This is a genomic window from Kribbella sp. NPDC003505 (assembly GCF_040610875.1).
Classification (GTDB): Bacteria; Actinomycetota; Actinomycetes; order Propionibacteriales; family Kribbellaceae; genus Kribbella.
This window is the reverse complement of sequence record NZ_JBEXNA010000015.1, coordinates 1-55,539: the sequence shown is the minus strand read 5'-3', so window position 1 is coordinate 55,539 and position 55,539 is coordinate 1. Positions and strand designations below refer to the sequence as shown.

Below are 55,539 nucleotides of genomic sequence, written 5' to 3'. Positions count from 1 at the left end.
GTGCTCTCACTGTTCTTCGCCGGGACGATCCTGCCGCTGGTCGCGTTCCCCGGCTGGATCGGGACGGTCGCCCGTGCGACGCCGTGGGCCGCGACCATGCAGGTGCCGATCGACATCTGGCTCGGCCGGAACCCGGGAGGCACCGGTGCGGCGTTGATGTTCCAGGTGGGCTGGCTCCTGGTGCTGCTGCTGATCGGGCAGTTCGCCACCACGCTGGCGACCCGGAAGGTGGTGATCCAGGGTGGTTGAGCGTGTCCTCCGGGCGCCCGCGCAGTACTGGATGCTGATCGTGTTGTGGATCCGGTCCGCGCTGGCGTACCCGGCGTCGTTCGTGCTGATGCTGGTGAGCTCGATGCTGGTCACGGTGACGGACTTCATCGCGGTGCTGTTCATGTTCAGTCACATCACGTCGTTCGGCGGGTTCTCGCTGCCGGAGATGGCGTTGCTCTACGCAACGGCCTCGATGGCGCTCGGGGTGGCCGATCTGGTCACCGGATCAATCGAGCGGGTCGGCGAACGGATCCGGACCGGCTCGTTCGACGCGTACCTGATCCGGCCGGTGCCCGCGTTCCTGCAGACCGCGGCGGATGGGTTCGCGCTGCGCCGGCTCGGCCGCCCGCTGCAGGCCGCGACCGTGCTGGTGCTCGCGCTGATCCACCTCGAGGTCGACTGGACCGTTGCCCGCGGCCTCATGCTGGGCGTCTCGCTGGTCGCCGGGTCGGTGATCTTCGGGGCCCTGTTCGTGCTCGGCGGCGCGTTCCAGTTCGTCTCGGTCGACTCCGCCGAGTTGGCCAACTCGGTCACGTACGGCGGGCAGGCGCTGACGCAGTTCCCGTTGACGATCTTCGGCAAGGAGATCGTGCGGGCCGTGACCTTCGTCGTACCGCTTGCCTTCGTCAACTACTACCCGGCGCTGTTCGTGCTGGGTAAGCCGGCCCCGCTGGGCCTGCCGTCCTGGATCGGGATGCTGTCGCCGCTGGTCGCCGTCGTGATGGTCGCGCTGGCGTCGCTGGCGTGGCGCGCCGGTCTTCGCCGTTACCGCAGTACAGGGAGCTGAGGTCATGCCAGTCATCGAGTTGTCGGATGTGTCCCGTGCGTTCACGGTGACGTCGCGGAGCGGATTACGCCGTACCCGGCGGGAGGTGCGGGCGGTCGACGGGCTGTCGTTCACCGTCGAACCCGGGGAGGTGGTGGGCTACATCGGGCCGAACGGGGCGGGGAAGTCCACCACGATCAAGATGCTGACCGGGATCCTGGTGCCGTCCGGCGGGTCGATCCGGGTGGCCGGCGTCGACCCGTCGCGGCACCGGCTGAAACTCGCCCGGCGCATCGGCGTCGTGTTCGGCCAGCGCACCACCTTGTGGTGGGACCTGCCGTTGAAGGACTCGTTCGCCGTCCTGCAGAAGATGTACGACGTCCCGCTCGCCCGGCACCGGGAGAACCTGGCGACGTTCGTCGAACTGCTCGACCTCGGCGACCTGCTGGACGTCCCCGTCCGCCAGCTGTCGCTCGGGCAGCGGATGCGCGGCGACATCGCGGCGGCCCTGCTGCACGACCCCGAGATCGTCTACCTGGACGAGCCGACGATCGGGCTGGACGTGATCAGCAAGGCGCGGCTGCGCGAGTTCCTGGCCCAGGTCAGCGCGAAGCGCCGGACCACGATCATCCTCACCACCCACGACCTCGACGACATCGAGGCGCTGTGCACCCGGGTGATGGTCATCGACCACGGGCGCCAGATCTTCGACGGCACCCTCGACCGCCTCAAGTCCAGCCAGTCCGCGCCCCGCACCCTGGTCGTCGACCTCGCCACCTCCCTGCCACCCATCGAGGTCACCGGAGCCACGGTCGTCAAGGTCGACGGCCCCCGCCAGCACCTCACCTTCCCGACCACCACCAGCGCGGCCCCGCTCCTGGCCGAGATCGCCGCCAACTACCCCCTGATGGACCTCTCGGTCTCCGAACCCACCATCGAATCCGTCATCACCCAGCTCTACACCCCCGCAACCAGGACCTAGCGGATGAGACCGTTCGACCTGTGGGTGGTCCTGGGCTGGGGTACCCGCTGAACGTCTTGTGTTGCTTGGGATCGCGCGGACCCGCCGTACCCGTGGCCCGGGCTTCCTCCAGCTCGGCCAGCGCGTCGAGCGACGCCGCCGCAGAACCTCGCAGTCCGCCCGGTCCGCGGCCTCCGTGACCACCTGGTCCGGGTACCAAGAGTAAGGACCGCTGGTCGCCGGGAGCCCCAGGGCCAACCAACCGCTCAGGCGAGGTCCGCCACCATCGAGGCAAACACCACCTCAGGATCCATTCCTTCGGTGTCCTCACGCCAGCGACGAGCCGAGTCCGGCAACTCCTGCTCGTCGACAAGGCCGACCCCGGCCTGAATCAGACGCTTGGCCTCGGCGATTCCGATGTCGACGTACTGCATCCCGTTGAGGAGGTAGTAGTCATGCCGCGCACCCTCATTGCGATGAAACTTCCCGGTGTTCCCGATGTACGTCCAGACATCTTCATCCACCAGCGCCGCGACCCAGAGCCGCCGCTCACCCTGGCTGACCAGGAACAGACGTGTCACCTCGACCGCCTACTCGTTGGAGCCGGCGGCCACGGCCAGCACATCGGCCGGTGACAGGGGATTCGGGTCGGAACGCCACTTGGCGAGTGCGGTCAGGTCCTCGTCGTCGTCGAGGGTGCCGACGCCCTGCGCGATCAACCGCCTGGCTGCGGCGGGCCCGATCTGTTCGTATGTGAAGTTAAGAACCATGTAGAAGTCGTTGCGTAGGGCATTGTTGTTGTGAAACGTGCCGGTGTTCGCCACGTATGCGTACATCACCTCGTGTGCCGGCCCTGCGACCCACACCAGACGATCGCCTTCTTCGACCAGGTAGAGCCTCATCACTGCGTCGCCGAGCTACGCGAGGTCCGCGGCCATCGACGCAAACACGACCTCGGGCTCCATCGCGTCGCCGTCGTGCTGCCAGTCTCGCACCGGATCCGGGTTCTTCTCCGCGTCGACTTGCCCCACGCCGGCAGCGATCAGCCGCTTCGCCTCCGCGATCCCGATGTCGGCGTACTGCGCTTCGTTGTTCATGAAGTAGTCGTCCCGGACACCTTCGTTGCGATGGAACTTCCCGGTGTTCCCGACGTATGTCCAGACATCCTCGTCCACCAATGCCGCCACCCAGATCTGCCGCTCACCCTGGCTGACCAGAAACAGACGCGTCATCTCGCCCTTCCGTTCTTTCGGCTGTATTCGATCGACTGCTTCGTACCTGAACGTTCGACCCTCGAGGACCCGTTGCCCCGGCCTCGTCCCTCGGTCGGGCGGCCTCTCCTACCGTAGACTCTGACCTCGACCGGCACCCCGCCCAGGGAGGTCAGGTCGTCGATTCCGGCGGGCTGCCGCATCGCGGCGGACAAGGCGATGGCTTCGTTTCGCGCCTTGACACGTTCGGCTCGCGGCTGGTCCGGGTCCCGCTCCACGACGTAGAGCGGCGTGGTTCGAGTCTTCACCGTGATCGACTCGTTCGAGTGGACCTGCAGTTCGACTCGCTGGTCGAACTTCTGCAGGAACATGTGTAAGCCCTTGTACCTACTCCCGTCCGCGTAGGACTGCACCGCGCCGTTGATCTTCCAGCCGCGCCCGTTCAGTGCGCCGTGGGCATCGACGGAGGCTGCCACCAGATCGTCCGGGTCCGCTACGACGATCGTGTAGCGCACAACGTCCTCGATCGGCTGCTTGCCGAATTCGGTCCCAGCCTGCTTGCGGATCTTTCGGGCGAGCGACTGCGGAGACTTCAAGCGGCTCTCGAGTTGATGCGCGGTGGCGCCTTCGCCGAGGGAGGCCACCAGTTCATCGGTCAGCCGAGGCTCGACCTCGGCGGCCCGAGCCAGCAGGATGATGCTTTGCGCGGTCGCACTGTCTCCGTACGCGGCTGCGATCTCTGACTTCCTAGGGACGGGCTGCCCCCAGTCCAGCCGACGGGTCTTGGTCAGCCGTGCATGGAGATCTGCCGGTTCTGGAAGGTTGTCGAGACCGGGTTGCATCTGTCCCCCAGGCTTGGTTTGGCTTTCGATCGACCGTACGGACTCCGGAAGGGGCTGTGGGGTGGGTTTCGGGGATCTGTGGATAACTCGGGTGGGTTACGGAATGGGGTGGGGTGGTGACGTTGGGGTGGTGGGGTCGTTGAAATGCGGGTAGGAGCCAACCGGGTGGGCTGATCGGGGGTAGAGAAGGTATGCCGACGATGACGGGTGAGCCGGTGGCGGGCGTGCAAGAGCCGCCGGGGGACGGGCCTGGGTTTGTGGCGTGGGTTCGGCCCCATCTGGTGGCGATGGCTCGGTTGGCGGGGCGGCTGGCGGTGGGGGCTGATCGGGACGACATCGTGCAGGAGGCGCTGGCGCGGGCCTGGGTGAAGCGGGGGCAGTACGACGCTTCGCGCGGTACGCCGTCGGCCTGGCTGCTCGCGATCACGGCGGATCAGGCCCGGAAAGCGGTACGCCGGATGCGCACCGGAGCCTCGCTGACCGTGATCGAGGACGCGGGGCCGGCGGCTTCCCGCCCGGATCTCGATGCGCGGATGGACGTCGACCACGCGATCATGTCGCTGTCGGACCGGCAACGGCTCGCGGTCGACTGCTATTACTTCGCCGACCTGTCCGTCGCCGAGACCGCGGCCGTCATGGGCTGCTCCGAAGGCACCGTGAAGTCCACGCTGTCCGACGCGCGCCACCGGCTCCGCACCCTACTGGAGGTGACCGAATGAACCAGACCGATGAAGTCGACGACCTGCTGACCCGGGCCGGCGCTCGCTGGCGGGCTGACCAGGAGGCGCCGCCGGAGCCCGATCTCGAGTACATGCTGAGCGGCGGCCGCAAGAACCGTCGCTGGGTGCCCGCGCTCGCGGCGGCCAGTGTCGCGGTCGTGGCGGCCGGTGTCCTCTCCGTACTGCCGGACCCGAAGACGCCGGCACCTCCCGCCACGACGGCAACCAGCGCCCCGCAAGCGTTTGCTCAGGGCAACGACAAGTGGCTGGTGAAGCCGGGTGACAAGGTGCAGGTGAGCGGCGAGATCATCGCCGTACCGGGCAAGGCCCCGGTCTTCTGTGCGCCGCTGCCGAAGACCGCGATCGGCTACCTGCCGGGGAAGGAGCCGGCGCCGAGCTGCCCGGCCGACTTCGCGGTCGAGCTCAACGGACTGGAGGTCGACCGGATCCCGGGCGTGACCACGATCAAGGGCGTCCGGACCGGCCAGGCGTCCGTCACCGGTATCTGGCGTGACGGCACGATCGACGTCCAGCAGCAGGCCGAGCCGATCCGCTCAGCCGACGCCGGTCTGCCGAAGCTGCCGTGCGCGGCCCCGGCCGGCGGCTGGCCGTCGAAGCCGAGCAACATCTGGTCGACCGCGGTCAAGACGTTCCTCGCCGCGCATGCCGCCCAGGCCTACGGCCCGGTCACCTACTACCCGAACGGCACGTCCCGCAACGCGCCCGTGGTGATGATGGTCGGTGTCGCGCACGGTGATCTCGCGGCGTTCCGTACGGCGTTCGAGAAGGTGTACAGCGGCAACCTGTGCGTGGCCCCGGTCCTGATGAGCAACGCTGACAGCGACCGGGTCCGAGAGACGCTGAACGGCATCCTCAGCGAGCAGAACCTCGGCGTGTACCTGAGCGGAGGCGCCGACGGGATGACCGGCGGAGCCGCGCCGGTTCACCTGCTCGTCTACACCGAGCAGGTGAAAGCCGCTCTGACCCCAGTCGGCCTCGACCTGCTCGACTTCCAGCCGGCGGTCCGGCCGGTCAGGTAGTGGTAGCGGTCAGGTCCGGGTAGTCGTGGAAGAAGTCCACCAGGAGGCGGGCGGTCGCGGCCGGCTGGTCGATGGCCGGTGAGTGGCCGGCGCCGGGGATGACCTCAGCCTGCACACCGAGGCGCTCGGCCATCGCCTCCTGGACCGGGATCGGCCAGCCGTCGTCGGTCTCGCCGTGCAGCACCTGCGTGCGGACGCCGGACTTGGCGAGCTGATCGGTCTTGTCCTCGGCGTCCGTCAGCCGGCGGGTGATCTCGGCCAGGCTGGTCGGTACGTTTCCGGTGAACCGCTTCCGCAGGAACGCGACGATGTCGTCGGCCGGTACGACGTACCCAGGCGCCTTGCGGTCATGCTCGAGCTTGAAGTCGTACACCTGCTCGATCGGCAGGTTCGCGAGCCCGAACGCGAGCATCTGCAGGCTCTGCAGCGTCGCCTCGTCGGTGAACGCGGCCGGTCCCGAGCAGAGCAGGCTGAGCGTCGAGAACACCGACGGGTCGGTCAGCACGGCCTCACGCGCGACCAGCCCGCCGAACGAGTGCCCGACCAGCTGGCTGTACCCGCCGAGCGCCTTGCTCATCGCCACCACGTCCGCGCCCAGCTCGGCCAGCGAGTACGCCGACGCGTCGGCCGGACCCGGGGTCTCGTACTGACCACGCTGGTCGACGGCCACCGCCCGCCACCCGTACCGGCACAGGTGGTCGACGAGCGGTGTGAAGTCCTCTTTGCTGCCGGTCCAGCCCGGCACCAGCAGGACCGTTCCGAGCGGCGTACCGATGTCGGGTACGGCGGTCAGCGTGGCGAACGAGCCACGGTCGGTCTCGAGTGTCTCGGGGCGCACCCCGTCGGGCAGCGTCAGCGTACGCGGCGTACTCACAAGTAAAGAGACTAACCGCTCACCTGGTCCGAACCAGCTTGGCCGTGGTCGCGGCAAGGATCAGAACCATCACGACACTCATCACAGCCGCCAGCTGTACGCCGTTGGTGTACGCGTCCCGCGCCGTCGTGAGTAGCTGCTGGGCGAGCGGTGCGGGCAGCTGCTCAGCCTCGATCACCGCACTGCCCAGAGTGTCGCGTACGGAGTCCGGTGCACCGGCCGGCACCGACACCCCGGCGCGATAGACCGCTGTGACGATGCTGCCGGCGATGGCGATGCCTAGCGCGATCCCGAGCTCAGTGCCGGTCTCGCCCATCCCGGACGCCACACCGGCTCGCTCCGGCGGCGCGCTGCTGATCACGACGTCGTACGTGAGTGCCAGCACCAGCTGGATGCCCAGACCGGCGAGACTCAGCCCGATGACGACCGGCCAGCGCCCGGTCGCGGCAGCCATCAGTGCGAGCCCGGGCGCCGCGACGAGGAAGCCGACGGTCATGGCGGTGCCTGGCCGGAATAGACGGATCACATACGGACCTGCGAGCGTGCCTGCGATGCCCGCGACCGTCGTGGGCAGCATCCACAGACCGGCCTCGAAAGGGCTCATCCCGAGCACGAGCTGGAAGTACTGCACGGCGAGGAACTGCATCGCGGCCAGCACGTACAGCCCGAAGGTCTGCGCACCGAGCGAAGCGCTGAACGCGGACCGGCGGAACAAGTGCAGATCGAGGAGCGGCTCGGACAGTCCCAGCTGGCGGCGGACGAACCACCAGCCGAGTCCCACACCAACCACCGCGACGGCCACTGTGCCCGGGTGCAGGCCGCCCTTCGCGGTCTCCTTGACGGCGTAGACCACCGAGATGATCGCCGCGACCGACAGAACGACGCTGAGCAGGTCGATCCGGCCGGCGCGCTCGTTGCGGTACTCGGGGAGCAGCAGCGGCCCGACGACGAGCAGCAGCACCAGCGGCGGGATGCCGATCAAGAACACCGAACCCCACCAGAAACGGTCGAGGAGCACGCCGCCGATCAGCGGACCGGCCATGCCGCCGACCATGAAGTTCGTCATCCAGATCGCGATCGCCAGCCGGCGCTGGCCGGGATCGCGGAACATGTTGCTGAGCAGCGACAACGTCGACGGCATCAGGGTCGCCCCGGCCAGGCCGAGCAGGGCCCGCGCGGTGATCAGTAGCTCCGCGCTGGTCGCGAACGCCGCGAGCAGCGAGGCGACCAGGAAGCCCGCCGCACCGATCATCAGCAGCCGGCGGCGCCCGATCCGGTCGCCGACCGTCCCCATGGTCACGAGCAGCCCGGCCACCACGAATCCGTACACGTCGACGATCCACAGCAGCTGCGACGAGCTGGGTGCGAGGTCGGCGCTGAGCGCCGGAGCCGCGAGGTGCAGCGCGGTCCCGTCGAGGCCGATCAGGACGGTGGGCAGCGCCAGGACGGCCAGTCCCAGCCACTCCCGCCGCCCGGCCCGGGCCGGTACCTCCGGCCGGTCGTCGCAGTCGGGGGTCGGGGGATCGGGGCAGATGCTCGTTCCGGTCATGTCCAGCATGCTCGGAGTTAAAGTGTCCTTGAAGTCAACAGCTCGGTCGGTGTGGGCGGGCGGTCCGCCGTACGGCACAATGGCCGGGTGCCTCGCACTCTCGCGGTCGCCAATCAGAAGGGCGGCGTGGCCAAGACGACCACGGTCGCCACCCTCGGCGCAGCCCTGGCCGAGCTCGGCCAACGGGTGCTGCTGGTCGATCTCGACCCCCAGGCCTGCCTGACGTTCTCGGTCGGTATCGATCCCGAGGACCTGGACCAGTCGATCCACCACGTGCTCCTCGGCGGCGTGCGCGCACGCGACGTACTGATCGAGTCCGACGACGCCCCGGACCTGCTGCCCGCCACGATCGCGCTCGCCACCGCGGACGTCCAGCTGGCCCGGGAGAGCGGTCCGGAGCAGGTCCTGCGGACCGCGCTGCGCCCGCTGCGGACGTCGTACGACTGGATCATCGTCGACTGCCCGCCGACCCTGGGGCTGCTCACCGTGAACGGCCTGTCCGCCGCGTCCGACGTGCTGATCCCCTTGCAGTGCGAGACGTTGGCACATCGTGGCGTAGGGCAACTACTCGACACCGTGCACGACGTCCAGCGGCTGACGAACCCGGGCCTGCGGGTGCTCGGTGTGCTCCCGACGCTGTACGACGGCCGTACGACGCACGCCCGGACCGTCCTCGAGACGATCGCGGACACGTACTCGCTGGACGTGCTGCAGCCGGCGATCCCGAAGTCGATCCGGTTCGCGGAAGCGCCGGCGATCGGCGACACAGTGCTCAGCACGGCGCCGGCCTCGCCCGGCGCGAAGGCCTACCGGGCGTTGGCCGGCGCACTGCTTCACTGACCGCTGTTCGGCGCCGACGGGGGGAGCGGGGCCGGCTGGCGGCGCAGCTTGTTCCGGAAGAGCCAAAGCGGTACGAGGACGATCGCGAGCAGCACCAGGAACGGCAGCAGCGCGCCGACGGCGGTCGCGATCGCGGAAAAGACCGCGGTGAACGCGTGCCAGCCGCCCTTCAGGCCCGCCACGAAGCCCTTGTCCGGCTCCTTGACGGTCTGCACCGGCGGCTTGCCCTGCTCGGTCAGCGTCAGCGTGAGCGTCGCGAGATCGGTCTGCAGGGCCAGGTTCTTCTGCTTGGCCAGCAGCGACTCCAGGTCCGACTCACGGCGGGTCAGCTCACTCTCGACCGAGACGATCTCGCCGATCGTGTTCGCCTTCGTCATCAGCGCGCGGGTCCGGTCCAGGCTGGCGCGCTGCGACTCGATCCGGCTGGCGACGTCGACGACCTGCTCGGTGACGTCGGTCGACTCCTGGTGGATCTGCAGCCGCTTCCCGAGGTCGGACAGCCGCTGGATCGCGGTCTCGAAGGACTTGGTCGGCACCTTGAGGACCAGGTTCGACCGGTTGATGCGGCCGTCGGGGTCGCTCATGGTGTCCTCGGCGGCCACCTGACCACCGAGGCCGGTGATCGCGGCGACCGCCTTCTGCCGCAGGGCGGAGACGTCCTCACCCTCGACGGCCAGCGAGCCGCTCTTGATGATCGCCCGCGTGATCGTCGGTTCGTCCTTGCCGCCGCCTCCGGACGAGTCCGACTTGCCGGCGGCCGGCGCCTGCGGTTTCGCGTTGCCCGCCGCCTCGCCGGAGCTCTGCCTCGGCGCGGCCGCGGAGTCGCCGGCCGACTTGCTGTCGTTGCCACTGGCGCTACAACCGGCCAGCACCACGACCCCCACGACAGCCATCACGGCCGTCACCGCCCTGATCCGCCTCATCACCCAGCCCCTCTCTCGTGATTACCGTCCTAGGACGGCCCACGCGGGGCTGGGTGTTGCAGCGTCAGATCACCATTCGGAAACGGTCACTCCGGCGCGCTGAAGATCGGCGTCGTCGCCGCCTTCCGCGCCCGCTTCACCGGCTTGTCGTCCGCAGCCGGCTCCTCCGCCGCGCTCGCAGCCGCCTTCCGGGTCCGCGTGCGCTTGACCGGCTTCTCGCCCGCGGCCGCGGGCTGCTCGGCCTTCGAACCCGCGTCGGCCTGCTCGGCCTTCGCCTCGGCCGCCGGCGCGGTCTTGCGGGTGCGAGTGCGCTTGACCGGCTTGTCCTCCGCAGCCGCAGCCACCTCGGCAGCGGCTTCCGGCGCCTCGGCCGTCTTACGCGTCCGCGCTCGCTTCACCGGCTTCTCGTCCGCCGCCGCTTCCGCAGCAGCCGGCTCAGCCGCAGCCGCCTTCCGGGTTCGCGTGCGCTTGGTGGGCTTCTCGTCGGCGACCACTTCGGCCTGCGCCTCGGGAGCTGCCTCCGGCGCCTGCGCCGCCTTCCTGGTCCGCGTGCGCTTGGCCGGCTTCTCGTCCGCGACCACTTCGGCCTGCGCCTCGGCAGCCGCCTCCGGCGCCTGCGCCGTCTTGCGGGCGCGTGCTCGCTTGGCGGGCTTCTCGTCGACTGCCGGCTCGTCCGCCTTCGCCTCGGCGACCTCGACCTCGGCTACAACCGCCTCGGCCGTGGCGGCTTCTGCGGTCTTCCGGGTGCGGGTGCGCTTGCGCGGCTTCCGGGCGGGCGCCTCTTCGGCGACCGTCTCGGTCGACACCGGTACGTCGGTCTTCGTGGTGACGTCGGCGCGCTCCTCGAGCGGCTGGCCGGCCCTGGTGCGCTTCCGGGTCCGGTTCCGCTTGCGGCCCGGCCGCTCGCCGTCGGAACGGCCCTCGTTGCGACGACCGCGCGGCCTGTCCTCTCGTGTCTCGCGGACCTCCTGCGGCGCGCGCACCGGACGGATCCGGCCCTTCGCCTCCGACGGAATCCCGAGGTCGTGGTACAGCTCCGGCGACGTGGAGTAGATCTCCTGCGGCTCGTCGTACGGCAGGTCGAGCGCCTTGTTGATCACCTTCCACCGGGTCACGTCCGGCCAGTCCACGAAGGTGACGGCGATGCCGCTGGCCCCCGCGCGCCCGGTCCGCCCGATCCGGTGGATGTAGGTCTTCTCGTCCTCCGGGCAGGTGTTGTTGATCACGTGCGTGACGCCCTCGACGTCGATACCGCGCGCGGCGACATCGGTGCAGACCAGGACGTCGATCTTGTCGCCGCGGAACCGGGTCAGCGCCCGCTCGCGGGCCTGCTGGTTCAGGTCGCCGTGGATCGCGGCCGCCTTGAAACCGCGGTCCTGCAGGTCGTCGGTCAGCCGGGACGCCTCGCGCTTGGTCCGGCAGAAGATCATCACCCGGCCGCGGTCCTCGGCCTGCAGGATCCGGGCCACCACCTCGGGCTTGTCCAGATCGTGCGCCCGGTAGACGAACTGTGCCGTGGTCGGCACCATCTGGGTGTCCTCGTGCGACTCGGCCCGGATGTTCAGCGGGTGCCGCATATGGGTGCGGGCGAGGCCGATCACGGCCGACGGCATGGTTGCCGAGAACAACATGGTCTGGCGCAGCTCGGGCGTCTTGCGCAGGATCCGCTCGACGTCGGGCAGGAAGCCGAGGTCGAGCATCTCGTCGGCCTCGTCCAGGACCAGGACCTTGATGTGGCTGAGGTCGAGAACCCCGCGGTTGGCCAGGTCCAGCAGGCGTCCCGGCGTACCGACGACCACGTCGACGCCGCTCTTCAGGGCGTCCAGTTGCGGCTCGTACGCGACGCCGCCGTAGATGGTCAGGATCCGCACGGTGCGCACGGTGGAGGCAGTCACCAGGTCCTTGGCGACCTGGATGGTCAGTTCCCGGGTCGGGGTGACGACCAGCGCCTGCGGTTTGCCCGGGGCGGCGAGTTCCTCGTAGTCGGCCTCGCCGGGGGAGATGGTGCGCTGCAGCAACGGGATGCCGAAGCCGAGCGTCTTGCCGGTGCCGGTACGGGCCTGCCCGATCAGATCGGTGCCCATCAGCGCGACGGGGAGCGTCATTTCCTGGATCGGGAACGGCTCTTTGATGTTGACACGGTCGAGCGCGTCACAGATCTCGGGCAGCACCCCGAGCTCTCGGAAGGTGGTCAGGCTGATCGCCTCTCACATGCTTGGTGCGGACAGATGCTCAGTGGCCGGGCGCCTGGGGCTGTCTAGCCCCGATCGTGAGGCGCGGGGACACTGTGCAAGCACCTCGCACCAGCTTGCCCATCTGGGCGCGTCACCGGCGAATCGCCCACCAGTGTAACCGCAGCGGCTGTCAACGCCGCTTCGTGTGGCATGCGCCACTCCCGTGCGCGGCCCGATAGGGTGCCGGGCATGGAGCAGACGGCCTTTGACGACCCCGCCTACCGGGCCGCGGCGGTGGACCTGCTGGGAGTGCTCGCGTACGGCGAGCTGACCGCGTTCGAGCGGATGGCCGAGGACGCCAAACTGGCCCCGACCCTGGACGACAAGGCGGAGCTGGCGGCGCTGGCGACCACCGAGTTCGGGCATTTCCAGCGGCTCCGGGACCGGCTCGTGCAGCTCGGCGTGGACCCGATGGACGCGATGCGGCCGTTCGTCACGCCGCTGGACGCGTTCCACGACCACACCGCGCCGTCCGACTGGCTCGAGGGCTTGGTCAAGGCGTACGTCGGGGACGGGCTGGCCAACGACTTCTACCGGGAGATCGCGTCGTTCGTGGACGCGGAGACGCGGGCGCTGGTGCTGGAGGTGTTCGCCGACTCCGGTCAGGCCGAGTTCGTGGTGGATCGGGTGCGGGCCGCGATCGACGAGGACCCGAAGCTCGGCGGCCGGCTGGCGCTGTGGGGCCGCCGCTTGGTGGGCGAGGCGCTCAGTCAGGCGCAGCGGATCGCCGCCGACCGTGACTCGCTGGCCTCCCTGCTGGCCGGCAGTGTGGACCGTCCGGGCCTCGACCTGGCCGCGATCGGCCGGATGTTCACCCGGCTCACCGAGGCGCACACCGCCCGGATGACCGCTCTGGGCCTGCAGGCCTGACCGGATCGGCGTCAGCGACTGGAAACAGCTACGGCCGTCACCCCGAAGGGCGACGGCCGTAAGCAGCCGAACATTCAGCCGATGTCTCAGGTCTTGACCTTGCCCCGCCCGGTCACCATCGCTGCGATGACGACGAGGACCGCGGCGACGACGATGCTGACGATCCAGCGGATCCAGTCGATGCCGTTGGTGGCTTCGACACCCAGTGCCGCGGCGACGTAGTAGCCGATGAGCACACCGCCGATCCCGCACAGAACGGTGAGCCACAGCGGAATGTTGTCCCGGTCGCCAGGGGCGACCCACTTACCCAGCAGGCCGATGATGATGCCGGCCACGATCACACCGATGATTTCCATGACGCTGGTTCCTCCTTGTGACGACCGCGTCCACGCGGCGTGACGATTGTCTCGCCCACCAAGACGGTTACCGGCTACCAACACACGCAAACGTGGTTGCTGTCGGCTGTCGCTGGATTGCAACTCAGTGTCAGGGAGCTTTCGGTCAGATCGCGCCGAAGCCGACCTTGCGGGTCGACACCTCGCCGATCTCGACGTACGCGAGCCGGTCGGCCGGGATCAGCACCCGGCGGCCCTTCTCGTCGGCCAGCTCGAGCAGGCCGGACTTGCCGGTGAGCGCCTCCGCGACCAGTGCCTGGACCTCATCCGGAGTCTGCTCGCTCTCCAGAACCAACTCACGATTGGCGTGCTGCACGCCGATCTTGACCTCCACGAAACCCTCCGGGCACGTTCCGACCGGCGGCTCTCGCCGGTGACGCTTCGAGCCTATCCGGTGCCGCTGCCCAGCTCTCACCCGTCCGCCGAGAGCAGAACCCCCGGCGGCAGAACCTCAGGTGTCGGTGCGCGGGAAGCCCCGGATACCCCGCCACGCGAGGGAGGCGACCAGGTCGGCGGCCTGCTGCTGCGGGAACGACGGGTCGCCGGCGCCGAGCCAGTAGCGGGCGCTGACCTGGGCCATGCCGACCAGGCTGACGGCCAGCACCATCGACTGCTCACGGCTGAGGCCGGCGTCGGCGCTGATCACCTCGGAGACGGCCTCGGCGCAGGCGTGCGTGACCCGGTCGACGCGCTCGCGGACGGCCGGCTCGTTGGTCAGGTCCGACTCGAACACCAGCCGGAAGGCGCCCTGCGCGTTCGCCACGTAGTCGTAGAACGCGTGCATCGTGGCCGCGACCCGGAGCTTGTTGTCCTCGGTCGACTTCAGGGCGTCCTGCACGGAGGCGACGATCGCGTCGCAGGAGGTGTCCAGCAGCGCCAGGTACAGCTCCAGCTTCCCGGGGAAGTGCTGGTACAGGACCGGCTTGGACACGCCCGCGCGGTCCGCGATGTCGTCCATCGCGGCGGCGTGGTACCCGTTCGCGACGAAGACCTCCTGGGCCGCCTCGAGCAGTTGGGCGCGCCGGGCCAGCCGGGGCAGGCGGCTGCCACGCTTGGGTGCGGTCTCCGGTGTCGTCGACACGTCGGCTCCTTCGGTGGTGCTCTCCGGCGGCCGGCTTCGTCCGGCACCGGGTCGTTCCCCGAATCCTACCCAGCAGTCCTTCCCGTCAGTAGCTTCCCCGCCGACCAACCCGCCACGGACCGTTCCATCGTGGTACTACGGTCCGCGGCAGGTACGGCGGTCAGCGGTAGTCGTCCTCGTCGGGGTCGCCCACCTCGCGGCGCTGCTCCTCCACGTCGGCCGGGTCCGCCTCGGTCGGGAGTCCGGACTCCTCGGGCCGGTCGTCCACCACGGTCGAGGCGAGGCGCTGCTCGAGGACGTCCGCCTCGGAGGCCTCGTCGGGCAGGTTCTCGTCGTCCGGGCCCTCGTAGTCGGTTCCAGTGGTCATCTGGCTCGCGCTCCTCTCATCTAGGACGGCAGTGGCTTCGGGTCGTCGTACAGGCCCTCCAGGACGTCGCCGTACTCCTCGATCCGGGCGAGTACGTCGTGCGGCAGGAACCGGAGGTCCTCGGGGGAGGTCGCGGACGCCACCTCGTCCCAGTCGATCGGTGTGGACACCCGTGGCTCGTCCGAGCCGCGCAGCGAGTACGGCGCCAGCGTGGTCTTCGCGCTGGCGTTCTGACTCCAGTCGATGAACACCTTGTTGGGCCGTAGCGCCTTGGTCATGTTGGCGGTGACGTTCTCCGGCAGCGCCTCCGCCAGTTGCTCGGCGAGCTGCTTGGCGAACGCACTGGTCTGCTTGGACGGCGCGGGCTCGATCGGCACGTACAGGTGCATGCCCTTGTTCCCGGACGTCTTCGGCCAGCCTTCCAGACCGAAGTGGCCGAGCAGTTCCCGCAGCCCCAGCGCCACGTCGCAGCACTCGACGATCGTCGCTCCCGGACCCGGGTCGAGGTCGAACACGATCAGGTCGGCGCGCGGGTTCTTCCCGCCGTCCGACAGGCCGATGCGCCATTGCGGCACGTGCAGCTCGAGCGCGGCCAGGTTCGCCAGCCACACCACGGTCTGTACGTCGTCGCAGACCACGAAATCGGCCTCGTCCCGCCCGGTCGAGCTCCCCGGTGTGGGCAGGGTCTCGGTCCGCACCCAGGCCGGCGTACCGCGGGGAGCGTTCTTCTCGAAGAAGTACGCCGCCTCGGTGCCGTCCGGCCAGCGCTTGCGGGTCAGCGGCCGGTCGGACAGATGGGGGAGGAGCAGCGTCGCCACCTGGTGGTAGTAGTCGATCACCTCGGCCTTGGTGAACCCGGTCCGTGGATACAGGACCTTGCCGAGGTTGGTGAGCTTCATCGTCTGCCCGTCCACCTCGGTCGTCAGCTGCTGCTGCGCACCCGCCATACGTCCCAGTCTCCATCAGCGGAGCGGCCTAACATGGATGCCGTGGATAGTTACGGACCAGTAACCGGAGATGGGTCGCCGCTGGCGGTCCGGGACTGGCCGGTGCGGCGGGTCCCGGTGTCCGGCGTGGATGTGGCGGTCAGGGATCTGCCCGGTGCGGCGGCGGACCTGCCGCCGGCCCTGTTCGTGCACGGTCTCGGCGGGTCGTCGCTGAACTGGACAGCCCTCGGGCTGCTTCTCAACGACTCGGTCCGCGGCATCGCGCCCGATCTCCCCGGACATGGGCGTACGCCGCTGTCCGGCGTGACCGGGATCTCCGAGCAGGCCGACCTGCTCGTCCAGCTCCTGGAGCGGGAGTACACGGGCCCGGCGCATGTCTTCGGGAACTCGATGGGCGGGGCCGCCTCGGTGGCCCTGGCGGCGCAACGGCCGGACCTGGTCGCATCGCTGACGCTCGTGTCGCCGGCCCTGCCGCATCCGCGGGTGTCGGCCAGTGCCCTGTGGTTCACGGCGCTGGCGACTCCCCGGCTCGGTCCGGCCGTCCTGGAGCGGACGAGGCGGATGCCGTTCGACCGGCGCTTCCAGGCGTCGCTCGCGATGGTGTTCGGTGATCCTCGAGGGCTGGACCCGGAGGTGCGGGCCGCCTACGAGGAGGAGTTGCGCCGTCGCGACACCGACCCTTGGGCCCAGCAGGCCACAGTGGACGGCGCACGCAGCATCCTGCGGTCCTCGCTCGCGCCACCACGGCGGTCGCTCTGGGCGGACGCCGCGGCTGTGCAGTGCCCGGTGCTGCTGATCTACGGCGGTAAGGACCGCCTGGTCGACGCGCGGATCCGGACCAAGGCCCAGCGCACCTTCCCGGACGCCCGCACGCTGTACCTGCCGCGCTCCGGGCATGTCGCGCAGATGGAACATCCGGACCAGGTGGCGCGCGCGTTCCGTCAGTTGATCGGCTGATCGAGTCGAATCCGACGCCCGGCTGAGACGCGACTGAGCGGCGGGTCCGGTCAACTTGGGCGCGTGAATGGCAGAACCGCCCGAAATCTGTCGTTGGGAATCGCCGTACTGCTCGGTGTGGGGCCGTTGACCGCGACCGCCGCGCCGCCAGTAGTTGCTCAAAGCAACCACTGGGACATGCGGCCGCTCGCCGACGGATTCCAGCTGACCCTTCGCCTCGACGAACCCGCGCCGATGCGTGCGTCCCTCCCGCTGCTGGAGGTCGACGGCAAGCCGCTCGGTGTCGCCAAGCAGTCGCCGGATCGCAGAACGCTGACTCTGGTCAGCACTGACCCGGCCGTACTGAAGGCGCGCGACGTACGCCTGGTCTGGTCCGGGGACCTGGGGAAGGAGTCCGGCAAGAGCCGGGCCGTCAACCCGGCCGGAAGGACCGATGCCGACTGGCTGAAGGCGCGCCGCGGCCCGCTGCTGCCGTCGGACCCCGGTGCACTCGGCAAGTACAAGGTGGACTCCGCGGAGTACGACCTGGGTGCCGAGGCCGTCTTCCTGCCAGGGCTCAAGCACCGGGCGGAGCTGCGTGGGAAGGTGTATTCACCACGTGGTGCGGTAGGGCCGCGGCCGTTGGTGGTCTTCCTGCACGGCCGGCACGAGGTCTGTTATGGCGAGCCCACCCATCCGTCCAACGACGAGAAGCCGTGGCCGTGCCCGCCGGGGATGAAGCCCATCCCCAGCTTCCGCGGGTACGACGGCCCGGCGACCGCACTGGCCACCAACGGGTACGAAGTGGTGTCGATCAGCGCCAACGCGATCAACGGCTGGGACAGCGACGCCTACGACGCGGGCGCGCAGGCTCGGGCCGAGCTGATCCTGGACCACCTCGCACTGTGGCGGAAGTGGTCCACGGTCGGTGGCGGCCCGTTCGGCACCCGCTTCGTCGGCAAGATCGACCTCCAGAACGTCGGCCTCATGGGGCATTCGCGCGGCGGCGAGGGCGTGGCGCGGGCAGCCGTGCTGAACGCTGACCGCGGCGGGCAGTACGGGATCCGCGCGGTACTGCCGCTGGCTCCCACGGACTTCGCGCGCGCCACGGTGCCCGGTGTCGCGATGAGCGTCGTACTTCCCTACTGCGACGGCGACGTGTCCGACCTGCAGGGCCAGAAGTTCTACGACGACACCCGGTACTCAGTCGGCGGTGACACCGCACCGCGCTCCACCGTGACGGTGCTGGGCGCCAACCACAACTTCTTCAACACCGAGTGGACGCCTGGTCAATCGGTCGCTCCGTCGAACGACGACTGGTTCGGTGACGAGAAGGCGTCACCGTGCGGAGCTAAGTACGCCGGCCGGTTGACGGCGAAGCAGCAGCAGGCCGTAGGCACCGCTTATATCGCGGGCTTCTTCCGTTTGCAGTTGGGGCGCGAGACGCAGTTCCTGCCACAGTTCGACGGCTCTGACTCGCGGGCGGCGTCTGCCGGGAAGGCCGTCGTACGAGTGGTGTCGCAGGCGCCGCTGCGGTTGCGGCGGGACCTGAACCACTTCGACAAGCCACTGCCGGCGGGAGCGGTCAGCGGGAAGCTGTCGGCGACCGTGTGCGCCGGTGTGACCGCTACGAACCTGCGGGCGAGTACGCGGACGTGCATGGACACCGAGGACTGGGGCAACGCGCCGCACTGGGACACAGCGTGGTTCGCCGCGAAGACACCGACCACCGCGGTCACCAAGCTCAAGTGGACAGGTACGAACGGTGTGCTGCGTGTCGACGTGCCGGCCGGGCACCGCGACGTACGGCGGTTTGCGGCTCTGACGTTCCGTGCCGCGCCCGACCCGTCTGGTGCGCCCAAGACCGACCTGAGCGTGCGTGTGGTCGACGGGCACGGACGGGCCGCGGTCGTACCGGTGTCGGCGGTCAGTGACGCGCTGGTGCGGATGCCGGGCAACAACGAGGTCGGCCTGCCGAAGAATCTGCTGCGGACGGTCCGCATCCCCGTGCCGTTGCTGAAGGGCGTGGACCTGCGCGACGTACGTGCTGTGGAGCTGCGGACGGACAGGGTCGCCAGCGGGTCGGCGTACGTGAGCGACCTGGGCTTCTCGTCACCCGGACTCGGCTTCTCGGCGCCGGCAGTGCTGCTGCCGAAGCTGTCCGCCTCCAGCGTCACGGTGAAGGAGGGGGACAGGGGGACGCACACGGTGGACTTCTGGGTTCGTCTGTCGCGGCCGAGCATCCGGCCGGTCAGCGTGTACGTCGAGACCAACGGCGAACTCGGCGAATCAGTCGGGGACGTGGCGCAGCACTTGGTGTTCAAGCCCGGCCAGGTGCGCCAAAAGGTGACTGTGCCGATCAAGGCGAACACCCGCGACAGCTACGACCTGCCGTTCAACCTGGTGCTGTCAGCGCCGCATGACGCGCTACTGGACGAGTCTTTCGGTCACGGTCTGGTCATCGACGACGACCCGACGCCGACACTGACCCTGGCCAACCTGAAGACGACCGAGAAGGCCGGCGTGGTGAGCTTCGGGGTGAAGTTGTCAGCGCCGAGCGACAAGTACGTCAGCTTCTCCGGCGTCCTGAGGGACGGCACGGCGGCGATCCGCAAGGACTACAGCGGCGTCAACGACGACGGCACCGGTCCCGCGGACCGGACGATCGACGGGTACGTCGAGCCCGGCAAGACCACCGGCGACCTCCAGGTCAAGATCCTCGACGACAAGCTCGAGGAACCGTCCGAAACCTTCGCCGCGGTGATCCAGCAGGTCGACGGCGCCGTCCTCAAGATCCCGGCGACCCTGACCGCCACGATCACCGACGACGACTGAGACGCGGGTACCGGGATGTGGACTCCGGCGGGGCGGGCTGGAACGGTGCGGGAACATGGGAGTGGGACAGATGGTTGAAAACCTTCAGATCCCGTTCGACATCTTTCCTGAGGAGCCGACAACGTGTCACTGCCACCGCTGGTCGAACCGGCCGACGAGCTGACGATTGACGAGGTGCGGCGGTATTCGCGGCACCTGATCATCCCCGAGGTCGGGATGGCCGGGCAGAAGCGGCTGAAGAACGCCAAGGTGCTGGTGATCGGCGCCGGCGGTCTCGGCAGCCCCGCGCTGCTCTACCTGGCCGCCGCCGGTGTCGGCACGCTCGGCATCGTCGAGTTCGACACCGTCGACGAGTCCAACCTGCAGCGTCAGGTCATCCACGGCCAGTCCGACGTGGGCAAGTCCAAGGCGCAGTCCGCCAAGGAGTCCATCCTCGAGGTCAACCCGTACACGAACGTCGTCCTGCACGAGACCCGGCTGGACAACGACAACGTGTTCGAGATCTTCGAGCCGTACGACCTGATCGTCGACGGCACCGACAACTTCGCCACCCGGTATCTGGTCAACGACGCCGCCGTGCTGCTCGGCAAGCCGTACGTCTGGGGCTCGATCTTCCGCTTCGACGGCCAGGTCAGCGTGTTCTGGGCCGAGCACGGCCCGTGCTACCGCTGCCTGTACCCCGAGCCCCCGCCGCCCGGCATGGTCCCGTCCTGCGCCGAGGGCGGCGTGCTCGGCGTGCTCTGCGCGTCGGTCGGCGCCGCGCAGGTCACCGAGGCGATCAAGCTGCTCACCGGGATCGGCGACCCGTCGCTCGGCCGGCTGAACATCTACGAGGCGCTCGACCTCAACTGGCGCACCCTGAAGGTCCGCAAGGACCCGAACTGCGCGATCTGCGGCGAGAACCCGACCGTCACCGAGCTGATCGACTACGAGAGCTTCTGCGGCGCCCTGACCGAAGAGGCGGCCGACGCGGCCGTCGGCTCGACCATCTCGGTGAAGCAGCTGTCGGAGTGGATCAAGCTCAAGGACAACGGCGAGAAGGACTTCGTGCTGATCGACGTCCGGGAGCCGAACGAGTACGAGATCAACAAGATCCCGGGCTCGGTGCTGATCCCGAAGGCGGACTTCCAGACCGGCGTGGCGTTGGAGAAGCTGCCGCAGGACAAGCAGCTGGTCTTCCACTGCAAGTCCGGCGTCCGCTCCGCGGAGGTGCTCGCGATCGCCAAGGGCGCGGGCTTCTCCGACGCCGTCCACGTCGGCGGCGGGGTCGTCGCCTGGGTCGACCAGATCGACCCGAGCCAGCCGTCGTACTAGAGGACCTAGAAGGGCATCCGGCAGGACGCGACCGCCTCGGCGGCCACGGGATCACCCGTGACCGCCGGGGCGTCGTCGCGTCCGGACACGGTCCGCATGTACCCGACCGCGTCCACCGTGGCACGCCCCACCGGCTCACCCCTCCCGAGCTTGTAGGTCCCGCCGCCCTGCCCGGTCAGCTCGACCTCGACGGCCGGCCGGTCCTCCCACCACGGTCCGTCCATCAGGTCGTACATCACCTGCGCGACCAGCTCCCCGGCGTACGGCCCCGCGTCGAACGGGCGGCCGAGCGCCTGGCAGACGTCGTCGCGGTGCATCCACAGGTCGCGCGCCAGCAGGATGTCCTGGATGTACCCGAGGCTGAACTTGACGACGTGGAACCCGTCGATCGTCATCGACACCCGGCGGATCAGCTCGGGGTTCTTGGAGATCTTCCGGGTCGCCTTCGCCCACACCTGGTCGAACTTGGTGCGCAGCGCGGCAGGCGGCGTACCGCGGTGCTCGTCGGCCTGCACCATCATGTGCGCGTCGATCCGCAGCACGTCGGGATAGACCCGCTTCGCCTTCCGGTACCGGCGCGGGAACGAGAACGCCTTGTTCACGTCCTCGGCCTGGCCGATCAGGTGCCCGGCGATGTCGGCAACGTCCCACTCGTCGCAGACCGTACGGCGCTGCCACTCGTCGCCCAGGATCGACGCGAGCAGCTCGTGCCACGCCTGAAGCTCGGCGTCCCGGTGGACCCGGCACCGCGCGCGGTCGGCCCGCCCGATCTGTTCCGCGAGTACTGCGGTCATTTGCTCCCCCTGATTGGTGCGTAGCGTTGATGGAACATCTCGAGCACGGTCGGCAGCATCCGGATGAACCGCCCGTCCTCGAACGAGGCGTCCGGCTCGTTCGCCATCTGCTGGGACAGCAGCCCGGCCGTGAGCGACGTGAACAGCGCGACGCCTTCCTCGCCGGCGGCGTCCGGGTGCAGGTAGCCGGCGTCGGCCGTCGCCTGCAGGTGGTCGCGGAGATCCCGCAGCGTCTCCTGCGCCGGCGCGTACGCCTCCGCGCTCGGCTCGAAGCCGGGCACCGTCCGCCAGAACATGAGCTGGGTGTAGACGGGATTCTCCAGGCACCACCGGCTGAACGCGGTCGCCGCGATCAGGTTGAGCTCCAGCGGATCCCCGGTCGCGGCCGTCGTGAGCGCCGTCCGGTACGCGTTCCGCTGCAGCTCGCTGCCGCGCTGGAAGAGCGCGTCGTAGATCGCCATCTTCGACGGGAAGTACTGGTACAGCGACGGCGGCTGCATGCCGAGCCGCCGGGCCACCGCGGACAGGCTGAGCGCCGCGACGCCCTCGGAGGCCATCAGCTCGATCGCGACGTCGAGGATCTCCTCGATCGTCTGCTGACGACGGCGGGTCCGGCGGTCCGGCGCGGTAGTGCTCATGCCATGAGGAAAACCTAATGGCATTAGGGTTGTCAATACCTCGTAGTTGTCCCCGGCGGCACGTACTGTCGGGAGCATGTGCAGAAACATCACCGTGCTCCGGGGACTGGAGCCGTCGGCGACCTCCGAAGAGATCTACGCGGCCGCGCTGCAATATGTGCGCAAGGTGACGGGCGTCGGCTCGCTGAGCGCGACCACCCGCGGCCCGATCGAGCGCGCGGCCACCGAGGTCGCCCGGATCACCGAGCAACTCCTCGAGGAGATGCCGGCCCGCCGCACCCCGCCGCAGACCGTCCCCCCGCTGCGTCGCCCCGAGGTCCGCGCCAGACTCGGTCTCGACTGAGGCGAAAGCAGAGTAGTCTCGCCCGGGAAACGGCTACCCCTCAGGGAGGCGCGGGATGCGGTTCGCGATCAAGACCAGGCCGGAGCACACCACCTGGCAGCAGATGCGGGACGTGTGGGTCGCGGCGGACCAGTTCGAGATCTTCGAGTCCGCCTGGCACTGGGACCACTTCTACCCGCTGAGCGGTGACATGCAGGGGCCGAACCTGGAGGCCTGGACGACGCTGGCCGCACTCGCGCAGGCGACGTCGCGGATCCGGCTGGGCTGCCAGGTGACCGGGATGATCTACCGGCACCCGGCCGTGCTCGCGAACATGGCCGCGACCACCGACATCATCAGCAACGGGCGGCTCGAGCTCGGCATCGGCGCCGGGTGGAACGAGATGGAGACCGCGGCGTACGGCATCGACCTGTACCCGCTGAAGGAGCGCTTCGACCGGTTCGACGAGGGCACCCAGGCGATCATCGCGCTGCTCACCGAAGAGGTCGCGAACTTCGACGGCAAGTACGTCAAGCTCACCGACGCCTACTGCAACCCGAAGGCCGTGCAGACGCCGCACCCGCCGATCACCATCGGCGGCAAGGGGCCGAAACGGACGCTCCGCGCGGTCGCCAAGTGGGCCCAGCAGTGGAACGTCATCGTCGCGAACCCGCAGGAGTGGAAGGCGCTCAAGGACGTCCTGGTCCAACGCTGCGAGGAAGCCGGCCGCGACGTCGGTGAGATCACCTGCTCGGTGAACGTCCGGATCGACCCCGACAGCCCGCTCGACAAGGCGGTCGCCGAGGCCGCGGCGTACGGCGAGGCAGGTGTCGACCTGGTCGTCATGAATCTTCCGCTGGACGCGCCGCCGTCGGTTCTGGAGCCGCTCGCGAAGGCGCTCGCCCCGCTCGCCTAGATTGGAGCGCGTGGACAGGGAGGAGTACGTCGAGGCCGTGCTGCAGGCCGTGGAGTCGATCCCGGAGGGCAGCGTCGCGACGTACGGCGACATCGCGGAGTACGTGGGGCAGGGCGGGCCGCGGCAGGTCGGCGCGATCATGCGCGAGTACGGCGCGAGCGTGCCGTGGTGGCGGGTGATCCGCGCGTCCGGCGTACCGGCCGATGAGGTCGGCGACGAGCAGCTCCACCGGCTGCGCTCCGACGGCGTGCGGATCACCAACGGCCGGGTGAACCTGCGCCAGGCCCGTTGGGATCCGCACGACTAGAGCCTCTACTCGCCGTACAGCGACGAACCCGCCTGCGACGTGCGGAGGAAGTAGACCGGGTCGCCGAACGTGCCGGGCACCTTGCCCAGGGCCTGGATGACCGTGGCGGTTCCGTTGGCGTGCCCGACCGCATACAGGTACGCCGACCCGGTGTCCCGGTCGACTGCGGCGAGCAGCGTGCTCTGCGTGCCGCACTTCTCCGCGACGATCGCCTCGAAGCCCTGCCAGGTCGACGTCCGCACGGCCTTCACCACCGGCGTCATCGGCGACGTGACCGGGATCCGGATCGTGTACAGCGCGCCGCCCCGCGTCGTCGCGAGGAGCGTGTCGTACGTCGCGGTCTGGCTGATCAGCGTCATCGTCTTGACCGCCGAGAACCCGGCGGACGAACCGAGCCCGTGGAAGCCGGTGCTGTCCTTCTTCCAGCGGAACAGCACGCCGTCGTTGCGCAGCCCGTACAGGTACTCGCGGGTCGGGTCGGCGCCCTTCGGGTAGCCGGACCGGGCGAGCTGGGTGAAATCGCCCATCCCGTCCTGGATGTTCGCCTGACCCCACCACGGTCCGTCCGGCGGCCGGGCGATCAGCGTGCTGTAGAGCCAGGTGCCGTAGATCGCGTAGCCGCGGTCGACGATGCCGTCGTGGCTGTCGTAGGAGAACTCCCAGGTCGCACTGGCCTTCGTCGCGCCCGGGTCGGCGACCTGCGGGCCGACCCGGCGTTCGCTCGCGGCCGGCGGGCTCGCGGCGGACAGGACCTGGTCGACGTAGGTGCCTCCTGCGGTGATCGAGCCGAGGTCCAGTGAGCAGATCGACGCGATCTTCGGGTTCGCCGCCGAGGCGGTGGTGGTCGTCGGCCCTGCGAGGAGAACAGCCGTCCCCAGGAGGGCGGCTGTGTGCCGCAGCGTCCTCATTCGGTGCTCCTTGTCGTCGTGTTGCCGTCGAGGAACTCGATGCGCCGAGGCTGCGGAAAGTTATCGGCCGGCTACGCGGTTCCGTCCGGTTTCCGGCTATCCGGCCAGTGGCCGGGGAGCCTCGTCGCGGACTGTCGGTGCCGTCTGTTGAGATGTGTCGGTGGTCAGCAGACAGGGATCCCGGTACCGGTTGGTCCGGGAGGAGCGCCGGAGCGCGGAAGCGCCTGTTCTCGACCCCGACCAGCAAGCCGTCGTGGAGCATCCGGGCGGACCGCTACTGGTGCTCGCCGGGCCCGGCACCGGCAAGACGACGACGTTGGTGGAGGCCGTTGTCGACCGGGTCCGCAACCGCGGGCTGAGCCCGGACGAGGTGCTCGTGCTGACGTTCGGCCGCAAGGCCGCGACCGAGCTCCGCGATCGCATCACCGGGCGGCTCGGCCGGACCACGCGGGTGATGCCGTCGATGACGTTCCATTCCTTCTGCTACGCATTGCTCCGCCGGTTCACACCGGCCGACGCGTTCGACGTACCACTGCGGTTGCCGTCCGGTCCGGAGCAGGCGCTGCGGTTGAGCGAGGCGTTGTCGGGCAGCCGTGAGGTCGGCGCCGTGCATTGGCCGGGCAGTCTGCATCCGGCGTTGAAGACCCGCGGGTTCACCGACGAGGTCCAGGCCGTGATCGGCAAGGCGCGCCAGTTGGGGCTCGACCCGGAGGACCTGTCCGCGATCGGGCGGTCGGCGGAGCGGGCCGAGTGGGTCGCGGTCGGCGACTTCTTCGAGGAGTACCTGCAGATCCTCGACGCCGAGCAGGTGCTGGACTACTCCGAGCTGATCCATCGCGCGGTGATCCTCGCCCAGCAGCCGCAGGTGCAGGCGAAGCTGCGGGCGGAGTTCAAAGCGGTGTTCGTGGACGAGTACCAGGACACCGATCCTGGTCAGACGAAGCTGTTGCAGGCGATCGCGGGTGACGGTCGCGACCTGGTCGTCGTGGGCGACCCGGACCAGTCGATCTACACGTTCCGCGGCGCGGACGTGCGCGGGCTGCTGCGGTTCACCGACGAGTTCCGCACCCGCGACGGCGCGGCGGCCGCGCAGATCGCGTTGGGTACGACGCGGCGCTTCGGCACCACGCTGCAACGCGTGTCGCGCAATGTCGTCAACCGGCTCGGTGTGCCGGGATCGCTCGACCGCGACACGTTCGAGCGCTTCCGCAACCCCGACGCGTCCGCGTGTGTGTACGGCCCGGGCAAGGTCGAGGCGAACTTGTACTCGACCAGCGGCGCCGAGCTGGAGCACATCGCCGATCTGCTCCGCCGGGCGCACGTCCAGGACGGCATCGGGTGGAACGAGATGGCCGTGCTCGTGCGCTCCGGCAGCCGGTCGATCCCGCCGTTGCGGCGGGCGTTGTCCGCGGCCGGCATCCCGGTGGACGTCGCCGGCGACGAGCTGCCGTTGTCGCGCGAGCCCGCCGTCCGGCCGATGCTGCTGGCGCTGCGGGCGGTGGCCGACCCGGAGACCCTGACCGTCGATGTCGTCCGGGCGTTGGCGCTGTCGCCGTTGGGCGCGATGGACGCGGGGCAGCTGCGCCGGCTGGCGCGGGTGCTGCGCCGGCGGGACCGCGACGCGGCGGGCGGGCAGCGGTTGCCGCGGTCGTCGGACGAGCTGTTGCGTGAGGCGATGCTGAACCCGCTGCTGCTCGACCAGGAGGCGTCGCCGGCCGAGGCGCGGTTCGCGGCGCTCGGCGAGCGGTTGCTCAAGGCAAGGAACATCGTGACCGCGGGCGCGGCGCCGGACGAGGTGATGTGGTCGCTGTGGTCGGAGTCGCCGTGGCTGCGACGGCTGCGCGGCCAGGCCTCCTCGGGCGGTGAGGTCGCCCGCACGGCGAACCGGGACCTCGACTCGTTGTGTGCGCTGTTCGACGCGGCCGGCCGGGCCGAGGAGCAGGTCGGGTTCAAGGGCGTGTCGGCATTCCTGTCCGAGCTGGAGTCGCTGGACATCGCGGCGGACAATCGGTTCGACGGGACGTATCGCGAGTCCGGCGTCCAGCTGATGACGGCGCACCGGTCGAAGGGTCTGCAATGGCGCCTCGTCGTGGTCGCGTCCGTGCAGGAAGGGCAGTGGCCGGACCTGCGGCGCCGCGGCTCGTTGCTGGAGCCGGACCGATTGGGGCCCGACGGGTTGATCGACCCGTTGTCGGCGGGCGCCTTGCTCGCCGAGGAGAGACGGTTGTTCTACGTCGCGATCACCCGGGCCCGGGAGCGGTTGATCGTGACCGCCGTACAGGCGCCGGAGGCCGACGGCGACCAGCCCTCCCGATTCATTGCCGAGCTCGACATTCCTTGGAAGCTGGTCGCGGGGCGCCCACGGCGGCCGTTGTCGTTGCCGGGGCTGGTGGCGGATCTGCGCTGCGTGCTGGCGGATCCGGCGTCGTCGCCGGCGTTGAAGCGGGCGGCGGCGGACCGGCTGGCGCTGCTGGCCTCGGCTGTCGACGACCGGGATCAGCCCTTGGTGCCGACGGCCGATCCGTCGCGCTGGTGGGGCGTGCGGGAGCGCACCGAGTCGGCGCGGCCGATCGCGGATCCCGCCGAGCCCGTTCCGCTGTCGGGAAGTGCGCTGACGACGATCGTGGACTGTCCGCTGCGCTGGTTCCTGACCAGGCGGGCCGGTGGCGAGACGCCGAGTACGTCGGCGCTCGGTTTCGGCTCGGTGCTGCACGCGCTGGCCGATGCGGTCGCGACGGGAACGCTGCCGCCGTCGGTCGACGAGCTGAACGGCTGGCTCGACAAGGTCTGGACCCAGCTCGAGTTCGAGTCCGCCTGGATCTCGGACCGGGAGCGCGGTGAGGCGGAGCAGGCGTTGCGGCGGTTCGTCGCGTGGCACCAGGGCCGGCCGGACCGGACGCTGGTCGGGACCGAAGTGGAATTCGACGTGCTGCTGCCCGACGCAGAGCACCCGGCGGTGCGGGTGAAGGGCCGGATGGACCGGGTCGAGAAGGACCCCGAAGGCATGGTCCGGGTGGTCGACCTGAAGACCGGGCGGAACATCCCGACCAAGCCGGCCCTCGAGCGGCATGTGCAGCTGGCCATCTACCAGCGGGCGATCAACGCGCGGCAGCTGAAGAAGCTCGGCGAGGACGCGGTCGCCGGCGGCGCCGAGCTGGTGCAGCTGCGGCACGACGACAACGGCGGCTTCCCGAAGGTCCAGCACCAGGGGCCGCTGGAGACCGACGAGGACGGCCGGACCTGGCTCGACGAGGCCGTCGACGACGCCGAGACGATGATCCGCACCGAAGATTTTGTTGCCAAGCGCAACGACGGCTGCAGCCGCTGCGAGGCTCGCGCCCTGTGCCCCATCCAACCCGAAGGCCGGGAGATCGTCTGATGCAGACACTGTCCGAGGTCTCGGGTTGCGCTGGGGAGGTTTGGTGATGGGTGCCCAACTTCGCACTACGGCCGAGCTGTGCGATCTGCTGGGGATTCCGTTCTCGGATCAACAGTTGGCGGCGATCACTGCACCCTTGGCGCCGGGCGTGATTGTCGCGGGTGCCGGGTCGGGGAAGACGACGGCGATGGCGGCCCGCGTGGTGTGGTTGATCTGCACGGGGCAGGTGAAGCCGGAGGAGGTGCTGGGGCTGACGTTCACCAAGAAGGCCGCCAACGAGCTCGACGTCCGGATCCGCGAGGACCTGACGAAGGCCGGTGTCCTCGGATCGACGCTGCCGAGGGACCAGCACCCGATCCTCGCGGCGCACCTGCGCAGCAACATCCCCAACTGGGAGCCGGAGGAGCCGGGCGAGCCCGTCGTCTCGACGTACCACGCGTTCGCCGGCACGCTGATCGCGGAGCACGGGCTCCGGCTCGGCCTCGAGCCGGACTCGCGGGTGCTCGCCGACGCCACCAGGTTCCAGCTCGCCGGCCGGGTCGTACGGCGGTCCGCCGGGCCGATCCGGTTCGCCTCGCACCACGTGCCGACGCTCGTCAACAGCCTGCTCGCGCTGGACGGCGAGCTCGCCGACCATCTGCTCCGCCCGGACGACATCCGCGACCACGACGACGCCGTACGACGGGAGGTCGCCGCGGCGCGCAAGCAGACCGTGGAGGTCCGCAAGCTCGCCGAGACCGCCCTCAAGCGCGGGGAGATCCTGCAGCTCGTCGAGGAGTACCAGGCGTACAAGGGGGAGCGCGGCGTCGTCGACTTCGCCGACCAGATGGCGCTCGGCGCCCGGCTCGCGGAGGAGTGTCCCGAGGTCGCCGCGATCGAGCGCGCGCGGTACAAGGTCGTCCTGCTCGACGAGTACCAGGACACGTCGGTGTCGCAGCGCCGGATGCTCACCGCGCTGTTCGCCGGGCCGGATGCCGGGCACGGCCGGGGCCACCCGGTCACCGCTGTCGGCGACCCGTGCCAGGCGATCTACGGCTGGCGCGGCGCCTCCGTGGCGAACCTGGACGAGTTCCCCGAGCATTTCCCGCAGGCGGACGGCTCACCGGCGCAGCGCTACGTGCTCAGCGTGAACCGACGCTGCGGCAGCCGGATCCTCGCCGCCGCGAACCAGCACGCCGCCGAGCTGTACGAACAGCACCCCGGCGTCATCCCGCTGGAGGCGCCGCCGGACGCTCCCGAAGGCGCGATCACCGTCGGGCTGTTCGAGACGCGCTCGCAGGAGATCGAGTGGGTCGCGGACGCGATCGTCGCCGCGCACCGCACCCGGAACCGCCGCTGGAAGGACATCGGCATCCTGATGCGGACCAACGTCGACCTGAGCGCCGTCCACGAGGCCCTGATCGCGCGCAAGGTCCCGGTCGAGGTCGTCGGCCTCGGCGGTCTGCTCGCGCTTCCCGAGGTCGTCGACGTCGTCGCGACGCTGCAGGCCGTCAACGACCTCACGGCGAACGCGGCGATGCTTCGCATCCTCACCGGCCCGCGGTACCGGATCGGTCACCGCGACCTCGCCCTGCTCGCCAACCGCGCCCGCGGTCTCGCGGACGCGGGGGAGCGGCCGGCCGCCGACGACCTGGTCGCCGCGCTCGACGCGGCCGTCGCCGGGATGGACTCGACCGAGGTCATCGCGCTCGCCGAGGCGGTCGACGATCCGGGACCGCTGCCGTACGCGCCGGAGGCCCTGACCCGCTTCAAGGAGCTGTCCGTCGAGCTCCGCGAGCTGCGCGCGCACGCCGGTGAACCGCTGCTCGACCTGGTCCGGCGCGTGATCAGCACGATCGGCCTGGACGTCGAGCTGACCGCGACACCCGACCACGTCGACGCCGGACGCCGTGATCACCTCGCCGCGTTCTTGGATGCCGTGGGCAACTTCGTGTCGACCGAGTCGGACGGCTCGCTCGACGGTCTGCTGGCGTACCTGGCGGCCGAGGAGGAGTACGCGGCCGGCCTCGACCTCGCCGTACCGAGCGAGGCGGACTCGGTGAAGCTGCTCACCACGCACCGCTCGAAGGGCCTGGAGTGGCCGGTCGTGTTCGTGCCGACCCTGGTGTCGAAGGTGTTCCCCTCGGACCGCGGCCGGGACAAGTGGACGACGAACGCGAAGGTGCTGCCGTGGCCGCTGCGCGGCGACGCCGACACGCTTCCGGACATCCACGACCTGACGAACGCTGGGCTGAAGGCGTTCGCCGACGAGTGCAAGGACGTGAACGCGCTCGAAGAGCGTCGGCTCGGGTATGTCGCGTTCACCCGCGCGAAGGAGTTGCTGGTGGCGACCGGTCACTGGTGGGGCCCGACGCAGAAACGCCCGCGCGGCCCGTCGGCGTACCTCGAGACCCTGAAGAAGCACGCCGGGGAGCGGGTGATCGCCTGGGCGGACCAGCCCGAGCTCACCGAGGAGAACCCGGAGCTCGCCGAGCAGACGCAGGCCCCCTGGCCGACGCCGTACGACCTGGAGTCGTACCAGCGGCGGCTCGACGCGGCGGCGCTCGTGCAGCAGGCGCGCGCTGAAGGACCGTCCGCCGAGGCGGAGGAGTCGCTGCTGCTCGACGAGCAGGCGACGGTCGCGCGCTGGGACTCCGAGATCGAGCGCTTGTTGTCCGAGGCAAGGGAAAGCCGGAGCCGGAAGGCGTACGACGTGACACTGCCGGCCGCGCTGTCCGCGACCCAGGTGATGCGGCTGGCCAAGGACCCGGACGGCCTGGCCGCCGACCTGGCCCGGCCGATGCCGCGCAAACCCAACCGGGCCGCGCGTTTCGGCACCCGTTTCCACGCCTGGGTGGAGAGCTACTTCGGGCAGCAGCTACTGCTCGACCCCGACGACCTCCCCGGGGCCGCGGACGAGGACATCGTCGACGACACCGACCTCACCGACCTGATGGACGCCTTCCGCGACGGCCCGTTCGGCGACACCACGCCGTACGAGATCGAGGCCCCGTTCGCCCTCGCCCTCGACGGTCGGGTGATCCGCGGCCGCATCGACGCCGTCTACCAGCTCGTCCGTCCCGACGGCTCCCGCGGCTACGACGTCATCGACTGGAAAACCACCCGCGGCGAAACCGCCGACCCACTGCAGCTGGCCATCTACCGAGTCGCCTGGTCCGAACTCATGAACATCCCCCTCGACCACGTCACCGCAGCCTTCTACTACGTCCGCACCGGCGACATCATCCGCCCCGAAAGCCTCCCCACCAAACCCCAACTCACCCAACTCCTGGACGGCTGACCTCGAGCCGTACCGGAAGGGAACCGCCGCCTCGAACACCTCGCCGCCCCTGACAACAGCCGGTTCGACGTACCGCACCAGGAGATCGGGTACCACAGCCAGCCGACTGTTCGGGCGAAACTCCAGCGGGCCTGGCAAGACCTCAAGGTCCGCAGGACATGCAGCCGCCATCCGGAGCATCAGGTCCCCGAGAGCCTGTTGATGGATCAGCGATGACAGGTGAGTCACCAGCAGGATTCCGTCGACAAGCTCGTACCGCGCGCCTTCGTCGGGTGCCGCATCCAGATCGGCGGTCGTGAATTCACCTGGTTCGATTGGCCACATGCTCCGACCATGCTCCCGACAGGCATTACCGCGGGAGGGCAGATGAGTATCTGCCCCAGGTTGCCCCGAGTCAGGCCGAGCCGTTGACCCGCCGTGCCAATTCGTCCGGAACGATCCGGACCGGGAACGGCTGTTCGGCCGCGAACATTTCGTCGCCCTTGAACGTCCGCTCGGTGTACTGTCCGTCCGCGAGCTCGAGCACGGTCAGTACGGACAAGTAAGGGTCGAATATCCAGTACGACGCAACGCAGGCCTTCTCGTACGCGTGGCGCTTCTTGATCAAGTCGGTCGATCGGTTGGACGGCGACAGGATCTCGACAGCCAGAACCAACGTCCGCCGCTGCTGGTCGCGTTCGACGTCCTCGTACCGGAAGACCATCAAGTCGGGCTGTAGGCTCGTCCTGTCGTTCGGCCGGAAGTCGAACGGGGCGAAGAAGACCTCCATGTCGTCTGGACTGGCCATCACCAGACGCAAGTTGCAGACGCCGGCGGCTCGCTGATGTTCCTCCTTCGGGCCCGGTGTCACCAGCAGCCGCCCGTCGAGCAGCTCGTGTCGCATTCCGTCGTCGGGCAGCGCGTCGAACTGCGCGAGTGTGAGCGTCCTCGGCGTGGTGTTTACGAATCCCATAGTGCCTCCTTCTCGGTCACTCGACCAGCATGGCGGCAGTTGACAGGTGGTTGGTGCAGTTTGCTGATCTGCCCCTAGATGCCCTTGGATGCCCCAGTTTTAGCGCGGATTGTGGGTCATCTGGTGAGGGCGGACGGGCAGAGGGTGATCGGGAACGGCGTTGTGATCAGGAAGGTTTCCTCGGATTGGACGACGGCCTGGCAGGTGTAGCCGGTGGGGGTCAGGTCGAGGATGGTCAGTTCTTGGGTGGTTGGGTCCAGGAGCCAGTAGGACTGGATGCCGTGTTGTTCGTAGACGGTTCGTTTGAGGACTACGTCGGTGGTTCGGGTGGTGGGGGAGAGGACCTCGACTGCCAGGACGGGTGGGGCTGTGAGGAGGTGAGGGCCGGCGTCGGTGCGGTGGCAGATCAGGAGGTCGGGGCGGAGAGTCGTGTTGAGGTCGGGGCGGTAGTCGAGGGAGTTGACCGCGACGAGCAGGTCGGCCGGGCAGGCGTGTTTCAGGCGGATCATGAGTGCGACGACGGCGGCGTGGTGGGCCGGTGGCTGGGCGCCGGTGATCAGCAGGCGGCCCTCCAGCACTTCGTACCGGCGGCCGTCGTGCGGAGCGGAGACTGTGGTCACTCCATCAGCTTGCCCGATCTCGCCGTACTGCCGCGGGAGTTATCCACAAGCACCCTGGTCAGTCAGTTGCTTGCGTGACCAGCGGGTTGTCCAGGGTTCCGGCGAACTGCAAGGACCCGGCGACGTCGGTCAGGTCGACCATCTGCTGGTTGTTGCGCAGCTGCAGCCGGTTCAGGCAGGACAGCGCGAACGACGGCGCGAAGATGTCGTACTTCGCGAACGCGTCGGCGAGCTCCGGTGTCGCCGCCTGGTAGTCGCGGATAGACGACGCCACCACCGACCAGAACTCGGCCGGCGTCAGCAGGCCTTCGCGGTCGAGCAACGGTGACAGGAACCGAAAGATGCAGTCGAACACGTCGGTGAAGATCGACAGCAGCTTCTCGTCGTCCGGTACGTCGGCCCGCACCCGCTCGGCCTCGGCCGGTACCGGTGTCGACGGACTCAGGACGGCGATCTCCTCGGCGATGTCCTTCATGATCACCCGGATCGGAATCGCGTCCCGCAGCACCAGGATCAGGTTCTCGCCGTGCGGCATGAACACGAGCTCGTACGCGTAGAAGCTGTGCAGCAACGGGATCAGATAGGCGTCGACGTACGCGCGCAACCAGTCCGCCGGCGCCAGCCCGGACGCCCGCACCAGGGCCGCGGCCAGCGACGCGCCATGCCGGTCGACGTGCAGCAGCGACGCCATCGTCGCGAGCCGTTCGCCGGGCTCCAGCGACGACACCGGGCTCTCCCGCCACAGCGCCGACAGCATCTTCCGGTACGGCGAGGTCTTGTCCGTCGCGTTCTCGTAGTACCGGTTGTGGTACCCGACCGCGGCGATTTCCCGCAGTACGGTGAAGCCGTACCGCTTGAGAACAAGGTCGTTCGAGACGACTGAATGCACCCAGTCGTTGATCGCGGGCGTCGCGGCCATGTACGACGGCGACAGCCCGCGCATGAACCCCATGTTGAGCACCGACAAGGCCGTCTTCACATAGCACCGCGATGGCACGGAGCGGTTGAAGAACGTCCGGATCGACTGCTGCGGTTGATAGACGTCGTCAGTCGAGCCGAGGTGGACGATGTGTCCCAGAGCAATGTCGGCGGCGAAGGTGACCGAGGTCTTGTTGTCCCATTGCCACGGATGCATCGGCAGGTACACGTATTCCGCCGGATCGGCGATCTCCGCGAACCGCGCCAGCGTCTCCTCGCCCAGCTCCGACCGCAGGAGTGCGTCGAAAGCGACCGAGGAACTACAGGAAACGGTTGTCCGGTCCCGCCGGGCCGCGATCCAGGTCAGCTGCACGCCCGCGCCGGTCTCGGGCGCGTAGGCCAGATAGTCCGTGCGGCCGAACCCGAGCCGCCCGTTGTTCGCCACGAAGCACGGATGCCCCTCGGTCATCGCGGCCTCGATCGTCTGGAAGTCCGCGGTGACCAGGTCGGTCGCGGTCAGGTCGGGCTTCGACAGCTTGTACGCCGCCGACGCCAGCGTGCTGCTGATCTCCTCCAGATACACCGGCAGCATGTCGCGCCCGATCCCGAGCTGCTCGTGGAACTGCGTGATGAACTCCAGCGCGTCGACCGGCGAACCGTCGTCACGCGCCACGGCCGAGATGTCCCAGTGATTCAAGGGATAGCGCCGTGCCGTGAACCGGTACCGGCCGACCGCATACCCATTGCCGTCAGCAACAGGATCGAGAATGCGCTCGTGGGTGAATTCCGACAACGCCTTCCGGACCAGCGCCTGGTTGACGATCTCCCAGTGGTTCATCAGCCGGCCTCGTTCAGCCGGTGCGCGTCGGCGTACTGGTCGCGGGTGCAGAAGCTCAGCCACGCCTGCTTGCCGGGCAGTGTCACCACGCGGTGCTTGCGGAACCCCATCCGCGCGTTCAGCGCCTGGATCTTCACGTTCCGTACGTCGGGCTCGACCACCACCCGGTCGACGAGCGGATCGCTGAACAGGCTGTCCATGATCGTCTCGAACACCGCCCGGGTGAACCCGGGGATCGGCGCCGCCGGCGGCCCGACCAGGACGTGCATGCCGACGTCGCCGGGCGCCGCGTCGTACACCTGGCCGACAGCGTCGTACGCCGGGGCGTAGCGCTCCATCAGGAACGCCGGCCGTCCGTCGTGCTCGCCGATGAACGCGTCGTGGTGCAGGCTCTCGGCGATCCTGAGGTACTCCGCGTGCACATCGGCGACCGACGCGGTCAGGAGTCCCCAGTACCGCGCGTACGGCCGGGTGACCCAGTTGTGCAGCGTGGTCACGTCCTCGGTGAGGTCGAACGGCCGGAGGCTGAGGGCGCCGAGGCCGGCGACGAAGCGCCGGTACGTCGGCTCGGGCAGTGCTCTGGTCATGGCGGAGCTGCTTTCAGGCTGGGCGGGCATGTTAGCTAAGGCTTACCTTAGTAGACCCTACCTGAGCCTCTGGACGGACCCCGGGGGTAGTCCGCGCGGCGGATGCGCCGGGCGGCCGGTGGTGCCTACGGTGAAAGCATGTTGATCGCCGAGGATCTGTTGCTGCTCCTGTACGACGACGAGACCGGCAAGCCGCTCACCGGGTCGCCCGGCCTGGACTACGCGCTGGCCGGTGCGGTGCTGATCGAGCTCACGCTGAGCCAGAAGCTCGACATCACCATCGACGGCAAGGCCGGTCGCCTGCACGTGCTGGACGCTGCTCCGACCGGTGATCCGATCTTGGACGAGCGCCTGGCGTACGTCGTCAAGAAGCCCGGGAAGAAGCCGAAGGACCAGATCGGTGCGCTCTCGAAGCGCCTGCGCGACCAACTGCTGGCCCGGCTCGCCGAGCGGGGTGTGCTGGAGCAGGACCAGGGCAGGGTGCTCGGTCTGTTCCCGGTGACGCGCTGGCCTGCCAAGGACGCGCGGCACGAGCAGGACGTGCGCGCGAAGCTCGAGAGCGTGCTGAAGGTCGGTACGACTCCGGACGAGCGCACGGCCGCGTTGATCGCTCTCCTCAGCGCGCTGAACGTCGTACCGAAGGTCGTCACGGACGCGGTGGACAAGAAGGCGCTGAAGAAGCGCGCGAAAGAGATCGCCGACTCGGACTGGGCGGCCGCCGCGGTCAAGAAGGCCGTGACCGAGATGCAGGCGGCCGTCACGGCGGCCATCGTCGTCGCGTCGTCGGCCGGTGCCTCAGCGGGCAGCAGCTAAGCGGGCCTTGATGTCCGGCTTGACCACCTTGCCGACCTTGGAGCGTGGCAGGTCGGGCCAGACGAGCACTTCCTTCGGCGCCTTCACGCTGCCGATGCGCGCCTTCGCGAACGCGATCAGCTCGGCAGCGTCCACCGAAGCGCCCGGTTGGAGCTGGACGACGGCCACGACCCGCTCGCCCCACTTCTCGTCGGGCTGACCGATCACCGCGCAGTCCTGGACGGCGGCATGCGCCATCAGCGCCTGCTCCACCTCGGTGGAGTACACGTTGAAGCCGCCGGTGATGATCATGTCCTTGGCCCGGTCGACGATGTAGAGGTAGTTCTCCGCGTCCAGGTAGCCGATGTCGCCGGTGTGATGCCAGCCGTACGCCGAAGCGGCTGCGGTCGCCTCGGCGTTGCGGTAGTACCCCTTCATCACCAGCGACCCGCGCACCACGATCTCGCCGCGCTCGCCGTGCGGGAGCAGTTCGCCGTCGGCTCCCATGATCGCCACGGTAACCAGCGGGGACGGCCGTCCCGCGGATGACAGCCGTCCCCGGGCGACGTTGCCGGCGGCATCGAAGTGCGCTGCCGGCGGCAACATCGAGATCATCATCGGCGCCTCGGTCTGCCCGAACAGCTGCGCCATCACCGGACCGATCCGCCGCAGTGCCTCCTCGAGCCGGGCGACCGACATCGGCGCCGCGCCGTACCAGAAGCACCGCAACGACGACAGGTCCGTGGAGTCGAGCTCCGACGCCGCCAGCACCATGTAGATCAGCGTCGGCGGCAAGAACGTGTGCGTCACCCCGTGTCGCGGTATCAGCTCCAGGAACGCGTGCACGTCGGGAGCTCGCATGATCACGATCTCGCCGCCGCACGCGAGCACCGGGAAACACAGCACGCCGGCCGCGTGCGTCAGCGGTGCCAGTGCCAGGTAGACCGGTCGCTCGCCGAACGGGTAGCCCATCAGCGTCAGCGCGGTCATCGTCTCCAGGTTGGCGTTGCCGAGCATCACCCCTTTCGGCCGGCCCGTCGTGCCGCCGGTCCCGACGATCATCGCCAGGTCGTCCGGATCGGTCAGATCTGGTGCCGGCTGGGACGCGCCCCCGCAGAACGCGTCCCAGCCGACGGTCCTCCGGCCCGCGGGGTGGGGGGTGAGGCCGGAGGAGGGCTCCCCGTCGAGACACACGAACGTGTGCACCTTCGGCAAAGAGTCCCGAATGCGGTCCACCAGCGGCGCGAACGCCGACTGGTAGATCAGTACTTCACAGTCGAACTGGTCGAGCAGTTCCCGGTTCTCGGCCGCCTCGTTGCGTGGATTGATCGGGCACCAGACGGCACCCGCCCGGCTGATCCCGAACACGCAGCTGAACGCCACCGGGTCGTTCGCGGACAGGATCGCGACCTTGCCGCCGGGCCGTACGCCGGTCGCCGTCAGGGCACCCGCGATCCGGTACGAGAGCTGCTGCACCTCGGCGTACGTCAGCGACTCGCCGTCCGTCGTCAGGCAGGCGGCGTCGGGTGCGAGCGATGCGCCCTTGTCCAGGTAGTCGACCAGCCGCACGGCAACTCCTCTAGTGCTGCACCGTCAGCTGCGGCTCGGACACCAGCCCGAAGCTCCGCAGTACGCCGAGCAGCTCGCGGTGACCGAAGGCCTGACAGCCACTGGCGAAACCGACCCGCTTCGGCGGCGTCTGCAGCAGCGAGTACGCCGCGTACGCCTGGAGCAGACCGGTCTGCTGGTAGTTGCTGTTGCCGTGGATGACACAGTGCGCCCGGCCGAGCGGCCCGGACGCGTGCACCGAGTCCAGCGTCTTGTTGACGCGCGGGTTCTCGCGTGGGGGCATCTCGTTCATCACCTGGCGGGCAGTCTCCGTCAGTGCGGCGTTCCGCTCGTCCGGAGCCATGTCCTTGGTGGCCTCCAGTGCCGCGGCGACGATCTGCGGGACCCCGTTCATGAGCGCAGCGTTGAACACACCGCCCTGCGCCTTGCAGTTCGCCACCCGTGGATCGCGCTTGAACCACACCGGATGTGACATGCCGCCCCACGGCAGCGACAGGGCGAGCTCGTGCTGGCCGGGAACGACCAGGGGCACCAGACCCTGCTCCGGGAACTCGACGTACTGGTTGCCCTCCAAGTAGTGCGCCTTCGACGTCGCAGCGTTCACCAGGATCGTGCGGGTCGAAGCGATGGTCGGGCTGCCGCCCCAGAACACCGCGATGTCCAGCGAATCCAACCCGGGCTGCTCGAGACAGAGCTGCGCAGCGATCTCGCTGGTCGTGTACATCTGTGCGATGCCCGGAGCCAGCACCAGACCGGCCTCGGCGAACTGCGGACCGTACTTCTCGTCGCAGGTGATCAGCCAGTCCTGCTCGCCGGTCGTGTCGGTGTAGTGCGCACCCGCGGCGAGTGCGGCTTCCACCGCCACCGGACCGAGCTCACTGAAGGGTCCTACCGTGTTGAGGACGACGGACGCACCCGTGAACAGCTCCGTGAGCGCAGCAACGTCATGGTCGACCGCGGCGATCTCGTAGTCGGCTGTCTCGATACCGGGAACATGTGAGTCCATTGAAGCCTTGAGCTTCGTCTCGTCACGGCCGGCGGCCACGAAGGGCACGTGATACTGCCGCAGGTACTCGCAGACGAGCCGCCCGGTGTAGCCGGACGCGCCGTACACGACAACGGGTTTCGTGGTCATCACATCCCCATTCCGCCGTCGACCGGCAGGCCGATACCGGTGATGAAGCGGGACTCCTCGGACGCGAGGAAGACGACCGCGTCGGCGATGTCCGAGACCTCGCCGAGCCGGCCGGCCGGGGTCAGCCCGACCACCGCGGCGACCGCGGCCTCGGGCGATTCGAACAGTCCGAGCTGGGCGACGTCGTTGGCCAGGCCGGCGCCCATCGCGGTCGGGACCAGGCCGGGGTAGATGCAGTTGACGCGGACGCCGTACCCGAGCTTGCCGGACTCCATCGCGGCCACCCGCGTCAGCCGGTCGACGGCGGACTTGGTCGCGGAGTAGACCGCGATGCCCGGGAAGGCGATGGTGGCCGCGACCGACGCGACGTTGATGATCGCGCCGCCCTGGCCGGCCAGGCCGTCCGGGCGCATCGTCCGCAGGCCCCACTTGATGCCGAGCGTGGTGCCGAGCACGTTGACCTCGAGCATCTTGCGGATCTGGTCGGCGGTCACCTCGGTGAGCAGGCTGGTGATCTCGATGCCTGCGTTGTTCACCAGGATGTCGAGGCCGCCGAGGATGTCGTTGGCGGCGACCACCGCGTTCTCCCAGTCGCCGTCGTCGGTGACGTCGTGGGCGACGAACCCGAAGCCGCCGCCGTACTGCTGGTCGAGCGCGTCGGCGACCGCTTCGCCGGCGTCCTTCTGGATATCGCTGATCACGACCTTGGCGCCGGCTGCGGCGAGGGCTTTCGCCATCCCCTCGCCGAGTCCCTGCGCGCCGCCGGTGACCAGGGCCTTGCGGCCGGAGAGATCGAGTGAACCCATCTGAAGCTCCTTCTGCTCGCACGGGCTGTTTCACACTCTGGCCAGTCCTTTGACACTCGTCAAGACTTTGTTTGACACTTGTCAAGAAATCTCCCCGCCGCGGGACGCGCCTGGCCCGGGGCGGGGTACTCTGACGCATCGGCCCCGATTCGAGAGTGGGTGAGTGCTGTGGCGTCCGCGGCTGAGGAGCGGCCTGCCCGCGTCTCCGGGATCGACAAGATCGAGCGCCGCCGGATCGCGCTGGCCGAGTCCGCGCTGAAGACCCTCGGCGAGCTCGGGTATGCGCGCACCAGCCTGCGCGAGATCGCGAACAACTCCGAGTTCACGCACGGCGTCGTGCACTACTACTTCCGCGACAAGATCGATCTGATCAGCTACTGCGTGCGCTACTACAAGACCAAGTGCTCCCGGCGGTACGACGAGGTGGTCGAGACCGCGACGTCGGGGGAGGACCTCGTCACGGGGTTCCTGGGCAAGATGACCCAGACGCTGGTCGAGGAGACCCCGATGCACAAGCTCTGGTACGACTTGCGGGCGCAGAGCATGTTCGAGGAGCAGCTGCGGCCGGACGTCGAGGCGATCGACCAGCTGCTGGAAGAGATGATCTGGCGGATCCTGAGTCGGTACGCCGATCTCACCGGCACGGCAGCGGCCGTGGACGCGCCGACGGCGTACGCCTTGATCGACGGCCTGTTCGAGCAGGCCGTCGTCGGCTACGCCGCCAACCCGGAGAAGGTCCCGGACCTGCTGACCGGCCGGCTGCTGCAGGTCCTGCCCAAGCTGGTCGCGGCGTAGCCCGACGGGTTACTCGGCTCCGCAGTTCGCCGTGCAGAGCTTGTCGGTGAGGGTGAGGATCGCACCAGGTGCCTCGGACTCGGCCTCGGTGGAGAACTCGACGTTCCAGTTGCCGGCCGTGGTCGCGGCGGTCGTCTTGCCCTGCTGCTGTTTCAGCCAGTCGACGATCTGACTGCGCGGGTTGACGTGCGCCAGCTCGAGAGCCTGCGGTGCGAACTCGGCCAGCTTCGTCGTCGCCTCCGCGGGCACCCCGGACGCTTGCAGCGACACCACGGGCGGACGGGGGTGGTTCCCGATGAGCACCTGCACCGAGGTGGTGCCCTGGCTGCACGTCTCGTACGCCTCGTCGGTGCTGCACTGGTAGTTCTTCGCGCTGAGTGCAGCTACGACCTGTGCGGCGGTCAGGTCGGGCAACGTCTCCTCAGGTCCTGAGGGCGTGTTGCTGGTCGCTGTTGTGCCTGAGGCGCTCGGGCTGCCGGCCTGCTCCGGCTTGTCGCCAGAGCATGCGGTCGTCGCGGCGAGGAGCGCTGCGCAGAGCAGTGCGGCAGCGCCGTACCGCGGGTTCAGACCGGCACCTCGATCGCCGCGTCGAGCGCGATCGTGATCATCTCGGAGAACGTCGTCTGGCGCTCCTCCGCGGACGTCACCTCGTGCGTGATCAGGTGGTCCGACACCGTCATGATGCCGAGCGCGCGGCGGCCGAACTTCGCGGCCAGCGTGTACAGCGCCGCGGCCTCCATCTCGATGCCGAGCACGCCGTACTCCGCGGTCCGCGAGACCAGGTCCGGACGGTCGTTGTAGAACAGGTCGCCGGAGAACACCTGGCCGACGTGCACGTTCAGCCCGGCCGCCTCGGCCGCGTCCACCGCCGCGCGGAGCAGTTGGTAGTCGGCCGTCGGGGCGTAGTCGATGCCGTGGAAGCGCAGCCGGTTCATCTGCGAGTCGGTGCTCGCGGACATCGCCACGATCACGTCGCGGACCCGGACCGCCTCGGTGAGCGCGCCGCAGGTGCCGACCCGGATCAGCGTCTGGACGTCGTACTCCGCGAACAGCTCGTTCGCGTAGATCGACGCGGACGCCTGGCCCATGCCGGAGCCCTGCACGGAGATGCGCTCACCCTTGTAGGTGCCGGTGAACCCGAACATGTTGCGGATCTCGGTGTAGCAGATCACGTCGGACAGGTAGGTCTCCGCGATCCACTTGGCCCGCAGCGGGTCCCCCGGGAACAGCACCCGCGGTGCGATCTGCCCCTTCTCGGCGGCGATGTGAATACTCATGCCGGGATGCTCTCATGCGGGCGGGATATGTTGAGGTACGTGGCCTACTCCATCGCACCTGGTTCGCTAGCCCTGTCCCGGTCCGTGCTCGACCGCGCCGCCGACCGTCGCCGCGACGACGACTGGCTGGAGAAGGCGTGGGCCTCGCCGGACACGCAGGTGGTCGCGGTGGCCGGCGACCAGATCCAGGTGGTCGACGACCGCTCCGCGCTCCGCTTCGTGCCGCCGTCCGAGGCGCCCGAGGGCACCCGCATCTTCCTCGGGATCGACCGCGAGTCCGGCGCCGGCATGACCGCCGAGGGCCGCGCGGTCTTCGGCGTCCTGACCGAGGGCGAGGCCGACGAGTCGTACGGCGGGCTGCGCGAGCTGGGCGCCGTCCTGGACGACCGCGAGGCGGGGATCGCCGTCCACTTGATCGGCCTGTCCAACTGGCACGGCGTCCACACGCACTGTGCGAACTGCGGTGAACACACCGAGGTGGTGGAGGCCGGCCACGTCCGGCACTGCCCGGTCTGCGGCCGCAGCCACTTCCCGCGCAGCGACCCGGCGATCATCGTGCTCGTCACCGACGACCAGGACCGCGCGCTGCTCGGCCGCAACGAGGCCTGGCCCGTCGGCCGGTACTCCACGCTGGCCGGTTTCGTGGAGCCCGGCGAGTCCCTGGAGGCCGCCGTCCGCCGGGAGGTGCTCGAGGAGACCGGTGTGATCGTCGGGCCGGAGATCGAGTACGCCGGCAGCCAGCCGTGGCCGCTGCCCGCCAGCCTGATGCTCGGGTTCTACGCCAAGGCGACCGGGTTCGACATCGAGGTGGACGCCGACGAGATCGCCGAGGCGAAGTGGTTCACCCGGGAGGACCTCCGCGCGCTGGTCGAAGCCGGCACGATGGCCCTCCCGGGAGCGATCTCGATCTCCCGCCGCCTGATCGAAGGCTGGTACGGCGACAGCCTCACCGGGAGCTGGTGATCACCGGCCCACGTCGGAGCGGGCCGCGGCGATCCGGATCATGACGCCCTCCCAGCCCTCCACCGAGCCGGCTCGCTCCAGCTCACGGACCTTCCGGTTGACGGCGTCCACGTAGGTGCTGTGGCTGGGCCAGTCCGCCTCGGCATCCGGCAGTACATCGGTCAGCGTGCAGCCGTAGGTCAGGAAGCGGTTCTGCACGTGACTGTCGATGTTGCCGGTCCAGACCGTGGTGCGGACATCGGACTGCGGGCAACTGTCGACCGGTGGCGTGTACGACGCCAGGTTGGTCGGGTTGATGTAGCCGTCCGGCCGCAGCAGCGTGTAGTAGGTGCCGTCCGGTGTCTGGGTGAGCCGATTCAGGCCGTGGTCGCGCAGGACGGTCGCCTGGCCGCTCAGGATGTCCAGTACGAACAGCCGGCCACCTGTGACGCCGTAGAGGTAACCGTCACGCCAGGACAGCGCACCGTCCTGTGAGCCGGTGAAGCCGCTGAACACGGGCAGCAGGCGCTTGACCTCTCCGGTCGACGGATCGATGGCGAACACGATCCCGTCGGCCAGACCCCAGATGTTGCCGTCCGGTCCGGTGACCAGTTCGTTGATGCTGGCCGCTCCCGACACCGGGACGATGTCGGTGAGCACCTGTCCCGTCGACGGGTTCACCTTCACCAAGTGCGCCTCGGTCGCCCGCGGCTCGGTGCCCTGACCGCCCTCGATGCTGGAGCCGACCCAGACGTCAGCGCCTGCCGGGACGACGGAGGAGATCGTCTGGTCGGTCACCAGGTTGCGGTAGACCGTGTGGCTGCCGGTCGGTACGTCGTACACGGTCAGCGCGCCGCCGTACTCGCCGTACGCCGGGGTGGTGCCGACGTACACGCGGTTGCCCGCCGGGACCACCGCGACCGGCCTGTTCTGGTGGTCGCTGTCGACGAGGCTGAACAGTTCCTTCGGGTTGGTCGGGCTGTCCGGTTGCGTCGGGTCCCAGAGCGACAGCCGGCCGTACGGGTAGATGCCGACGTACATCTTCCCGTTGCCGTCCCAGGCCCAGCCCTCCACCTGGCCCTGCCGGGTCGTGACCGTCGACTTGCCGGTCGCCGGGTCGTACACAGCGGTGGAGCCGTTCAGATAGACGTTGACGAACACCTTGCCCGTGCTGGGGTCGGCCAGCTCGTGCATCAGCGGCGACGGTACGTACTGGAACGGCGAGCTCCACTGCGCAAGCGTCCCGTCCGCCGGGTTGTAGCGGAACGTGCCGCCGGAGTAGTTACCGGCCAGGCCGTACAGCACCGGTACGCCGTTCTCGGTCACCCAGCCGTAGCCGATGGACGCGCCACGGGTCAGTGTGCGCGGCGGCGACACCGGACCGACCGTGTTGCTGTCGAGGTCGTAGTGCGTGAGGGACAGGGTGTTGTTGGTGAAGTAGACGCCGCCCGGCCCGGCGGCGGAGACACCGCGGGCCGCGATCGGGTAGTCCATCACGAGCTGACCAGTGGTGGCGTCGGTGTACTTGACCTGCTCACCGGTCACCGCGTCCACCACAACCAGCCGGCTGCTGGCGTTCGCGAACACCTTGCCGCCGGCGTAGTCCAGGTCGATGAAGTCCTTCGCGGTCGTGCCCGGCGGAGTGATGTCCTCGACCACCTTGGTGTCCGGGTCGATGCGGAGCAGCCGGGCGTTCGGGGTGGAGACGCCGACGAACAACTTGTTGTGGTCGGGGTCGTAGACCGTGGACCGGGCGTACTGCTGCACCGGGTCGAGCGAGCCGTAGTCCGTGACCTGTCCCGTCGTCGCGTCGTACTTGAACGCGTGGGCGTTCGGGTACGTCCCCGCGTACACGTTGCCGGCCGGGTCGGACGTCAGGCCGTAGATCTGGGACTGACCGGGGATGGGCTGGCCCAGGTCGGTCACCTCGCCGGTGGCGGGGCTGTAGCGGTACAGGTGCGCGTTGGCATACGTACCGAGGTAGACGTCGCCGTTCGGCGTCACGACGATCGCCCAGCCGCCCGCCGCGCCCTGCAACGGCACGGTCCGGATCAGCTCGCGGGTGTGCAGGTCGACGACGTTCAAACGGGCGTTCTCGCCTGCTGGTACGGCGTACACGACGTCGCGCCCGTCAGGAGTGCGGCCGATCGCGCCTTCCATGATCGTCAGCGAGCTGACCGGCGAGCCGAGATCCTTGACGACATCCGCACTCGGCGCGAACGGCTTCGTCGGCGTGCCGAGCGGCCAGTTCTCCGACGGGAACGGGTGCGGCAGGTCCGGGGGCGCATCGCCCGGCGGCGCCGCTGCCGCGTGCAGGCCGCTCGTGGCGAGCAGGCCGAGCACGGCGGCGAGCGTGATCAGGGCATGGCGGAATGAACGGCGCGAGAACATGGGCGGACTCCCTGCGACGGCGTTCATCGCAAGGTATAACGGCCATGACCGTAAAGTCCATAACTCAGGCGATATGACCTGAGCCGGATGTCAGGCGACGAGCTTGTCCGCGACCTGGGCGAGCGACGGGTTGGTCATCGCGGTGCCGTCCGGGAAGACCACCGTCGGGACCGTCTGGTTCCCGTTGTTGATCTTCTCGACGATCTCGGCAGCGCCCGGCACCTGCTCGATGTCGATCTCGGTGAACTCGATGCCGGCTCGCTTGAGCTGGCCCTTGAGCCGGTGGCAGTAGCCGCACCAAGGCGTGGAGTACATCGTGAATGCCGACATCGGCGGACTCCTTGTGGAGTGGGAGGGGTTTATGTCGGGCGCGCCGTCTAGGGTTGCCCTCGACGTATCCGAACCATGTTGCAGGTGGTGCTGTTCCCGCATGACCCAGCCCGTGAGCGACTTCACACGACCCGGCTCCGCCGATGACCTCCTCGAGGCCCTCGATCCGGAGCAGCGGGCGGTCGCGACCTCGTTGCACGGGGCCGTCGCGGTGCTGGCCGGCGCGGGCACCGGGAAGACCCGGGCCATCACCCACCGGATCGCGTACGGCGTGCGCACCGGCACCTTCGACCCGGTCCGGGTGCTCGCGGTGACGTTCACCCAGCGGGCCGCCGGGGAGATGCGCGGCCGGCTCGCGCAGCTCGGCGTCCAGGGCGTGCAGGCCCGCACGTTCCACTCCGCCGCGCTCCGGCAGGCCCGCTTCTTCTGGCCGAAGGTGTACGGCGGGGAGTTGCCGCCGATCGCGGACCGGAAGTTCCCGCTGCTGACCGAGGCCGCGTCCCGCTGCCGGGTCCGGGTGGACACGCCCGCGCTGCGCGACCTGGCCGGTGAGGTGGAGTGGGCCAAGGTGAGCAACGTCCGCCCGGACGACTACGCCCGGCTGGCGCCCCGGTCGGCGCGGGCCCTGGCGGCCTTCGATCCGCCGACGATCGCCCGCATCTTCGCGGCGTACGAGGACGTCAAGCTGGAGCGCGGCCGGATCGACCTGGAGGACGTGCTGCTCTGCACGGTCGCGCTGCTGGCGGAGGACGAGCGAGTGGCCGCGGAGATCCGCCGGCAGTACCGGACCTTCGTCGTGGACGAGTACCAGGACGTCTCGCCACTGCAGCAGAGCCTGCTCGACCTGTGGCTGGGCGGCCGTGAGGATGTCTGCGTGGTTGGGGACCCGGCGCAGACCATCTATTCGTGGGCCGGCGCCGACCCGGAGAACCTGGTGCGTTTCGCGTCCCGGCACCCGTCGGCCACGGTGATCAAGCTGGTCCGCGACTACCGCTCGACGCCGCAGATCGTCGACGTGGCGAACAAGATCCTGGATGCGGCCGGACCGACCGGTCTGCCCGGGCGGGTCACGCTGCGGTCGCAGAAGGAGGCCGGCCCGGTTCCGGTCTACCGGGAGTACTCCGACGAGGTCGCGGAGGCGGACGCCGTGGCCCGCGCTGTCGTCCGGCTGCGGGACGAGGGTGTGCCACTGCGGGACATCGCCGTCCTGTTCCGGACCAACGCGCAGTCGGAGAACTTCGAGCAGGCGCTGGCCGAGCGGAAGATCCCGACCGTGCTGAAGGGCGCGGAGCGGTTCTTCGAGCGGGCCGAGATCCGCCAGGCCGCCGTCCTGCTGCGGGGCCAGGTCAAGGCCGGCGAAGGCTCGGACGACTTGGTCAGCACCGTGACCGGAGTGCTCGCCGGGGCGGGGTGGACGCAGGAGCCGCCGACCGGGACCGGCGCCGTGCGGGACCGGTGGGAGTCGCTGAGCGCACTGGTGACGATGACGAGCGATTTCGCGGCCGAGCACCCCGAGGCCAGGCTGCCGGAGCTGATGGCCGAGCTGGACCGGCGGGCGACGATCCAGCATGCGCCGCTGGCGGAGGGCGTCACGCTGGCGACGATGCACGCCGCGAAGGGTCTGGAGTGGGAGTGCGTCTTCATCGTCGGGGCCCATGAGGGCACGCTGCCGATCAGCTACGCCCAGACACCGGCCCAGGTGGAGGAGGAGCGGCGGCTGTTCTACGTCGGGGTGACCCGGGCCAAGCAGCAGCTGTTCATCAGCTGGTCCACCTCCCGCTCGCCGGGCGGCCGCGGCACGCGGGGGCCGACGCGCTTCCTGGACCCGATCGGCGTCCGGACGGCGCGCACCGAGTGGACCCCGTCGGCGTCCGTCGGCTACGAGCGCCCGTCGGCCGAATCCCGCTCGGGGCGCCCGATCCCGAAGTGCCGGGTCTGCGGGCGCGGCCTGCTCGACCCGGGCGCCCGCAAGCTCGGCCGCTGCGAGGACTGTCCCTCCACGATCGACCAGAAGCTGTACGACGCGCTCGTCGAGTGGCGCACCGAGCAGGCCGAGACCGAGCGGATGCCCGCGTTCGTGATCCTCACCGACGCGACCCTGACCGCGATCGCCGAGACCCGGCCGGCCGACGCCCAGGCGCTCCGTGCGATCCCCGGCATCGGGCACACCAAGCTGTCCAAGTACGGCGAGAAGATCCTGAACCTCTGTACCCGGTAGTCAGTCCTCGGCCGGGACAGAGTCCGCCTTCACCGCCCCGCGCGCACCGAGCGGTCGCGGTTCGCCGGTGGTGCTGTCGCGGATCGTCTGCTGCTCCGACTCTGCGTTGATCTCCGCCCCGAGCAAGATGGCGTACGCGGTGAGCCAGAGCCACAACAGCAGGACGACCACCGCCGCCAGACTGCCGTAGGTCTTCGCGTAGCTCCCGAACGTTTCGACGTACACCGAGAAACCGATCGAGGCGAGCAGCCAGATGACGGTGGCGACGCCGGCGCCGACGGAGACCCAGCGGACCTGCGGCGCTTCCCGGTTCGGCGCGATCCGGTAGATGACTGCCAGCGCGATGCTGATCAGGACCAGGGCGAGCACCAGCCGGAGCGCCATGAGCGCGTAACGCACCGGGGCCGGTACGTCGTTCCCGATCGCGGCCCCGACCGAGAACAGCGTGGCGGCGAGCAGGACGAAGACGATCGCACCCAGCGTCAGGCCGAGGGCGAGCACCTTCCGGCGGACGAATCCCCGCGTCTCCTCCTCGTCGTAGGCGAGGTTGACGGCGGTGACCAGGTAGCCGATGCCGCTCGACGCGCTCCACAGCGCGAGGAGTACAGCGATCGCGACACCGATGCCGAGGCTGCGCTGCGGGGCGGAGGTGAGCGAGTCGATCTGCTGCAGGAGCAGATCGCGGCCCGAGGCCGGCATCGCCTTCGCCAGGTCCTCGGCCTGGTTCCGGATCTGCGCCGGATCCGCGACCAGCCCGTAGGCGAGAACGGCCGCGATGATCGCCGGGAACACGGACAGGAATCCGAAGAACGCGACACCGGCGGCCAGCAACGGCACCTGGTCGGCCTTGGCCTCGGCCCACGCCCGCCGCAGGATCTGCCACCACCCGCGCGCCGGGATCTCGCGTGGCCTGCCTGCCTCGCCGCCCGGAACTCCCACTGCTGTCTCGTTCGTCATCGCCGGCCTCCTCACCCCAGGTCGCGTCCCTGCGGTACCCCGCCCGGCGGAGCTAAATGTGCTTGCCGGGAAGGCGATCGCGGCGCATCCTGGAGGACGTGCCGCGTTCTGCTCCTGGCAGACGTGGCAGTTAGGTGACAGAGGCAACGATCTCGGAGCGTGCGGACGGCGCCCCGGAGCGTGCCGGAAGCAGGGTTCGGCAGCCAGATCCGGCCGCCGGAGCGGCAACTTCCGGCCAACTTCGCGAACTGGCGATAAATAGTTTGCAGGCTCCGGCGCGGACGGCGTACTGTTCTTTCTGCGGTCGAAGCCTGGCCGAAAACTTCAAACCACCATAGCGATCGAGCTAACCGCCCGCTTCGCCACAACGAGAGGAGGTGCCCTGGAATGAACATCAACACGGTCAAGAAGCCGTTCAGCGACGCTGCCGCGCTGCCGTGCGCCCCGATTCAGGGTGCCTCGCCGCGCCTGCACGTCGCGACCGTTGTGCTCATGGCTTCCGGCGCTGCCCAGTTCAAGGGCGGAGCTGTCGGCGATGTGAAGTACGGCGGTTCGGGTTCTCGAGCATGGAGTCCACCGGTCTGACAAGCGTCAGAGCCGGCACCTCCAAGGCCGCGGAACCCGTCAAAGGGTCCCGCGGCCCTTTTGTTTGTCAACACAGTTTTGGCGGCTGTCAACCGGCAGCTGTCACGGACGACAAGAGATCAGCACCAAAGTCACTGGGAGGTGACCGGAATGAGCGTTAGCTTCCTCGATGTCTTCACCGAGGTCGCAACGTCGCAGGACCTGCCCTGTCGGTCCTACGCGCCAGAACTCTTCTTCGCCGAATCGCCGGCGGACGTCGAGTACGCAAAGTCGCTGTGCACCACCTGCCCGCTGAAGGCCGAGTGCCTGGCCGGAGCGCTCGAGCGTTCCGAGCCGTGGGGAGTGTGGGGCGGCGAGCTGTTCGTCCAGGGAGTGGTGGTTCCGCGCAAGCGGCCCCGTGGGCGTCCCCGCAAGAGTGACACCGTAACCGCAGCCTGACGACCTCAACCCATCCGAATCGAGTCCGAACGTGACCACTCAGACTTTTACCAGGAGCACCGAAATGCATTTACTTCATGAAGATCTCGCCCGTGCTCATTGTCGTACTTTGCTGAACGACGCAGAGCAGAACCGGCGCTTCCGCCTCGCTCACCAGATCGAGAAGGCGCAGAAGCAGGCCGAGCGGGCCGGCCGGCGAGCCGAGAGGGCCAGCGCACGCGCGCGCCTCGCGCTCGCCCGCCTGGTCTGATCCACCACAAGCACAGCCTGACCAGCTGAATCACTGAGGGGCGGCACCCACCGGGGGTGCCGCCCCTCAGCCGCGTTCGGACAGCAGCAGTTGCTGGAGCCCGACCAGCGTGATGCCGCTGACGATCTCGTGCCGGGCGATCATCGCCGGGACGTCGGCCAGCGGGATCCACTCGATCCGGTCGGACTCGTTGAGGCCCTGTCTGGTGATCCATCGCCTACTGCGGGGCACTCGGCACGGCACCTCGCCGCACTGGAGCAAAGACCACGATGGATCCGCATCGAGGCCTTCGCTCCAGCACGCCGAGACACCGCACCGAGCACCTCCTCGCGACGGCGCTGGATCACCAGACAGGGCCTAGCTCGGTCGGCGGTCCGGCGTACCGCACACTCGTCGTCCGGAAGACGAAGTGCCGGGAGTCGGTGATCCCGGCCGCGGGCTCGGAGCGGATCAGCTCGGTCAGCCCGTCCGCCCGCCAGCCGGTCTCCTCCTCGAGCTCCCGCGCCGCCGCTGCCTGCGGAGTCTCATCAGGCTCGATGATCCCCATCGGGACCTCCCACGCCCAGGTATCGGTCAGGAACCGGTGCCGCCACATCAGCAGCACACAGCCGTCCCGGGTGACGACCGCGGCGGCGATGTCCTTCAACCGGACCGCGTGGTAGTCGAACCGGCGCCCGTCGGGCTGCTCGACGTCCAGCCGCCGTACGCTCAGCCACGGATTGGACCAAGCCTCTTCCTCACCGTGGATCACCCAGCGCATGCTGAGGAGCATAGGCGGGGGAGGTGCCGGGCGATGAAGCTGGCTGACGTCGACGGCAGGAGGCTGGCTTACCACCGGGCCGGGGCGGGGCCGGCGCTGGTGCTGCTGCACGGCGGGTGGAGCGACGGCCGCGCCTGGCAGCCGCAGCTGGCCGGGCTCGCCGACCGGTACGACGTCATCGCCTGGGACGCGCCCGGCTGCGGCGGCTCGGACGACCCGCCCGGTGAGATGACGATGTCCGGCTACGCCGACGCATTGGCGGCGCTGCTCGCCGCGCTTGGTGTCGACAGTGCCCATCTGGGCGGCCTGTCCTGGGGCGGCGGCCTGGCTCTGGCCGTCTGGGAACGCCACCCCCAGCTCGTCCGCTCGCTGGTTCTGGCGGGGGCGTACGCCGGCTGGAGGGGCTCCTTGCCGCCGGCAGAGGTCGAGGCCCGGGTCCGCCGGGTCCGGGCCGAGGCAGACCGACCGCCGCGGGAGTGGCTGGAGGGCTACCTGCCCACTCTCTTCGACGGCCCGGTGCCGCCAGGGACACTGGAGCTGGTCCGGACGATGATGCTCGAGAGCCGCCGGGCGGGGATGCTGCCGATGCTGAGCGCCTTCGCCGAGGCAGATCTGAACGCGGTCCTGCCGACGATCACCGTCCCCACCCTGCTGCTGTGGGGCGAGCACGACCAGCGCGCGCCGGTCCGCACGGTCGCTGCGGCGCTGCGTTCGGCGATCCCTGCCGCGGAGCTCGTGGTGCTGCCCGGAGTCGGTCACGAGATCAACCTCGAGGCACCCGAGGCGTTCAACGTCGAGGTGCGGCGATTCCTGGAGACCAGTGGTGCAACACTATGGCCCGTGAGCAGAGCTACCTGTGCGTTGTGTGGTCAGCAGGCGGAGTCGGAAGACGCGCCGCTGACCTGGGTGACCTCGATCGAGGACGGCCGCAAGCTGCTGTACTGCGACCGGTGCGCCCGGGAGAACGTCCGCAACATCGAGGGCAAGCTGGACCCGGTCTACTGGTGAGTCACCCCTCGTACTGATCGGGGACGCGCATCGCGGGACCGCCGACGTGCAGCCCGAGCGGTTCGGCCCGGCCGGCGGGCTCCTCCCACGCCTCCTGGCGGCCGAGGACCGTGAGGTCGAGGTACCGGTAGCAGTTGTGGAAGTCCTCGATGCCGCGCCCGAAGGTCGAGTAGGTGTGGAAGACGTCGTCGTCGACCCGCAGGAACGTGCTGATCCCGGGCATCTCCTCGCCGTTCATGTCCGGCGTCCACGGCCCGTCCGTCCAGGGCGTGCCCTTCTCCGCGGCCAGCTCCTCCTGCGTGCGGAAGTGCAGCAGCACCGGCGCGACCCGGTCGTCCAGGGTTGCGTGGAAGTCGTAGTTGAAGTCGCTCCCGTACGACGAGTACCACGGGAACGTCCAGCCCAGCCGGGCCTTGAACGCCGCAAGCTTTTCGTACGGCGCTCGGGAGACAGCGACCAGCGACGTGTTGCGGACGTGCAGCTGGCGCAGGTTGCCGATCTCGTCGGCCGCCGACGAGCAGCTCGGGCATCCCTCGTCCCAGTCCGGGCCGAACATGAAGTGATGCATGACCAGCTGCTGCCGCCCGGCGAACAGGTCGAGCAGGCTGACCGGCCCGTCCGGTCCCTCGAACACGTACGGCTTGGTGATCCGGACCATCGGCAGCCGCCGTCGCTCGGCGTTCAGCCGGTCCCGCGCGCGGGTCACCTCCTTCTCCCGCGCCAGCAGCTCCCGGCGCGCCACCAGCCAGTCCTCGGGCGACACGACCTGCGGAAGATTCCCGATCCGGTTCATGGTCCAGCTCCCCTCGTCGGCAGGAGTCGACCACGCTAGGGCACGGCTGGGACAAATTCCGGGCGATGTGTCGATCCACGGCCGATCCGCTCGACGCAGGGGGTGAAGACACCCTCTCGGAAGGACCGGATCGATGACCCTCGAGGTAGACGCCGTGGCCACCAGCAGGCGGCAGTGGATCGCGCTCGGTGTGCTGTGCCTGGCCACGCTCCTGGTGTCGCTCGACCTGTTCGTGATGCTGCTGGCCGTTCCGGCTGTCACCGAGGCGCTCGGCGCCAGCAGCAGCCAGCAGCTGTGGATTCTGGACGTCTACGGCTTCATGGTCGCCGGCCTGATGATCACCATGGGCACCCTGGGCGACCGGATCGGGCGCCGCCGGCTGCTGCTGATCGCCGCTGCCGTGTTCGGCGCCGCCTCGATCGTGGCGGCGTACTCCGTCAGCCCCGGCATGCTGATCGGCGCCCGCGCGGTGCTGGGGATCGCCGGCGCCGCGATCGCGCCGTGCACCTTGTCGCTGATCTCGACGATCTTCCCGGACGAGCGGCAGCGGGCCACCGCGCTCGGCGTCTGGGGCGGGTGCTTCACCGTCGGCGCGATCATCGGGCCGATCGTCGGCGGCGTCCTGCTCAACCACTTCTGGTGGGGCTCGGCGTTCCTGATCGGCGTCCCCGCGATGGTGGCGCTGCTCGCGGCCGGGCCGTTCATCCTCCCCGAGTATCGCAACGAGCGGGCCGGGCGGATCGACGTTCCGAGCGTCGTCCTGTCGCTGGCCGCGATCCTGCCGGCGATCCACGGCCTGAAGCACCTCGCCGCGCACGGCGCCGACGCGGAGTCGGTCGTGGCGCTGGCGGCAGGTGCGATGTTCGGCTGGGTCTTCGTACGGCGGCAGCTGCGCCTGGCGGACCCGCTCGTCGACGTACGGCTGTTCACCCGCCACACCTTCAGCGTGACGCTCGGCAGCATGACGGCGTACTCGATGCTGTCCGGCGGCGTGATGGTGTTCATCGCGCAGTACTTCCAGCTGGTCAAGGGGATGACTCCGCTGCAGGCCGGTCTGGCGCTGGTTCCGGGCATGATCACGTCCACGATCGGCTTCCAGCTCGCCCCGCGGCTGGCGCAGCGGATCCGCCCGGGGGTCCTGATCCCGGTCGGCGTCGCGTTCACCGTCGTCGGCATGGTGGTCGTCAGCCTGACCACCTCGACCACCGTGCTGGTGATCGCCTTCGCGTTCGAGTGCCTCGGGCCGGGCGCCCTGGTCATCCTGGGGACGAACCTGGTGATCGGGTCCGTCCCGCCGGAGCAGGCCGGCTCGGCGGGCGCGCTGACCCAGACCGGCAACGAGTTCGGCTACGCCCTCGGGATCGCCGTCCTCGGCAGCGTCGTCACCGCGGTGTACCGCAACCGGACGGACGGGCATGCCGGCAACTCGTTGGGCGAGGCCGTCAGCCAAGGGGCCGCGGCCGACGTACTCGACCAGGCCCGCGACGCCTTCACCTCGGGCCTCCATCTGGCGGCCGCACTGACGGCCGTCGCCCTGACCGCGATGGCGATCCTGCTCGCGGTCACCCTGCGGGCGCTGCCGGCCCTCAGTCGTCGGTGAAGCCCGGCAGGAGCTCCTCCAGGACCGCGCGGAACGGCGCCTCGGCCTCGAGCTGGGACAGGACGGCGATCCCGCCGATCCACACCCGGTGGATCAGCAGGTACGACGGCGGCAGGTTGAGGCGCAGGGCGAGCGACGCGTTGGGCGACCGGAAGTCACCGGTCCGGTTCGCCTGCGCGCGCATCCAGGCCCGGCTGAACTGGAAGGTCTCCGACCGGGCCGGCTCCGCGAACGGCGCCAGGTAGTCCATCAGCTGCTCGGGATCGATGTCCATCCGCGGCTTGATGAAGCCCTCGGCCTTGAGCCCGTCCCGGACCGCGACGCCGTCGCCGTTCAGCGAGATCCGCAGCAGCCGCCCGATCGCGGGCGGCAGGCCGTCCGGCAGCCGCGCGCAGAGGCCGAAGTCGACCACGCCGAGCCGGCCGTCGGCCATCACCCGGAAGTTGCCCGGATGCGGGTCGGAGTGCAGCAGACCGGCGTACTTCGGTCCGCTGAACATGAACCGGACGTACTTCAGCCCGATCGCGTCCCGCTCCTGTTTGGTGCCTTCGGTGATGTACGACGACAGCGGGCGGCCCTCGATCCACTCCGACACGATCACCGTGGGCGAATGCTTGACCACCCGCGGCACCACGAACTCCGGGTGGTCCTTGAACGCGTCGGCGTACTGCTGCTGGGCCTGCGCCTCGCGGTCGTAGTCGAGCTCCTCGCCGATCCGCTCCTGCAGCTCGGCAACCAGCGGCTTCACGTCCAGGCCCGGGATCATCGTGCCGATCGTCCGGCCGAACCGGCCGAGCTGGCGCAGGTCGGCGCGCAGGGCCTCGGCGGCGCCCGGGTACTGCAGCTTGACCGCGACCTCGCGGCCGTCCTTCAGCCGCCCGCGGTGCACCTGGCCGATCGACGCGGCCGCCGCCGGCCGGTCGTCGAACTCCTCGAAGCGGTCCCGCCAGCGCTTGCCCAGCTCCCGCGACAGGATCGTGTGCACGGTCGAGGCCGGCATCGGCGGGGCGGAGTCCTGCAGCTTGGTCAGGGTCGCCCGGTACGGCGCCGCGAACTCCTCCGGCATCGCCGACTCCATCAGGCTGAGCATCTGCCCGAACTTCATCGCGCCGCCCTTGAGCTCACCCAGGACGGCGAACAGCTGGTCCGCGGTACGGCGCTGGAACTCGGCGAGCACGGCCTCCGCGGGCGCACCGCCGATGCGCTTGCCCAGGCCGACCGTGGCCCGCCCGGCGGCGCCGAGCGGCAGGCTGGCAAGTTTCGCGGTCCGGCTCAGCGCCTTGCGAGGAAGGTCCGACACGCTCCCATTCTGTCCGGTCACCCAAGCCCAGCTCGGGCGGGGGCGGTGTGTCACGGGCCCGGGGACGACGAAAGGCGGGGTTGGCGGGCGGCCCCATGACCGGCCCCCCCACCAACCGAATAATGGTGACGGCCGGGGGGGGGGGCGCGGCGGGGCGCAC

56 protein-coding genes (1 of these 56 only partly in view) are annotated in these 55,539 nt (G+C 69.3%); 24 read left to right on the top strand and 32 right to left on the bottom strand.

Going from position 1 to position 55,539, the window contains the following annotated elements:
• The 3 genes in view from ABZX12_RS37660 to ABZX12_RS37650 are tightly spaced (at most 4 nt apart) and all read left to right on the top strand, a layout consistent with a single transcriptional unit that may run on beyond the window.
• On the top strand, positions 1-249 hold the 3' end of the coding sequence (locus ABZX12_RS37660; protein ID WP_355700244.1) for an ABC-2 family transporter protein. 549 nt of this gene lie to the left of the window's left edge; only the last 249 of its 798 coding nucleotides appear in the window; its start codon lies beyond the left edge, outside the window; its stop codon occupies positions 247-249.
• Positions 242-1,057: an ABC transporter permease gene (locus ABZX12_RS37655; RefSeq protein WP_355700243.1), complete on the top strand. Its 816-nt coding sequence runs from the start codon at positions 242-244 to the stop codon at positions 1,055-1,057. Before ABZX12_RS37660 ends, ABZX12_RS37655 begins: the two co-directional genes overlap by 8 nt.
• Positions 1,058-1,061: 4 nt before the next feature.
• Positions 1,062-2,018, top strand: coding sequence for an ATP-binding cassette domain-containing protein (locus tag ABZX12_RS37650; RefSeq protein ID WP_355700242.1), 957 nt, complete (start codon positions 1,062-1,064; stop codon positions 2,016-2,018).
• 245 nt (positions 2,019-2,263) lie between these two features.
• Here the strand turns inward: ABZX12_RS37650 and ABZX12_RS37645 are convergent, their stop codons facing one another.
• From ABZX12_RS37645 to ABZX12_RS37630, 4 genes are read right to left on the bottom strand one after another with little or no spacing between them, the layout of a single operon-like run.
• On the bottom strand, positions 2,264-2,578 hold the full coding sequence (locus tag ABZX12_RS37645; RefSeq protein WP_355700241.1) for a hypothetical protein: 315 nt from the start codon (positions 2,576-2,578) through the stop codon (positions 2,264-2,266).
• Between the two features lie 9 nt (positions 2,579-2,587).
• Positions 2,588-2,899 (bottom strand): hypothetical protein, encoded by a 312-nt coding sequence (locus ABZX12_RS37640; RefSeq protein WP_355700240.1) that lies wholly within the window; start codon positions 2,897-2,899, stop codon positions 2,588-2,590.
• 15 nt (positions 2,900-2,914) lie between these two features.
• Positions 2,915-3,229: a hypothetical protein gene (locus ABZX12_RS37635; protein ID WP_355700239.1), complete on the bottom strand. Its 315-nt coding sequence runs from the start codon at positions 3,227-3,229 to the stop codon at positions 2,915-2,917.
• Positions 3,226-4,050 carry a hypothetical protein gene (locus ABZX12_RS37630; protein ID WP_355700238.1) on the bottom strand — a complete coding sequence of 275 codons (825 nt, stop codon included), beginning with the start codon at positions 4,048-4,050 and terminating at the stop codon, positions 3,226-3,228. The genes ABZX12_RS37635 and ABZX12_RS37630 overlap by 4 nt, the downstream gene beginning before the upstream one ends.
• Before the next feature lie 191 nt (positions 4,051-4,241).
• Here ABZX12_RS37630 and ABZX12_RS37625 point away from each other — a divergent pair, with 191 nt between their 5' ends.
• Both ABZX12_RS37625 and ABZX12_RS37620 read left to right on the top strand, forming a co-directional pair.
• A complete protein-coding gene (locus ABZX12_RS37625) occupies positions 4,242-4,769 on the top strand; it encodes an RNA polymerase sigma factor (protein ID WP_355700237.1) in 528 nt (175 codons plus the stop codon).
• Complete coding sequence (locus tag ABZX12_RS37620; protein ID WP_355700236.1) at positions 4,766-5,809, top strand: hypothetical protein; 1,044 nt, start codon at positions 4,766-4,768, stop codon at positions 5,807-5,809. The genes ABZX12_RS37625 and ABZX12_RS37620 overlap by 4 nt, the downstream gene beginning before the upstream one ends.
• Here the strand turns inward: ABZX12_RS37620 and ABZX12_RS37615 are convergent.
• Positions 5,802-6,683: an alpha/beta hydrolase gene (locus ABZX12_RS37615; protein ID WP_355700235.1), complete on the bottom strand. Its 882-nt coding sequence runs from the start codon at positions 6,681-6,683 to the stop codon at positions 5,802-5,804. The two genes, ABZX12_RS37620 and ABZX12_RS37615, sit on opposite strands and share 8 nt — an antisense overlap.
• A 19-nt stretch (positions 6,684-6,702) precedes the next feature.
• Entirely contained in the window at positions 6,703-8,232 is a 1,530-nt protein-coding gene (locus ABZX12_RS37610) for an MFS transporter (RefSeq protein ID WP_355700234.1), read from the bottom strand.
• Positions 8,233-8,319: 87 nt separating this feature from the next.
• Between ABZX12_RS37610 and ABZX12_RS37605 the strand changes: the two genes are divergently transcribed.
• Positions 8,320-9,072, top strand: a complete 753-nt coding sequence (locus ABZX12_RS37605) for an AAA family ATPase (RefSeq protein WP_355700233.1) — start codon at positions 8,320-8,322, stop codon at positions 9,070-9,072.
• Here the strand turns inward: ABZX12_RS37605 and ABZX12_RS37600 are convergent.
• Together ABZX12_RS37600 and ABZX12_RS37595 are read right to left on the bottom strand one after the other, a co-directional pair.
• A complete protein-coding gene (locus ABZX12_RS37600) occupies positions 9,066-9,995 on the bottom strand; it encodes a DUF4349 domain-containing protein (RefSeq protein ID WP_355700232.1) in 930 nt (309 codons plus the stop codon). The genes ABZX12_RS37605 and ABZX12_RS37600 overlap by 7 nt on opposite strands.
• An 86-nt stretch (positions 9,996-10,081) precedes the next feature.
• Positions 10,082-12,166, bottom strand: coding sequence for a DEAD/DEAH box helicase (locus tag ABZX12_RS37595; protein WP_355700231.1), 2,085 nt, complete (start codon positions 12,164-12,166; stop codon positions 10,082-10,084).
• A gap of 252 nt (positions 12,167-12,418) precedes the next feature.
• On the opposite strand from ABZX12_RS37595, the gene ABZX12_RS37590 reads away from it, so the two are divergent.
• Complete coding sequence (locus ABZX12_RS37590) at positions 12,419-13,099, top strand: ferritin-like fold-containing protein (protein ID WP_355700230.1); 681 nt, start codon at positions 12,419-12,421, stop codon at positions 13,097-13,099.
• A gap of 86 nt (positions 13,100-13,185) precedes the next feature.
• On the opposite strand, the gene ABZX12_RS37585 is transcribed toward ABZX12_RS37590, so the two are convergent.
• The 5 genes from ABZX12_RS37585 to ligD all read right to left on the bottom strand — a co-directional run bounded on the left by ABZX12_RS37585 (position 13,186) and on the right by ligD (position 15,889).
• Complete coding sequence (locus ABZX12_RS37585; RefSeq protein WP_355700229.1) at positions 13,186-13,455, bottom strand: GlsB/YeaQ/YmgE family stress response membrane protein; 270 nt, start codon at positions 13,453-13,455, stop codon at positions 13,186-13,188.
• A gap of 145 nt (positions 13,456-13,600) precedes the next feature.
• Complete coding sequence (locus ABZX12_RS37580; RefSeq protein WP_355476563.1) at positions 13,601-13,828, bottom strand: DUF3107 domain-containing protein; 228 nt, start codon at positions 13,826-13,828, stop codon at positions 13,601-13,603.
• 117 nt (positions 13,829-13,945) lie between these two features.
• Positions 13,946-14,575 (bottom strand): TetR/AcrR family transcriptional regulator, encoded by a 630-nt coding sequence (locus ABZX12_RS37575; RefSeq protein ID WP_131467385.1) that lies wholly within the window; start codon positions 14,573-14,575, stop codon positions 13,946-13,948.
• Positions 14,576-14,735: 160 nt separating this feature from the next.
• On the bottom strand, positions 14,736-14,942 hold the full coding sequence (locus tag ABZX12_RS37570) for a hypothetical protein (protein WP_355700228.1): 207 nt from the start codon (positions 14,940-14,942) through the stop codon (positions 14,736-14,738).
• A gap of 20 nt (positions 14,943-14,962) precedes the next feature.
• Positions 14,963-15,889: a non-homologous end-joining DNA ligase gene (gene ligD / locus ABZX12_RS37565; protein WP_355700227.1), complete on the bottom strand. Its 927-nt coding sequence runs from the start codon at positions 15,887-15,889 to the stop codon at positions 14,963-14,965.
• 42 nt (positions 15,890-15,931) lie between these two features.
• On the opposite strand from ligD, the gene ABZX12_RS37560 reads away from it, so the two are divergent.
• From ABZX12_RS37560 to moeZ, 3 genes are all read left to right on the top strand, one after another.
• Entirely contained in the window at positions 15,932-16,846 is a 915-nt protein-coding gene (locus ABZX12_RS37560; RefSeq protein ID WP_355700226.1) for an alpha/beta fold hydrolase, read from the top strand.
• Between the two features lie 63 nt (positions 16,847-16,909).
• The gene (locus ABZX12_RS37555; RefSeq protein ID WP_355700225.1) at positions 16,910-19,660 is read left to right on the top strand and encodes a Calx-beta domain-containing protein; all 2,751 of its coding nucleotides are present in this window, start codon (positions 16,910-16,912) and stop codon (positions 19,658-19,660) included.
• Positions 19,661-19,783: 123 nt separating this feature from the next.
• Positions 19,784-20,974: an adenylyltransferase/sulfurtransferase MoeZ gene (gene moeZ, locus ABZX12_RS37550; protein ID WP_355700224.1), complete on the top strand. Its 1,191-nt coding sequence runs from the start codon at positions 19,784-19,786 to the stop codon at positions 20,972-20,974.
• Between the two features lie 5 nt (positions 20,975-20,979).
• Here moeZ and ABZX12_RS37545 read toward each other — a convergent pair whose 3' ends face one another.
• Positions 20,980-21,768, bottom strand: a complete 789-nt coding sequence (locus ABZX12_RS37545; RefSeq protein ID WP_355700223.1) for a maleylpyruvate isomerase family mycothiol-dependent enzyme — start codon at positions 21,766-21,768, stop codon at positions 20,980-20,982.
• On the bottom strand, positions 21,765-22,406 hold the full coding sequence (locus ABZX12_RS37540; protein WP_355700222.1) for a TetR/AcrR family transcriptional regulator: 642 nt from the start codon (positions 22,404-22,406) through the stop codon (positions 21,765-21,767). The genes ABZX12_RS37545 and ABZX12_RS37540 overlap by 4 nt, the downstream gene beginning before the upstream one ends.
• 76 nt (positions 22,407-22,482) lie before the next feature.
• Here ABZX12_RS37540 and ABZX12_RS37535 point away from each other — a divergent pair, with 76 nt between their 5' ends.
• The 3 genes from ABZX12_RS37535 to ABZX12_RS37525 are packed head-to-tail and all read left to right on the top strand — an operon-like array spanning position 22,483 to position 23,951.
• On the top strand, positions 22,483-22,749 hold the full coding sequence (locus tag ABZX12_RS37535) for a DUF2277 domain-containing protein (protein ID WP_130439916.1): 267 nt from the start codon (positions 22,483-22,485) through the stop codon (positions 22,747-22,749).
• A 55-nt stretch (positions 22,750-22,804) separates the two neighbouring features.
• On the top strand, positions 22,805-23,644 hold the full coding sequence (locus tag ABZX12_RS37530; protein ID WP_355700221.1) for a TIGR03560 family F420-dependent LLM class oxidoreductase: 840 nt from the start codon (positions 22,805-22,807) through the stop codon (positions 23,642-23,644).
• Positions 23,645-23,654: 10 nt separating this feature from the next.
• Positions 23,655-23,951, top strand: a complete 297-nt coding sequence (locus ABZX12_RS37525) for an MGMT family protein (protein WP_355700220.1) — start codon at positions 23,655-23,657, stop codon at positions 23,949-23,951.
• A gap of 5 nt (positions 23,952-23,956) precedes the next feature.
• On the opposite strand, the gene ABZX12_RS37520 is transcribed toward ABZX12_RS37525, so the two are convergent.
• Positions 23,957-24,859 (bottom strand): hypothetical protein, encoded by a 903-nt coding sequence (locus ABZX12_RS37520; protein ID WP_355700219.1) that lies wholly within the window; start codon positions 24,857-24,859, stop codon positions 23,957-23,959.
• Positions 24,860-25,019: 160 nt separating this feature from the next.
• Here ABZX12_RS37520 and ABZX12_RS37515 point away from each other — a divergent pair, with 160 nt between their 5' ends.
• Together ABZX12_RS37515 and ABZX12_RS37510 are read left to right on the top strand one after the other, a co-directional pair.
• A complete protein-coding gene (locus ABZX12_RS37515; RefSeq protein ID WP_355700218.1) occupies positions 25,020-28,238 on the top strand; it encodes an ATP-dependent DNA helicase in 3,219 nt (1,072 codons plus the stop codon).
• A gap of 46 nt (positions 28,239-28,284) precedes the next feature.
• Positions 28,285-31,518 (top strand): ATP-dependent DNA helicase, encoded by a 3,234-nt coding sequence (locus ABZX12_RS37510; RefSeq protein WP_355700217.1) that lies wholly within the window; start codon positions 28,285-28,287, stop codon positions 31,516-31,518.
• A gap of 394 nt (positions 31,519-31,912) precedes the next feature.
• Here the strand turns inward: ABZX12_RS37510 and ABZX12_RS37505 are convergent, their stop codons facing one another.
• The 4 genes from ABZX12_RS37505 to ABZX12_RS37490 form a co-directional block, all read right to left on the bottom strand.
• Complete coding sequence (locus ABZX12_RS37505; RefSeq protein ID WP_355700216.1) at positions 31,913-32,470, bottom strand: Uma2 family endonuclease; 558 nt, start codon at positions 32,468-32,470, stop codon at positions 31,913-31,915.
• 116 nt (positions 32,471-32,586) lie between these two features.
• On the bottom strand, positions 32,587-33,090 hold the full coding sequence (locus tag ABZX12_RS37500; RefSeq protein ID WP_355700215.1) for a Uma2 family endonuclease: 504 nt from the start codon (positions 33,088-33,090) through the stop codon (positions 32,587-32,589).
• A 58-nt stretch (positions 33,091-33,148) separates the two neighbouring features.
• Positions 33,149-34,846, bottom strand: a complete 1,698-nt coding sequence (locus ABZX12_RS37495) for an IucA/IucC family siderophore biosynthesis protein (RefSeq protein WP_355700214.1) — start codon at positions 34,844-34,846, stop codon at positions 33,149-33,151.
• Positions 34,846-35,433: a GNAT family N-acetyltransferase gene (locus ABZX12_RS37490; RefSeq protein WP_355700213.1), complete on the bottom strand. Its 588-nt coding sequence runs from the start codon at positions 35,431-35,433 to the stop codon at positions 34,846-34,848. The genes ABZX12_RS37495 and ABZX12_RS37490 overlap by 1 nt, the downstream gene beginning before the upstream one ends.
• A 138-nt stretch (positions 35,434-35,571) precedes the next feature.
• Between ABZX12_RS37490 and ABZX12_RS37485 the strand changes: the two genes are divergently transcribed.
• Entirely contained in the window at positions 35,572-36,246 is a 675-nt protein-coding gene (locus ABZX12_RS37485) for a GPP34 family phosphoprotein (RefSeq protein ID WP_355700212.1), read from the top strand.
• On the opposite strand, the gene ABZX12_RS37480 is transcribed toward ABZX12_RS37485, so the two are convergent.
• Genes ABZX12_RS37480 through ABZX12_RS37470 form a run of 3 tightly spaced genes read right to left on the bottom strand, consistent with a single transcriptional unit; the run spans position 36,229 to position 39,735 of the window.
• The gene (locus ABZX12_RS37480; protein WP_355700211.1) at positions 36,229-37,794 is read right to left on the bottom strand and encodes an AMP-binding protein; all 1,566 of its coding nucleotides are present in this window, start codon (positions 37,792-37,794) and stop codon (positions 36,229-36,231) included. The two genes, ABZX12_RS37485 and ABZX12_RS37480, sit on opposite strands and share 18 nt — an antisense overlap.
• Positions 37,795-37,804: 10 nt before the next feature.
• Entirely contained in the window at positions 37,805-38,929 is a 1,125-nt protein-coding gene (locus ABZX12_RS37475) for a DUF5938 domain-containing protein (RefSeq protein WP_355700210.1), read from the bottom strand.
• The gene (locus ABZX12_RS37470; protein ID WP_355700209.1) at positions 38,929-39,735 is read right to left on the bottom strand and encodes an SDR family oxidoreductase; all 807 of its coding nucleotides are present in this window, start codon (positions 39,733-39,735) and stop codon (positions 38,929-38,931) included. Before ABZX12_RS37470 ends, ABZX12_RS37475 begins: the two co-directional genes overlap by 1 nt.
• 159 nt (positions 39,736-39,894) lie before the next feature.
• On the opposite strand from ABZX12_RS37470, the gene ABZX12_RS37465 reads away from it, so the two are divergent.
• Entirely contained in the window at positions 39,895-40,530 is a 636-nt protein-coding gene (locus ABZX12_RS37465; protein ID WP_355700208.1) for a TetR/AcrR family transcriptional regulator, read from the top strand.
• A gap of 9 nt (positions 40,531-40,539) precedes the next feature.
• Here ABZX12_RS37465 and ABZX12_RS37460 read toward each other — a convergent pair whose 3' ends face one another.
• A complete protein-coding gene (locus ABZX12_RS37460) occupies positions 40,540-40,944 on the bottom strand; it encodes a hypothetical protein (protein ID WP_355700207.1) in 405 nt (134 codons plus the stop codon).
• Positions 40,945-41,093: 149 nt separating this feature from the next.
• Entirely contained in the window at positions 41,094-41,807 is a 714-nt protein-coding gene (gene deoD, locus ABZX12_RS37455; RefSeq protein WP_355700206.1) for a purine-nucleoside phosphorylase, read from the bottom strand.
• A gap of 39 nt (positions 41,808-41,846) precedes the next feature.
• On the opposite strand from deoD, the gene nudC reads away from it, so the two are divergent.
• Positions 41,847-42,770: an NAD(+) diphosphatase gene (nudC, locus tag ABZX12_RS37450; protein WP_355700205.1), complete on the top strand. Its 924-nt coding sequence runs from the start codon at positions 41,847-41,849 to the stop codon at positions 42,768-42,770.
• Here nudC and ABZX12_RS37445 read toward each other — a convergent pair whose 3' ends face one another.
• Both ABZX12_RS37445 and ABZX12_RS37440 read right to left on the bottom strand, forming a co-directional pair.
• The gene (locus ABZX12_RS37445; RefSeq protein ID WP_355700204.1) at positions 42,771-45,140 is read right to left on the bottom strand and encodes a hypothetical protein; all 2,370 of its coding nucleotides are present in this window, start codon (positions 45,138-45,140) and stop codon (positions 42,771-42,773) included. It lies immediately after the preceding gene.
• 90 nt (positions 45,141-45,230) lie between these two features.
• Positions 45,231-45,470: a mycoredoxin gene (locus ABZX12_RS37440; protein ID WP_355700203.1), complete on the bottom strand. Its 240-nt coding sequence runs from the start codon at positions 45,468-45,470 to the stop codon at positions 45,231-45,233.
• Between the two features lie 100 nt (positions 45,471-45,570).
• Here ABZX12_RS37440 and ABZX12_RS37435 point away from each other — a divergent pair, with 100 nt between their 5' ends.
• Positions 45,571-47,688 carry an ATP-dependent DNA helicase UvrD2 gene (locus ABZX12_RS37435; protein ID WP_355700202.1) on the top strand — a complete coding sequence of 706 codons (2,118 nt, stop codon included), beginning with the start codon at positions 45,571-45,573 and terminating at the stop codon, positions 47,686-47,688.
• Here ABZX12_RS37435 and ABZX12_RS37430 read toward each other — a convergent pair whose 3' ends face one another.
• Entirely contained in the window at positions 47,689-48,645 is a 957-nt protein-coding gene (locus ABZX12_RS37430) for a YihY/virulence factor BrkB family protein (protein ID WP_355700201.1), read from the bottom strand.
• Positions 48,646-49,032: 387 nt separating this feature from the next.
• Between ABZX12_RS37430 and ABZX12_RS37425 the strand changes: the two genes are divergently transcribed.
• The 3 genes from ABZX12_RS37425 to ABZX12_RS37415 all read left to right on the top strand — a co-directional run bounded on the left by ABZX12_RS37425 (position 49,033) and on the right by ABZX12_RS37415 (position 49,918).
• Positions 49,033-49,230, top strand: a complete 198-nt coding sequence (locus tag ABZX12_RS37425; protein WP_355700200.1) for a hypothetical protein — start codon at positions 49,033-49,035, stop codon at positions 49,228-49,230.
• A gap of 150 nt (positions 49,231-49,380) precedes the next feature.
• Entirely contained in the window at positions 49,381-49,668 is a 288-nt protein-coding gene (locus tag ABZX12_RS37420; RefSeq protein ID WP_131285495.1) for a WhiB family transcriptional regulator, read from the top strand.
• A gap of 109 nt (positions 49,669-49,777) precedes the next feature.
• Positions 49,778-49,918: a hypothetical protein gene (locus tag ABZX12_RS37415; protein ID WP_355700199.1), complete on the top strand. Its 141-nt coding sequence runs from the start codon at positions 49,778-49,780 to the stop codon at positions 49,916-49,918.
• Positions 49,919-49,984: 66 nt separating this feature from the next.
• On the opposite strand, the gene ABZX12_RS37410 is transcribed toward ABZX12_RS37415, so the two are convergent.
• Together ABZX12_RS37410 and ABZX12_RS37405 are read right to left on the bottom strand one after the other, a co-directional pair.
• The gene (locus ABZX12_RS37410) at positions 49,985-50,149 is read right to left on the bottom strand and encodes a hypothetical protein (protein WP_355700198.1); all 165 of its coding nucleotides are present in this window, start codon (positions 50,147-50,149) and stop codon (positions 49,985-49,987) included.
• Between the two features lie 112 nt (positions 50,150-50,261).
• The gene (locus tag ABZX12_RS37405; protein WP_355700197.1) at positions 50,262-50,678 is read right to left on the bottom strand and encodes an NUDIX domain-containing protein; all 417 of its coding nucleotides are present in this window, start codon (positions 50,676-50,678) and stop codon (positions 50,262-50,264) included.
• A gap of 33 nt (positions 50,679-50,711) precedes the next feature.
• Here ABZX12_RS37405 and ABZX12_RS37400 point away from each other — a divergent pair, with 33 nt between their 5' ends.
• Positions 50,712-51,686, top strand: coding sequence for an alpha/beta hydrolase (locus tag ABZX12_RS37400; protein ID WP_355700196.1), 975 nt, complete (start codon positions 50,712-50,714; stop codon positions 51,684-51,686).
• A 1-nt stretch (position 51,687) separates the two neighbouring features.
• Here the strand turns inward: ABZX12_RS37400 and ABZX12_RS37395 are convergent, their stop codons facing one another.
• Positions 51,688-52,479, bottom strand: a complete 792-nt coding sequence (locus ABZX12_RS37395; RefSeq protein ID WP_355700195.1) for a DUF899 domain-containing protein — start codon at positions 52,477-52,479, stop codon at positions 51,688-51,690.
• A 133-nt stretch (positions 52,480-52,612) separates the two neighbouring features.
• On the opposite strand from ABZX12_RS37395, the gene ABZX12_RS37390 reads away from it, so the two are divergent.
• Positions 52,613-54,079, top strand: a complete 1,467-nt coding sequence (locus tag ABZX12_RS37390) for an MFS transporter (protein ID WP_355700194.1) — start codon at positions 52,613-52,615, stop codon at positions 54,077-54,079.
• Here the strand turns inward: ABZX12_RS37390 and ABZX12_RS37385 are convergent.
• A complete protein-coding gene (locus ABZX12_RS37385) occupies positions 54,066-55,379 on the bottom strand; it encodes an AarF/ABC1/UbiB kinase family protein (RefSeq protein WP_355700193.1) in 1,314 nt (437 codons plus the stop codon). The two genes, ABZX12_RS37390 and ABZX12_RS37385, sit on opposite strands and share 14 nt — an antisense overlap.
• Positions 55,380-55,539 lie beyond the last annotated feature (160 nt).

What these genes read in the sequence shown, in the direction of transcription:
- ABZX12_RS37390 (WP_355700194.1), top strand. Translation starts at nt 52,613, where the DNA reads ATGACCCTCGAGGTAGACGCCGTGGCCACCAGCAGGCGGCAGTGGATC.
- ABZX12_RS37485 (WP_355700212.1), top strand. Translation starts at nt 35,572, where the DNA reads ATGTTGATCGCCGAGGATCTGTTGCTGCTCCTGTACGACGACGAGACC.
- ABZX12_RS37540 (WP_355700222.1), bottom strand. Translation starts at nt 22,406, where the DNA reads ATGAGCACTACCGCGCCGGACCGCCGGACCCGCCGTCGTCAGCAGACG.
- ABZX12_RS37530 (WP_355700221.1), top strand. Translation starts at nt 22,805, where the DNA reads ATGCGGTTCGCGATCAAGACCAGGCCGGAGCACACCACCTGGCAGCAG.
- ABZX12_RS37395 (WP_355700195.1), bottom strand. Translation starts at nt 52,479, where the DNA reads ATGAACCGGATCGGGAATCTTCCGCAGGTCGTGTCGCCCGAGGACTGG.
- ABZX12_RS37470 (WP_355700209.1), bottom strand. Translation starts at nt 39,735, where the DNA reads ATGGGTTCACTCGATCTCTCCGGCCGCAAGGCCCTGGTCACCGGCGGC.
- ABZX12_RS37620 (WP_355700236.1), top strand. Translation starts at nt 4,766, where the DNA reads ATGAACCAGACCGATGAAGTCGACGACCTGCTGACCCGGGCCGGCGCT.
- ABZX12_RS37640 (WP_355700240.1), bottom strand. Translation starts at nt 2,899, where the DNA reads ATGAGGCTCTACCTGGTCGAAGAAGGCGATCGTCTGGTGTGGGTCGCA.
- ABZX12_RS37420 (WP_131285495.1), top strand. Translation starts at nt 49,381, where the DNA reads ATGAGCGTTAGCTTCCTCGATGTCTTCACCGAGGTCGCAACGTCGCAG.
- ABZX12_RS37400 (WP_355700196.1), top strand. Translation starts at nt 50,712, where the DNA reads ATGAAGCTGGCTGACGTCGACGGCAGGAGGCTGGCTTACCACCGGGCC.
- ABZX12_RS37475 (WP_355700210.1), bottom strand. Translation starts at nt 38,929, where the DNA reads ATGACCACGAAACCCGTTGTCGTGTACGGCGCGTCCGGCTACACCGGG.
- ABZX12_RS37405 (WP_355700197.1), bottom strand. Translation starts at nt 50,678, where the DNA reads ATGCGCTGGGTGATCCACGGTGAGGAAGAGGCTTGGTCCAATCCGTGG.
- ABZX12_RS37610 (WP_355700234.1), bottom strand. Translation starts at nt 8,232, where the DNA reads ATGACCGGAACGAGCATCTGCCCCGATCCCCCGACCCCCGACTGCGAC.
- ABZX12_RS37520 (WP_355700219.1), bottom strand. Translation starts at nt 24,859, where the DNA reads ATGAGGACGCTGCGGCACACAGCCGCCCTCCTGGGGACGGCTGTTCTC.
- ABZX12_RS37535 (WP_130439916.1), top strand. Translation starts at nt 22,483, where the DNA reads ATGTGCAGAAACATCACCGTGCTCCGGGGACTGGAGCCGTCGGCGACC.
- ABZX12_RS37505 (WP_355700216.1), bottom strand. Translation starts at nt 32,470, where the DNA reads ATGGGATTCGTAAACACCACGCCGAGGACGCTCACACTCGCGCAGTTC.
- deoD (WP_355700206.1), bottom strand. Translation starts at nt 41,807, where the DNA reads ATGAGTATTCACATCGCCGCCGAGAAGGGGCAGATCGCACCGCGGGTG.
- ABZX12_RS37635 (WP_355700239.1), bottom strand. Translation starts at nt 3,229, where the DNA reads ATGACGCGTCTGTTTCTGGTCAGCCAGGGTGAGCGGCAGATCTGGGTG.
- ABZX12_RS37430 (WP_355700201.1), bottom strand. Translation starts at nt 48,645, where the DNA reads ATGACGAACGAGACAGCAGTGGGAGTTCCGGGCGGCGAGGCAGGCAGG.
- ABZX12_RS37490 (WP_355700213.1), bottom strand. Translation starts at nt 35,433, where the DNA reads ATGACCAGAGCACTGCCCGAGCCGACGTACCGGCGCTTCGTCGCCGGC.
- ABZX12_RS37650 (WP_355700242.1), top strand. Translation starts at nt 1,062, where the DNA reads ATGCCAGTCATCGAGTTGTCGGATGTGTCCCGTGCGTTCACGGTGACG.
- ligD (WP_355700227.1), bottom strand. Translation starts at nt 15,889, where the DNA reads ATGGCGGGTGCGCAGCAGCAGCTGACGACCGAGGTGGACGGGCAGACG.
- ABZX12_RS37445 (WP_355700204.1), bottom strand. Translation starts at nt 45,140, where the DNA reads ATGTTCTCGCGCCGTTCATTCCGCCATGCCCTGATCACGCTCGCCGCC.
- ABZX12_RS37545 (WP_355700223.1), bottom strand. Translation starts at nt 21,768, where the DNA reads ATGACCGCAGTACTCGCGGAACAGATCGGGCGGGCCGACCGCGCGCGG.
- ABZX12_RS37570 (WP_355700228.1), bottom strand. Translation starts at nt 14,942, where the DNA reads ATGACCACTGGAACCGACTACGAGGGCCCGGACGACGAGAACCTGCCC.
- ABZX12_RS37625 (WP_355700237.1), top strand. Translation starts at nt 4,242, where the DNA reads ATGCCGACGATGACGGGTGAGCCGGTGGCGGGCGTGCAAGAGCCGCCG.
- ABZX12_RS37590 (WP_355700230.1), top strand. Translation starts at nt 12,419, where the DNA reads ATGGAGCAGACGGCCTTTGACGACCCCGCCTACCGGGCCGCGGCGGTG.
- ABZX12_RS37435 (WP_355700202.1), top strand. Translation starts at nt 45,571, where the DNA reads ATGACCCAGCCCGTGAGCGACTTCACACGACCCGGCTCCGCCGATGAC.
- ABZX12_RS37440 (WP_355700203.1), bottom strand. Translation starts at nt 45,470, where the DNA reads ATGTCGGCATTCACGATGTACTCCACGCCTTGGTGCGGCTACTGCCAC.
- ABZX12_RS37630 (WP_355700238.1), bottom strand. Translation starts at nt 4,050, where the DNA reads ATGCAACCCGGTCTCGACAACCTTCCAGAACCGGCAGATCTCCATGCA.
- ABZX12_RS37600 (WP_355700232.1), bottom strand. Translation starts at nt 9,995, where the DNA reads ATGAGGCGGATCAGGGCGGTGACGGCCGTGATGGCTGTCGTGGGGGTC.
- ABZX12_RS37585 (WP_355700229.1), bottom strand. Translation starts at nt 13,455, where the DNA reads ATGGAAATCATCGGTGTGATCGTGGCCGGCATCATCATCGGCCTGCTG.
- ABZX12_RS37495 (WP_355700214.1), bottom strand. Translation starts at nt 34,846, where the DNA reads ATGAACCACTGGGAGATCGTCAACCAGGCGCTGGTCCGGAAGGCGTTG.
- ABZX12_RS37425 (WP_355700200.1), top strand. Translation starts at nt 49,033, where the DNA reads ATGAACATCAACACGGTCAAGAAGCCGTTCAGCGACGCTGCCGCGCTG.
- ABZX12_RS37510 (WP_355700217.1), top strand. Translation starts at nt 28,285, where the DNA reads ATGGGTGCCCAACTTCGCACTACGGCCGAGCTGTGCGATCTGCTGGGG.